The sequence below is a fragment of the Bizionia saleffrena genome (assembly GCF_008086175.1).
Classification (GTDB): Bacteria; Bacteroidota; Bacteroidia; order Flavobacteriales; family Flavobacteriaceae; genus Bizionia; species Bizionia saleffrena.
Window position 1 is genome coordinate 173,015 of the sequence record NZ_VSKM01000005.1, and the last position, 57,671, is coordinate 230,685.

44 protein-coding genes (1 of these 44 cut by a window edge) are annotated in these 57,671 nt (G+C 35.4%); 31 read left to right on the forward strand and 13 right to left on the reverse strand.

The genetic code is table 11. The features are described from left to right. From ES676_RS06300 to ES676_RS06325, 6 genes are all read left to right on the forward strand, one after another. Positions 1-1,712, forward strand: partial view of an amidohydrolase gene (locus ES676_RS06300; RefSeq protein WP_148369456.1) — the 3' portion only. It extends 25 nt beyond the left edge of the window; 1,712 of the gene's 1,737 nt are visible here — the last part of the coding sequence; its start codon lies beyond the left edge, outside the window; its stop codon occupies positions 1,710-1,712. Positions 1,713-1,790: 78 nt separating this feature from the next. Further along, positions 1,791-2,537: an SDR family NAD(P)-dependent oxidoreductase gene (locus ES676_RS06305; protein ID WP_148369457.1), complete on the forward strand. Its 747-nt coding sequence runs from the start codon at positions 1,791-1,793 to the stop codon at positions 2,535-2,537. A gap of 32 nt (positions 2,538-2,569) precedes the next feature. After that, the gene (locus ES676_RS06310) at positions 2,570-3,343 is read left to right on the forward strand and encodes an SDR family oxidoreductase (RefSeq protein WP_148369458.1); all 774 of its coding nucleotides are present in this window, start codon (positions 2,570-2,572) and stop codon (positions 3,341-3,343) included. A 229-nt stretch (positions 3,344-3,572) separates the two neighbouring features. Next, complete coding sequence (locus ES676_RS06315; protein ID WP_148369459.1) at positions 3,573-4,163, forward strand: HupE/UreJ family protein; 591 nt, start codon at positions 3,573-3,575, stop codon at positions 4,161-4,163. 201 nt (positions 4,164-4,364) lie between these two features. Beyond that, positions 4,365-4,793, forward strand: a complete 429-nt coding sequence (locus ES676_RS06320) for a deoxycytidylate deaminase (protein WP_148369461.1) — start codon at positions 4,365-4,367, stop codon at positions 4,791-4,793. Continuing rightward, complete coding sequence (locus ES676_RS06325) at positions 4,793-6,484, forward strand: S41 family peptidase (protein ID WP_148369463.1); 1,692 nt, start codon at positions 4,793-4,795, stop codon at positions 6,482-6,484. The genes ES676_RS06320 and ES676_RS06325 overlap by 1 nt, the downstream gene beginning before the upstream one ends. Before the next feature lie 125 nt (positions 6,485-6,609). Here ES676_RS06325 and ES676_RS06330 read toward each other — a convergent pair whose 3' ends face one another. The 3 genes from ES676_RS06330 to ES676_RS06340 are packed head-to-tail and all read right to left on the reverse strand — an operon-like array spanning position 6,610 to position 8,000. Continuing rightward, positions 6,610-7,212 (reverse strand): FAD-dependent oxidoreductase, encoded by a 603-nt coding sequence (locus ES676_RS06330; RefSeq protein ID WP_215731640.1) that lies wholly within the window; start codon positions 7,210-7,212, stop codon positions 6,610-6,612. Beyond that, positions 7,212-7,409: a hypothetical protein gene (locus tag ES676_RS06335; RefSeq protein ID WP_148369467.1), complete on the reverse strand. Its 198-nt coding sequence runs from the start codon at positions 7,407-7,409 to the stop codon at positions 7,212-7,214. Before ES676_RS06335 ends, ES676_RS06330 begins: the two co-directional genes overlap by 1 nt. Positions 7,410-7,418: 9 nt before the next feature. After that, positions 7,419-8,000 carry a MarC family protein gene (locus ES676_RS06340; RefSeq protein WP_148369469.1) on the reverse strand — a complete coding sequence of 194 codons (582 nt, stop codon included), beginning with the start codon at positions 7,998-8,000 and terminating at the stop codon, positions 7,419-7,421. Between the two features lie 146 nt (positions 8,001-8,146). Between ES676_RS06340 and ES676_RS06345 the strand changes: the two genes are divergently transcribed. Further along, positions 8,147-8,716, forward strand: coding sequence for a DUF3109 family protein (locus tag ES676_RS06345; protein ID WP_148369471.1), 570 nt, complete (start codon positions 8,147-8,149; stop codon positions 8,714-8,716). A gap of 7 nt (positions 8,717-8,723) precedes the next feature. Here the strand turns inward: ES676_RS06345 and ES676_RS06350 are convergent, their stop codons facing one another. Both ES676_RS06350 and ES676_RS06355 read right to left on the reverse strand, forming a co-directional pair. Then, positions 8,724-10,694 (reverse strand): tetratricopeptide repeat-containing sensor histidine kinase, encoded by a 1,971-nt coding sequence (locus tag ES676_RS06350; RefSeq protein WP_148369473.1) that lies wholly within the window; start codon positions 10,692-10,694, stop codon positions 8,724-8,726. After that, entirely contained in the window at positions 10,694-11,428 is a 735-nt protein-coding gene (locus ES676_RS06355) for a LytR/AlgR family response regulator transcription factor (protein WP_148369475.1), read from the reverse strand. The genes ES676_RS06350 and ES676_RS06355 overlap by 1 nt, the downstream gene beginning before the upstream one ends. Before the next feature lie 499 nt (positions 11,429-11,927). On the opposite strand from ES676_RS06355, the gene ES676_RS06360 reads away from it, so the two are divergent. The 3 genes from ES676_RS06360 to ES676_RS06370 all read left to right on the forward strand — a co-directional run bounded on the left by ES676_RS06360 (position 11,928) and on the right by ES676_RS06370 (position 16,957). Then, a complete protein-coding gene (locus tag ES676_RS06360) occupies positions 11,928-12,914 on the forward strand; it encodes a ribonucleotide-diphosphate reductase subunit beta (protein ID WP_148369476.1) in 987 nt (328 codons plus the stop codon). A gap of 185 nt (positions 12,915-13,099) precedes the next feature. Further along, positions 13,100-15,568, forward strand: coding sequence for a ribonucleoside-diphosphate reductase subunit alpha (locus tag ES676_RS06365; protein ID WP_148369478.1), 2,469 nt, complete (start codon positions 13,100-13,102; stop codon positions 15,566-15,568). A gap of 435 nt (positions 15,569-16,003) precedes the next feature. Beyond that, positions 16,004-16,957 (forward strand): hypothetical protein, encoded by a 954-nt coding sequence (locus ES676_RS06370; protein ID WP_148369480.1) that lies wholly within the window; start codon positions 16,004-16,006, stop codon positions 16,955-16,957. 53 nt (positions 16,958-17,010) lie between these two features. Here ES676_RS06370 and odhB read toward each other — a convergent pair whose 3' ends face one another. Both odhB and ES676_RS06380 read right to left on the reverse strand, forming a co-directional pair. Further along, positions 17,011-18,267: a 2-oxoglutarate dehydrogenase complex dihydrolipoyllysine-residue succinyltransferase gene (gene odhB / locus ES676_RS06375; RefSeq protein ID WP_148369482.1), complete on the reverse strand. Its 1,257-nt coding sequence runs from the start codon at positions 18,265-18,267 to the stop codon at positions 17,011-17,013. Positions 18,268-18,321: 54 nt separating this feature from the next. Continuing rightward, complete coding sequence (locus tag ES676_RS06380) at positions 18,322-21,081, reverse strand: 2-oxoglutarate dehydrogenase E1 component (protein ID WP_148369484.1); 2,760 nt, start codon at positions 21,079-21,081, stop codon at positions 18,322-18,324. 327 nt (positions 21,082-21,408) lie between these two features. Here ES676_RS06380 and ES676_RS06385 point away from each other — a divergent pair, with 327 nt between their 5' ends. The 8 genes from ES676_RS06385 to ES676_RS06420 all read left to right on the forward strand — a co-directional run bounded on the left by ES676_RS06385 (position 21,409) and on the right by ES676_RS06420 (position 28,616). Further along, positions 21,409-21,618, forward strand: coding sequence for a hypothetical protein (locus ES676_RS06385; protein ID WP_148369486.1), 210 nt, complete (start codon positions 21,409-21,411; stop codon positions 21,616-21,618). A 265-nt stretch (positions 21,619-21,883) separates the two neighbouring features. After that, positions 21,884-22,387 (forward strand): c-type cytochrome, encoded by a 504-nt coding sequence (locus ES676_RS06390; protein ID WP_148369488.1) that lies wholly within the window; start codon positions 21,884-21,886, stop codon positions 22,385-22,387. A 315-nt stretch (positions 22,388-22,702) separates the two neighbouring features. Beyond that, positions 22,703-24,670, forward strand: coding sequence for a Sec-dependent nitrous-oxide reductase (gene nosZ / locus ES676_RS06395; protein WP_148369489.1), 1,968 nt, complete (start codon positions 22,703-22,705; stop codon positions 24,668-24,670). 144 nt (positions 24,671-24,814) lie between these two features. Next, positions 24,815-25,432 (forward strand): hypothetical protein, encoded by a 618-nt coding sequence (locus ES676_RS06400; RefSeq protein ID WP_148369491.1) that lies wholly within the window; start codon positions 24,815-24,817, stop codon positions 25,430-25,432. A gap of 30 nt (positions 25,433-25,462) precedes the next feature. Beyond that, positions 25,463-25,900 (forward strand): nitrous oxide reductase accessory protein NosL, encoded by a 438-nt coding sequence (locus tag ES676_RS06405; protein ID WP_148369493.1) that lies wholly within the window; start codon positions 25,463-25,465, stop codon positions 25,898-25,900. A 4-nt stretch (positions 25,901-25,904) separates the two neighbouring features. Then, positions 25,905-27,140, forward strand: a complete 1,236-nt coding sequence (locus ES676_RS06410) for a nitrous oxide reductase family maturation protein NosD (RefSeq protein WP_148369495.1) — start codon at positions 25,905-25,907, stop codon at positions 27,138-27,140. Next, complete coding sequence (locus ES676_RS06415; protein WP_148369497.1) at positions 27,134-27,841, forward strand: ABC transporter ATP-binding protein; 708 nt, start codon at positions 27,134-27,136, stop codon at positions 27,839-27,841. The genes ES676_RS06410 and ES676_RS06415 overlap by 7 nt, the downstream gene beginning before the upstream one ends. Then, positions 27,834-28,616 (forward strand): ABC transporter permease, encoded by a 783-nt coding sequence (locus ES676_RS06420; RefSeq protein ID WP_148369499.1) that lies wholly within the window; start codon positions 27,834-27,836, stop codon positions 28,614-28,616. The genes ES676_RS06415 and ES676_RS06420 overlap by 8 nt, the downstream gene beginning before the upstream one ends. 189 nt (positions 28,617-28,805) lie before the next feature. Here ES676_RS06420 and ES676_RS06425 read toward each other — a convergent pair whose 3' ends face one another. Together ES676_RS06425 and ES676_RS06430 are read right to left on the reverse strand one after the other, a co-directional pair. Continuing rightward, positions 28,806-29,156: a hypothetical protein gene (locus tag ES676_RS06425; RefSeq protein WP_148369501.1), complete on the reverse strand. Its 351-nt coding sequence runs from the start codon at positions 29,154-29,156 to the stop codon at positions 28,806-28,808. A gap of 3 nt (positions 29,157-29,159) precedes the next feature. Next, positions 29,160-30,134: a polyprenyl synthetase family protein gene (locus ES676_RS06430; protein ID WP_148369503.1), complete on the reverse strand. Its 975-nt coding sequence runs from the start codon at positions 30,132-30,134 to the stop codon at positions 29,160-29,162. 121 nt (positions 30,135-30,255) lie between these two features. On the opposite strand from ES676_RS06430, the gene ES676_RS06435 reads away from it, so the two are divergent. The 7 genes from ES676_RS06435 (at position 30,256) to ES676_RS06465 (ending at position 40,873) form a co-directional block, all read left to right on the forward strand. Then, positions 30,256-30,873, forward strand: coding sequence for a TetR/AcrR family transcriptional regulator (locus ES676_RS06435; RefSeq protein ID WP_148369505.1), 618 nt, complete (start codon positions 30,256-30,258; stop codon positions 30,871-30,873). A gap of 1 nt (position 30,874) precedes the next feature. Beyond that, positions 30,875-32,194 (forward strand): TolC family protein, encoded by a 1,320-nt coding sequence (locus ES676_RS06440; RefSeq protein WP_148369506.1) that lies wholly within the window; start codon positions 30,875-30,877, stop codon positions 32,192-32,194. A 27-nt stretch (positions 32,195-32,221) separates the two neighbouring features. Further along, entirely contained in the window at positions 32,222-33,403 is a 1,182-nt protein-coding gene (locus ES676_RS06445) for an efflux RND transporter periplasmic adaptor subunit (protein ID WP_148369507.1), read from the forward strand. Then, the gene (locus ES676_RS06450) at positions 33,403-36,900 is read left to right on the forward strand and encodes an efflux RND transporter permease subunit (RefSeq protein ID WP_148369508.1); all 3,498 of its coding nucleotides are present in this window, start codon (positions 33,403-33,405) and stop codon (positions 36,898-36,900) included. Before ES676_RS06445 ends, ES676_RS06450 begins: the two co-directional genes overlap by 1 nt. A 101-nt stretch (positions 36,901-37,001) precedes the next feature. Continuing rightward, positions 37,002-38,753: an aspartate--tRNA ligase gene (aspS, locus tag ES676_RS06455; protein WP_148369509.1), complete on the forward strand. Its 1,752-nt coding sequence runs from the start codon at positions 37,002-37,004 to the stop codon at positions 38,751-38,753. Between the two features lie 94 nt (positions 38,754-38,847). After that, complete coding sequence (locus tag ES676_RS06460) at positions 38,848-40,638, forward strand: chloride channel protein (protein WP_148369510.1); 1,791 nt, start codon at positions 38,848-38,850, stop codon at positions 40,636-40,638. 4 nt (positions 40,639-40,642) lie between these two features. Next, positions 40,643-40,873 (forward strand): hypothetical protein, encoded by a 231-nt coding sequence (locus ES676_RS06465; RefSeq protein WP_148369511.1) that lies wholly within the window; start codon positions 40,643-40,645, stop codon positions 40,871-40,873. A 104-nt stretch (positions 40,874-40,977) separates the two neighbouring features. On the opposite strand, the gene ES676_RS06470 is transcribed toward ES676_RS06465, so the two are convergent. After that, positions 40,978-41,427 carry a nucleoside deaminase gene (locus tag ES676_RS06470; RefSeq protein ID WP_148369512.1) on the reverse strand — a complete coding sequence of 150 codons (450 nt, stop codon included), beginning with the start codon at positions 41,425-41,427 and terminating at the stop codon, positions 40,978-40,980. A gap of 65 nt (positions 41,428-41,492) precedes the next feature. Then, positions 41,493-44,213, reverse strand: a complete 2,721-nt coding sequence (locus tag ES676_RS06475) for a T9SS-dependent M36 family metallopeptidase (protein WP_148369513.1) — start codon at positions 44,211-44,213, stop codon at positions 41,493-41,495. Positions 44,214-44,360: 147 nt separating this feature from the next. Here ES676_RS06475 and ES676_RS06480 point away from each other — a divergent pair, with 147 nt between their 5' ends. Next, positions 44,361-46,130, forward strand: coding sequence for a 1-deoxy-D-xylulose-5-phosphate synthase (locus ES676_RS06480; RefSeq protein ID WP_148369574.1), 1,770 nt, complete (start codon positions 44,361-44,363; stop codon positions 46,128-46,130). Between the two features lie 13 nt (positions 46,131-46,143). Here the strand turns inward: ES676_RS06480 and dgt are convergent, their stop codons facing one another. Beyond that, entirely contained in the window at positions 46,144-47,484 is a 1,341-nt protein-coding gene (dgt, locus tag ES676_RS06485; protein WP_148369514.1) for a dGTP triphosphohydrolase, read from the reverse strand. 181 nt (positions 47,485-47,665) lie between these two features. On the opposite strand from dgt, the gene ES676_RS06490 reads away from it, so the two are divergent. Together ES676_RS06490 and ES676_RS06495 are read left to right on the forward strand one after the other, a co-directional pair. Continuing rightward, on the forward strand, positions 47,666-50,509 hold the full coding sequence (locus tag ES676_RS06490) for a TonB-dependent receptor (protein WP_148369515.1): 2,844 nt from the start codon (positions 47,666-47,668) through the stop codon (positions 50,507-50,509). Between the two features lie 37 nt (positions 50,510-50,546). Beyond that, positions 50,547-51,746 (forward strand): multidrug transporter, encoded by a 1,200-nt coding sequence (locus ES676_RS06495; protein WP_148369516.1) that lies wholly within the window; start codon positions 50,547-50,549, stop codon positions 51,744-51,746. Between the two features lie 250 nt (positions 51,747-51,996). Here the strand turns inward: ES676_RS06495 and ES676_RS06500 are convergent, their stop codons facing one another. Continuing rightward, entirely contained in the window at positions 51,997-52,356 is a 360-nt protein-coding gene (locus ES676_RS06500) for a toxin-antitoxin system YwqK family antitoxin (protein WP_148369517.1), read from the reverse strand. A gap of 397 nt (positions 52,357-52,753) precedes the next feature. On the opposite strand from ES676_RS06500, the gene ES676_RS06505 reads away from it, so the two are divergent. From ES676_RS06505 to ES676_RS06515, 3 genes are all read left to right on the forward strand, one after another. Next, positions 52,754-53,944 carry a porin gene (locus tag ES676_RS06505; protein WP_148369518.1) on the forward strand — a complete coding sequence of 397 codons (1,191 nt, stop codon included), beginning with the start codon at positions 52,754-52,756 and terminating at the stop codon, positions 53,942-53,944. Positions 53,945-54,013: 69 nt separating this feature from the next. Beyond that, a complete protein-coding gene (locus tag ES676_RS06510; protein WP_148369519.1) occupies positions 54,014-56,281 on the forward strand; it encodes an inorganic phosphate transporter in 2,268 nt (755 codons plus the stop codon). 140 nt (positions 56,282-56,421) lie between these two features. Continuing rightward, positions 56,422-57,246 carry an OmpA/MotB family protein gene (locus ES676_RS06515; protein WP_148369520.1) on the forward strand — a complete coding sequence of 275 codons (825 nt, stop codon included), beginning with the start codon at positions 56,422-56,424 and terminating at the stop codon, positions 57,244-57,246. Positions 57,247-57,671: the final 425 nt, after the last annotated feature.

Here is a 57,671-nt window from a genome sequence, read left to right on the forward strand (position 1 = left end):
TACTAACACTTACTTTTTACGGTTGCAAAGACAATTCAACCACAATCAAGATAGAGAGGGAAGCGCAAGCGACCGAAGAAAAGGCACAATTATTTTTCAACGGAGATATTTTAACGATGGCTTCGGAAACACCTCGTTATGCGGAAGCTATTGTGGAACACAATGGAAAAATTGTATTTGTAGGCAGTAAAGCTGACGCAGAAAAAAGTTATGAAAATGCCAAATACGTCGATTTGAAGGGGCGCACACTACTGCCCGGTTTTGTAGATCCGCACAGTCATTTCGGTATGGTATCGAACACAATGGGTCAAGTCGATTTAAATCCGGAACCGGTTGGAGAAATTAAAAACATAAAGGATATAATAGACGCTTTAAAAACGTATAAAAAAGAAAATAACATCGCCGATGGCGAATGGATTTTCGGTTGGGGTTACGATGATGGGCAGTTAGCCGAAAAACGTCACCCTAATAAAAATGACATCGACAAAGCCTTACTCAATAATCCTGTGTATTTACAGCATACAAGTGGGCATATGGGCGTTGCAAATTCTATGGGGTTAAGTGAAATGGATGTTTCGGCCAGTTCTAAAAGTCCGAATGGAGGGTCAATCGTTCGTTTTCCTAATTCAAAAGTGCCGTCAGGTTTGGTTCAAGAAACGGCAATGTATCCTTTTGTAAGACATATGCTTGAAGAGTTGTCTAACAAGCAAGCGGAGTTTTTCGATACCACGCAACACTATTATGCCTCTAACGGTATTACAACGGCTCAAGACGGAATGACCGACAGAAACACCATTGCCTTTTTTCAGTCGCAAGCCGATGGCGGGAAATTGGATATCGATTTAATTGCTTTGGCCGGATATTCAGAGTTAGATAGTAATATTCAAGATTCAACTCTTCACTTTAAAACCTACAAAAACGGATTTAAAGTACAGGGAACAAAAATTGTTGCAGATGGTTCACCACAAGGTAAAACAGCCTATTTTTCTAAACCTTATTTAACCGAAGTGCCTGGATGTTATCATAATTGTCGCGGGTTACCAAGTTTAACGCAAGATGCCTTAAATACTTTGTTTGTAACCGCTTATAACAACAAGAATCAATTGTTTATTCATTGTAATGGTGATGCTACTGTAGATATGGTAATCGCAGCGCATGAAAAGGCGTGCAAAACACTAAATGAGCCCTTAGATAAAGACCGAAGAACAATCGTGATTCACGCGCAGTTTTCTAGAAAAGACCAGTTGGAAGCCTTTGTAAAGTACAATATGGAACCGTCATTTTTTACCAATCATGCTTATTTTTGGGGCGATGTTCATACGGAGAATTTAGGAAAAGAACGCGCTAATTTTTTAAGTCCTATGGCAACAGCATTACAATTAGGCTTGAAACCAACAAATCATACTGATGCTACTGTAACGCCAATAGATCCCATATTTACTATTTGGACAGCGGTAAATCGCTTGTCGCGATCTGGAGTAATTATAGGTGAAAACGAACGCATAGCACCGTACAATGCCTTACAAGCGATCACCACGAATGCTGCTTATGAGTTGTTCGACGAGCATTTAAAAGGAACTCTAGAGAATGGCAAACTAGCCGATTTTGTAATTCTAGATAAAAATCCACTAAAAGTAGAACCTATGGCTATAAAAGAGATTTTAGTTATGGAAACTATAAAAGAAGGCGTTGCTATTTATGAGAAAAAGTGAGTGGTAAGAACGTTAAGGGCAAATTAAGAATGAAGAGCGATAAAAAAATTAAGAAATAAAGATTAAAAACAGAGTAAAATGAAAAATTTAGAAGGTCACGTTGTTATTGTAACTGGAGGTGCCGCAGGAATCGGTGGTGCTATCACGACAGTGTTAACAGAGCGTGGAGCAAAGGTTATTGCAGTAGATATAAATGAAGAAGCAGGAGCAGAGATCGAAAAAACACATCCAGAACGCATCGTCTTTTTAAAGGGAGATGTGTCTAAGGAATCGATTGCAAAGGAAGCTGTTAGAATAGCTGTGTCTAAATTTGGAAAATTAACAGGGCTCGTAAACAATGCCCACGCATCGCGTCAAAAAAAGCTAATGGATCTTACCGAAGACGATTGGGCATTATCATTCGGAACAGGATTTAATGCTTCACTATATTTTATGAAAGCCAGTTATAAAGAGTTGGTAAAATCTAAAGGAGCGGTAGTGAACTTTGGTTCTGGTGCGGCTTTAGAAGGGCAGCCCCTGCAGGCCAGTTATGCAGCAGCGAAAGAAGCCATTCGCGGATTAAGTCGCGTGGCAGCAAATGAGTGGGCAGAAGATGGCATTCGCGTAAATGTGGTGTGTCCGTTAGCTTTAACAGAAGGTGTGGTGAACTGGAAAAATGAGCATCCAGAGCAATACGAAGAGGTTGCAAAAAAAACACCCTTGCACCGTTTTGGTAGTCCGCAAGAAGATATTGCACCTATTGTTGCTTTTTTATTGAGTAACGATAGCAAATATATGACAGGGCAAACCGTAATGGCCGATGGTGGAACCGTAAAATTGAGATAATAAAATAGGTGATAAAAAAATATAAGAAGAGTATGAAGACAACAGATTTATTTAATTTAAAAGGAAAAGTAGCGATCGTTACCGGTGGTGCAAACGGAATAGGAAAAGCAACCGCTTTAATGTTAGCAAAACATGGCGCTAATATAGCGATAGGCGATTTTAATCTTGAGGATGCTAAGAAAGCGGTAAAAGAGATTGAGGCGCTTGGTGTTAAAGCTATTGCCGTATCTTGTAATGTGTTAAAAGATGAAGAGTTGGTAAACTTGGTAGAGACAACGGTTAAGGAATTAGGCGGTATTCATATTTTAATTAATAACGCCGGAGGTGGTGGTGGTGGAAGAGAAAATCCGTCTAAAATATCTGTAGATGATATTAAACGCGACTACGAACTCAACGTTTTTAGTGGTTGGAGATTATGCCAATTGGCAGTGCCGCATATGAAAAAAGACGGTTACGGTTCTATCGTGTTTACAACGTCAATGTCTAGTATAAATAAGAGTCCGAATATGAGTGGCTACGCGGGGTCTAAGGCTGCGGTAAACCATACGGTGGCTAATCTAGCTCACGATTTTGGTCCGGAAGTACGTATTAATGCTGTAGGTCCTGGGGCAACACGAACGGCTGCTTTAGAAAGTGTGTTGACTCCAGAAATTGAAAAAACAATGCTAAAACATACGCCAATTAAACGTCTTGGTTATACCGATGATATTGCGGGTGCTATGTTATACTTTGCAGCACCGATTTCTGAGTGGGTAAGCGGACAAACTATTTTTGTAAACGGTGGTGGAGAGCAGGTTTTAGAATAATACGTTCGTAATTAGACGACCCGCTTTTAAAGGTAATAATTGTAAGGCTGAAAGTAGTGCGTTGCGTTGTGGTGTTCTGAAATTCTGAAAGTGAATACGACACCGAAACTGTTTTAAATGGAAGCGACAAACGGAAGCTTTTTTAGGTAGAGAACAAAAACGGTAACATAAAGGTGCCGTTTTTGTTTTTTATGTATATTTGAAACCTACCCAAATTAAGAGAATTGTTATGCTAGAAGAATTTTGGTTTAATGTGCAATATGGTATGAACCATGTTTTGGATATTAACGCTTACGACCACGTATTATTTTTAATCGTATTAACGGTTCCGTATATGTTTAAGGACTGGAAACGCGTGTTTATGCTGGTTACTGTTTTTACAGTGGGCCATACGATGTCTCTATTATTGGCGACTTATGGCGCAGTGAGAGTAGGGGTGCCTATTGTCGAATTTTTAATTCCATTAAGTATTCTTATTATCGCATTATTTAATGTGTTTACAGCAGGTAAAGGCGCGCAAAAAGAGAAAGTTGGTATTTTGTTTTTTTCGACCTTGTTTTTTGGTTTGGTACACGGCTTTGGCTTTGCGAGAGAATTGCAAATGCTAATCGGTCCAAAGGATAACAAGTTTCTAGTTATGTTAGAATTTGCGTTGGGTATTGAATTGGCGCAGATTATTATTGTCTTTTTAGTCCTGTTTATAGGGTATCTAATACAAACCATTTTTAGGTTTTCAAAACGTGATTGGGTTATGGTGCTATCTTCTATTGTGGTTGGTTTAGTGATTCCGATGCTAATTGACAGTGAGTTACTAGGCTAACTGTTTAAATTATTTTTCATAAATCTTTTTTAATTGTATGGTAATTATATAGCGAACCTACTATCTTCGTAGTATAGTTACGCGTAAGAGATTGAGGTATTGTTGGAGCTCTTTTTTATTTTCTAAAAAAAGCGACTACCGAAAGCTTGGTTTTTAGCTTTTTCTGCTAAAAATACGCCCAAAATACTTTTAAAATAGTCTATGCCACATAAAAAATTAAAGTACGATAAAGCGTATCTTAGAATCGCCAAAGAATGGGGGAAGTTATCGTTCTGCGAGCGCAAACAAGTTGGAGCGGTTATTGTTAAAGATAGAATGATAATCTCAGACGGATTTAACGGTACGCCCACAGGTTTCGAGAATTTTTGCGAAGATGAAGACGGATATACCAAATGGTACGTGCTGCACGCCGAGGCTAATGCAATTTTAAAAGTGGCGTCGTCTACGCAATCGTGTAAAGGGGCAACGTTATATATTACGTTATCACCGTGCAAAGAATGCAGTAAACTTATTCATCAAGCAGGAATTGTGAGAGTGGTGTATCAAGGCGGTTATAAAGACGATTCTGGCTTGCGTTTCTTAGAAAAAGCGGGGATCGAAGTACAACAAATACAAGAGTTAGAAGCCTAATGAAAATGAAAAAAAAATACTGGCCACTGATTTTAGGATCTGCTATTGCGGTTGGTATTTTAATTGGAGGTAAATTAAATTTTACCGATACTTCCGATCGTTTATTTACGTCCAGTAGTAAAAAAGATAAATTAAATAGACTTATAGATTACATTGATTACGAGTATGTCGATGATGTAAATACCGATAGCATTGTGGATGTTACCGTAAATGAGATCTTAGATAATCTAGATCCGCATTCGGTTTATATTCCTAAAGATGAAATGCAGGAGGTTACCGAAAATATGAAAGGTGATTTTGTTGGTATCGGCATTAGTTTTTATACCTACAACGATACTATTACTGTAATTAGAACTATTGAAGATGGGCCTAGTGAAAAAGCGGGGTTAATGGCGGGAGACCGTATTATTACGGCTAATGGTGATTCGTTATTTGGTCGTGATGTAAACAATGGTGATTTGGTAAAAAAGCTAAAAGGCTTAATAGATACTAAAGTAAATCTCGAAGTGGTGCGTCGCGGTAGTAGCAAACCTTTAGCGTTTACAGTTACACGCGGGCACATACCTATTAAAAGTGTCGATGCGGCCTATATGCTTGGCGATAGTTTGGGCTACATAAAAATTAATAGGTTTGCCGAGTCTACTTATAAAGAATTTAAAAAAGAATTAAATAAACTCCAAGCGCTTGGTGCTACCGAATTGGCTTTAGATTTACGTGCAAATCCAGGAGGCTTTTTAGGAATTGCTGAAAAAATTATTGATGAATTTCTAGAAGATGAAACACTGATTTTATTTACAAAGAATAAAAGCGGACAAATTGATAGAAACTATGCTACGACTCGAGGGTCGTTTGAAAAAGGAAAGGTTTACGTGCTTATTGACGAAAACTCGGCCTCGGCAAGTGAGATTGTAGCAGGGGCTTTGCAAGATAATGACAAAGGTGTTATTGTAGGCCGACGCTCGTACGGAAAGGGTTTAGTGCAACGCGAAATGCAATTGGGCGATGGTAGTGCGGTGCGGTTAACAGTAGCGCGATATTACACACCAACTGGGCGTTCTATACAACGAGCGTACGATACAGGCAATAGCGATTATTTTGACGATTATTACGCAAGAATTGAAAGTGGCGAATTGTTTGATGCCTCTAAAATTGAGGTCGCCGATTCTTTAAAATTTACAACACCAAAAGGAAATATTGTGTATGGTGGTGGTGGTATTATTCCTGATGTTTTTGTACCCATAGACCGCGCGATGAATAACGAGACCATCGTATATTTATACCGTCGCGGATTTATTAATAATTTTGCATTCGAGCATTTAGAACACGATCGCGAGGCGTATGCTAACCTGTCTAGAAAGGATTTTATTACCTTTCATGAGGTAGATGATGCGGTGATTGAAGAATTTAAAGAATACCTAGAAGTAAAGGGACGAACCAATATTATTTTTGTCACCTATAAAAGTGAGATTAAGCAGTATATAAAAGCAGCAATCGCCGAACAGTTATATGGTACCGGTGCTTTTGAGGAAGTGCTTAACCAGCGCGATATTATGATTGAAAAAATAATACATCTTAGCGCGGGCGTTATCAAAAAAGATGCAACACCTATAGAAACTACTGAAGTAGAGAATAATAATGCCGTACCCACACAAACAGAGGCGCAAATTATCGACCAGTTAAGTAATGATTAGTATTATAAGATATTAAGATCGCAGTTGCTACGGTAGTTTAACGGTCTGTTTTAATGCGAATTAAACAGGGATAAGGTTTGCGTTATGTGGCAATTTCAATTTTATATATATGGAATCCTAAATGGTTACACTTTATCGTGTATTTTAGTGTGCTTTCCTTGGTTCCAAAGCGTTAAAATATCGGTGGCTACATGAGCACCGCTTCCTGCTGCTATAGCAAACTGACTTCTCCAACCAGCTAACGTCCCTGCAACGTACAATCCATTTTCCATTAAATGGTCTGTGTTTTCTAGCCAGATGCGGTCTTTAGAAATTGCTGTCTTAGGATGCGCTTTTATATAAGACTCTAAACCTTTAATCGTGATTAAATTGGTGTAACCAACTGCAATAACTACAATTTTGGTAGCATAGGTGTTTTTATTTGTCGTCACCACAAAAGTGTCATTTTTTTTGGCTATTTCAATGACTTTCTCACCCTCAATCTGTTGTACTTCCGGGTATAAGTCGGCAAGTTGTTGTTTGCCTTCAGATAATAAAGAAGCACCCGTAGTTCCGGGTTTTAAACCTAAAACATTATTAAATAAAGCATTTTGCAAATGCGATGCTTTTTGGTGTGTTATAATGGCTACTTTTTTGTCTTCAGCAAACGGCTTTTGTAATCCAGAGCCCAAAACTAAAGCACATGATAATCCCGCAGCACCACCGCCAATTATTAAAGTGTCTAACATTATTTTCGCGATTTTTTTTCTATAGCTTTAGAAATGCGTAAAATTTGTAATAACGCCAAAGCACATAACGATGCGAAAATGGTAATTAAAGCCACAACGCTTTCGCCTTCAAAAAGACTGTCGAAATCTAATTTAGTGACATTAAAAATGAGTAATGCAATAGCTATTGCCGATAAAATATAAGTAAAAATTTTCATAATGTAAATTTAAGCAAAAAGAACCTTAATGTTGTGCGCAAATAATTTTACTGCAATCGCTAATAAAATAACGCCAAATACTTTTCTAATAATACTAATTCCGTTGGGGCCAATAATACTTTCAATTCTCTTAGACGTTTTTAAAACGATATAAATAACAATAACGTTTAAAATAACGGCTACAATTATATTTTGAATGCTAAACTCGGCACGTAAAGATAATAAAGTGGTTAAACTTCCGGGCCCTGCAATTAAAGGAAAAGCTAAGGGAAATACAGAAGCGGTCATTGGGCTGGAAGCATCATCCTTATATAGGGTAATGCCTAGAATCATTTCTAAAGCAATAAAAAATAAGATGAACGAACCAGCAACGGCAAACGAACTCACGTCGATACCGATAAGATTTAAAATACTTTTTCCTAGAAATAAGAAAGAGACTAAAATAATACCAGCTATAATAGAGGCTTTTTCACTTTGAATATGACCAACCTTTTTTCTTAAATCTATAATAATAGGAATATTACCTACAATATCTATAACAGCAAATAATATCATAAAGGCTGTAAATATTTCCTTGAAATTTAATCCCATTTTGAGTCACTTTTAAAATTTGCGCAAAATTAATCTAATAAAATTATATTTCATACTACAAAAACATAAAATTAAAGAGTTTCTTATTCTCTCTAAACTCCTTCAATTAAGTATTATATTTGCAGCTTATTTAACACTTGCAATGTATGTTCCAGTTGGGAAAAACCATAGTTTCGGAAGCTATAATAGAAAATGATTTTGTTTGTAATTTATCAGCATGTAAAGGAGCGTGTTGTGTAGATGGAGACGCAGGTGCGCCTTTAACGAAGGAGGAAACGCAGATTTTAGAAGATGTGTATCCAAAAGTGAAGCCCTTTTTAAGACAGGTCGGAATTGACGCTATAGAAGCGCAAGGAACTTTTACAACCACAGAATCTGGCGAGTTTGAAACTCCACTTATTGATGGTGCCGATTGTGCCTATGTTATTTTCGATGAAAAGAACACCGCTTTATGTGCCCTAGAAGAAGCAAACAACAAAGGTGAAACGAATTGGAAAAAGCCAGTATCGTGTCATCTATATCCCGTTAGAATTAAAGAATATAGTGAGTTTTCTGCTGTTAATTACGAGAAGTGGAGCATTTGCGACGATGCCTGTTCTTTAGGAAAAGAGCTTCAAGTACCGGTGTATAAATTCGTAAAGGATGCGCTTATTAGAAAATATGGTGAAAGTTGGTATGCCGACCTTGAAAAGGTGGCCGCTACTTTTAATCGTTAACGGTAGTCTATCGTAACTTTTTTATAGCTTTAGTGGGAATGTTCAATGTTACTTTTGTGCCGGAAGGTGCATCGTTGTCGTATAAATCTTCAATAGTTATGGTGTAAGAATGCGTGTAACGTTTCGAGAAATTTTCAAGTCGTTTTTTAGTGATTTCAATTCCCAACGATTTTCGTTTTAACACCTTATTTTCTTTAATGGCCTCCGATGCTTTTCGGCCAATACCATTATCGGAAATAGAAATAGTAACAAACTTTTTCTTCGATTTATAAACATGTACCGTAATGCTTTTGTCTTCCTTTTTTGGTGATAGGCCGTGCCATAATGCGTTTTCTAAAAAAGGCTGAAGCACTAGAGACGGGAGCTTTACATTATCTATGTCTATAGAAGGATCTATTACGGTAGTATATTTAATGTGGTTAGAAAACCGAATATTTTCAATATTCATATATAGGCTCATCGTTTCTAATTCTTCAGCTATAGAGATTTGTTTTTCGGTAGAAGCGACCAGTATTTTTCGAATAAACTTAGAGAATTTAGTTAAATAATAGATCGCTTTTTCTTTCTCGTTATTTATAATATACAATTTTATCGAGTTTAAAGAATTGAATATAAAATGCGGATTCATTTGATTTCTAAGCATATCTTGCTCTAAAGTTAAAATCATTTTTTCGCTTTTAAGTTCGCGGTGTCTGTAAAGAAAGAACAACGCCACGCCTAGAAGTAATAATACAGAGAGCAATAAAAGTCCCATTTTGTTATTTTTATCCAATCGTAACTTTACGATTTCATTCTCTATGGCTAACGACTGTATTTGGCTGTTTTTTTTCTCTGTTTCATAGTGCAGTCTTAAAGAGCTTACAAACTGGGCATTCTTTTCACTGAGAATATTTTTATTGAGTTCGATCGCTTTTTTGTAATGTGTTAAAGCCAGTTCATAGTTGTTTTTTTTCTCATTTAATTCTGACAAGTGTAAATATGCACTAGAGATAGACGATTTTAATTCGTATTTAATAGCAACGTTTAGTCCTTTTGTTAGCCACGTTTCTGCAAGCTCTAAATGGTTTAATTTACTATGAGCCCATCCTAAAGTAATATACGTAAAAGCAATATAAAACTGATCTTGATTTTTTTCGGCTAGAGCAATGGTCGGTTCTATAATTTTTAGGGCGGCTTCTGGATTGTTCTGTTTTACGTAGACAGAGCCAATACTCGTATTGCAAATAACGCGCCCCACATTAGAATTTATCTTTTCGTTATATTGTAATGAGATTTTATAGTTTTTTAAGGCTGCATTTAGTTTGTTTTGGGCTTCGTAAATAGCACCAATATTATGGTAATTTATAGCTAAACCGAGGCTGTTATTTGTGGCCATTTCAATTTCTAAGGAACTATTAAATTCTTCTAATGCTAAATCGTATTGTTTTAAGCTGAGGTAAATATTTCCAATACTGTTATGGCATACGGCAATACTTTTTTGAAGGCTTTTTGTTTTAATGGGTTGCTGTTCGGCAAGCTTTAGGGCGTCTTGGTGGTATCCCAATGCACTTTTAATATTATCTAATCGGCGCTCTACCACCCCGAGCATGTTAAGACTTACAATATGGAACTCTATGAGTCCTTTCTGCTTAGAAATGATAAGAGCTTGGTTTAAGAAGTTTTTAGATGTTTTAAACAACGACTTATTTCTGTATTGATTTCCCAGCATAATGTAAGCGTAAACTTCGCCCTGGGGATAGTTTTTTTCTAAACTTTTGGCTAAGAACATTTTCATTTTTAGGGTGTCGTATTTGTTTTTGTAAATCGCATAATCCAAAGCGTTATACGTTTTATGATTTACAGTTATAATACTATCTGCAATCGCTAAAAAATTTTGTGATTGCTGTTGCGGAAATCCACTAAATGAGACAAGAAAAAAGAAGACAAAAAGAGCGGGTCTCTTGTTAAACAAATTAAGGATGAAGCGATTATGTGCCATTACAGTTTCTCTAAAAAATCCGATTTGCGTTGTCTAGCCACTGGGATTCTATGATTACTTTCCATAACCACGTAACCTTCCGTTTTTATGTATTCTTTAATCTTACCCATATTTACAATAAAGGAATTGTGTATTCTGAAGAAACTATCTTCAGGAAGAAGCGTATTCACTTCTTTTAATTTTTTTGTTATGACTAGTTTTTGATTGTTGGCTAAAAATAGGGTGCTGTAATTTCCGTCGGACTCGACAAAAAGAATATCGTCTAGATTTATAAATAATAATTTGCCATCGGCATTAATGGTTATTTTCTTTTTGTTAGTATTAGTGGTGAAATTAATCAGAATATCTTCAATCTTATCGGTCGTCGAGATTCGCTTTTTAAATTTTCTTATTTTCGCAATGGTTTCTTTTAAGTCATCGGCATCTACTGGCTTTAGCAAATAATCTAAAACCTCCTTTTTTAAAGCTTTAATGCCATATTCGTCATAAGCCGAAGTAATAATTATGGCAATATTTTTAGAATCGAGGTGCTCTAAAAACTGAAAACCATCCATCGTTGGCATTTGTATGTCTAAAAACAGACAATCTGGTTTAACGGTTTTTAGATATAGCAGCGCCTCTTCCGGAATAGAAAACGTTTTTATAATTTCTATTTCGGAGCTATAATTTTTAAGTTCCCAAGTTAACCCTTCGATTGCTTTTGGTTCGTCATCAACAATAACTGCTTTCAGCATTTTATTAAAAAATATTTGTACTTAAATATAAAATTAATAATTGAGACTTTTAGTTTTTATGTATAATGGGCTAAAAAAAATGTATGATTAGTCGGTCGCCAGCGTTTTAAAACGCTAAAATTTGTAAAGCCCATTACAAATATTGGAAATCACCCCTCAAATGGGTGTCAAAATAGGGAGGGAATATGCGATTATTTGAGACGTGTTTCCCCCTGAAAAAGCCTTGCGATAAGGCTAACGTATTCAATAATAACGATTAGTGTTTTTGCTCTATATTTACCTTAAAAAAATTACAATTTATAGTTTTTTTTGCATAATATTTTAAAAACGCATGTACCTCAATAAATCCCGCTTGTAGACCTACATTTCAACAATCAATGTTTAAAACTTCTTATGTTTTAACGTTAATTACCTTTTAAAATCAGTTGTAATTTTCAATCTTTGCTAGTCCCAAGAATAATTAAATTTACGTCTAATAGTTTTTAAAATCTCCAATAAAATGTCTCAAGAACTCGAACCAATATTACAAGAAAATAAAGATAGATTTGTAATTTTTCCAATAGAACATCACGATCTGTGGGAATGGTACAAAAAGTCGCAAGCGAGTATCTGGACGGCAGAGGAGATTGATTTGCATCAAGATCTCTCAGATTGGACGAACAAATTAAACGACGACGAGCGTTATTTTATAAAACATATTCTTGCTTTTTTTGCGGCTAGTGATGGTATTGTAAATGAAAATTTAGCAGAAAACTTTGTTAACGAAGTGCAATATAGTGAAGCAAAATTCTTCTACGGTTTTCAAATTATGATGGAGAATATTCACAGTGAAACGTATTCATTATTAATAGATACATATGTAAAAGATGATGCTGAGAAAGCTAATCTTTTTAACGCTATTGAAACATTTCCAGCGATAAAAAAGAAAGCAGAATGGGCCTTAAAATGGATTGAATCACCAAGTTTCTCAGAACGATTAATTGCATTTGCTGCCGTAGAAGGAATCTTCTTTTCAGGATCTTTTTGTTCTATTTTCTGGTTGAAAAAACGTGGGTTAATGCCAGGTTTAACCTTCTCTAACGAGTTAATTTCTAGAGACGAAGGAATGCATTGCGATTTTGCCGTGCACTTACACGAAAATCACTTAGTAAATAAAGTGCCTAAAGCGCGTATTAGAGAAATTCTTGTCGATGCACTTAATATAGAACGTGAGTTTATTACAGAATCGTTACCAGCTAGTTTAATTGGGATGAATTCAAAATTAATGACACAGTATTTAGAGTTTGTAACCGATGGTTTATTGGACGACTTAGGTTGTGAGAAAGAGTTTAATACTGCAAATCCGTTCGATTTTATGGATATGATTTCTCTTCAAGGAAAGACAAACTTCTTCGAAAAAAGAGTGGGAGATTATCAAAAAGCTGGAGTTATGGATATTAATAAAGGCGAGGATGAAGATAAATACAATATGGATTTCGATTTTTAATTTCGACACTCCAGTACAACAAAATATATAGTAGGCTTATTGGCTATAAAAGACCATATGTGCTACACATTGAATAAAAACTATTAAATAGTAACGCTTTGTTAGCCAGGTTATTATTTAAATAGGAGGACTAAGAAGCCCTTTTTCTGAAAAAAGCGCCGGGAAATAAAACTAAATCGTAAAGTATGTTTGTATTAAAAAGAGATGGCAAGAAAGAACCGATAATGTTTGATAAAATCACAGCTAGAGTGAGAAAGTTATGCTATGGTTTAAATGAATTGGTAGATCCCGTAAAAGTAGCTATGCGAGTTATTGAAGGGCTTTACGATGGCGTTACAACCATCGAGTTAGACAATTTAGCGGCAGAGCAAGCGGCAACAATGACGACGACTCACCCCGATTATGCCCGTTTAGCGGCACGTATTTCGGTGTCTAATTTGCATAAAAACACCAAGAAAACCTTTAGCGAAGTAATGCATGATTTGTATACTTATGTTAATGATAGAACTGGAAAACATTCCCCTTTATTATCAGATGAGGTGTATAATGTAATTCAGGAAAATAAAGAAAAATTAGATTCTGCAATAATTTATAACCGTGATTTTAGTTACGATTATTTCGGCTTTAAAACGTTAGAGCGTTCGTACCTTTTAAAATTAAATGGTAAAATTGTCGAAAGACCGCAACACATGTTAATGCGTGTTTCGTTAGGAATTCATTTAAACGATTTAGATTCCGCCCTCGAGACTTACGAGTTAATGTCTAAAAAGTACTTTACACACGCTACGCCAACATTATTTAACTCTGGTACACCAAAGCCTCAAATGTCGTCTTGTTTCTTATTAACAGTAAAAGACGATAGTATAGATGGTATTTACGATACGTTAAAGCAAACAGCTAAAATTTCGCAATCGGCGGGAGGCATTGGTTTGTCCATTCATAATGTGCGTGCAACAGGAAGTTATATTGCTGGAACAAATGGTACAAGTAACGGTATTGTGCCTATGTTGAAAGTCTTTAACGATACGGCACGTTACGTAGATCAAGGTGGTGGAAAACGTAAAGGAAGTTTCGCTATGTATATCGAGCCTTGGCACGCCGATATTATGAGTTTTTTAGACTTAAAGAAAAATCACGGTGCCGAAGAATTACGGGCTAGAGATCTGTTCTACGCGATGTGGATGCCAGATTTGTTTATGAAACGTGTAGAACAAAATGCCGAATGGACTTTAATGTGCCCTAACGAGTGCCCTGGATTATGCGATTTACACAGTGAAGAGTTTGAAGCCTTGTACACGAAATATGAAAGTGAAGGTAAGGGACGTAAAGCGATAAAAGCAAGAGAACTTTGGGAGAAAATATTAGAATCTCAAATAGAAACAGGTACGCCGTATATGTTGTATAAAGATGCAGCGAACCGTAAATCTAATCAGAAGAATTTAGGAACTATTCGTTCTTCAAATTTATGCACCGAGATTATGGAGTACACTTCTCCAGATGAGGTTGCTGTTTGTAACTTAGCGTCTATTGCTTTACCAATGTTTATTAAAGACGGAGCATTTGATCATAAAGAATTGTTCCGAATTACAAAACGTGTAACTAAAAACTTAAATCGTGTCATTGATAGGAATTACTATCCTGTAAAAGAAGCTGAAAATTCAAATTTACGTCATAGACCAGTAGGTTTAGGTGTTCAAGGATTAGCGGATGCGTTTATAAAATTGCGTTTACCATTTACAAGTGATAAAGCAAAAAAGCTAAATAAAGATATTTTTGAAACACTTTACTACGCGGCATTAACCGCAAGTGTGGAAGAAGCAAAGCAAGATGGCCCTTACCAATCGTACGAAGGGAGCCCAATTAGTCAAGGGGAATTCCAATACAACCTCTGGGGAATTAAGGATGAAGAATTAAGCGGTCGTTGGGATTGGGCGAAATTACGTGAGCAAGTACTTGAGCACGGCGTGCGTAACTCGTTATTAGTAGCACCAATGCCTACAGCATCGACTTCTCAAATTTTAGGTAATAATGAATGTTTCGAACCATATACATCTAACATTTATACGCGTCGTGTATTATCTGGTGAATTTATAGTAGTGAATAAACATTTGCTAGAAGATTTAGTAGAATTAGGACTGTGGAATGATGAGTTAAAGAATGAAATCATGAGAGCAAATGGATCTATTCAAGAGGTAGATATTATTCCTGATGATATTAAGGAATTATACAAAACGGTTTGGGAGTTGAGTATGAAAGACATTATCGATATGTCCAGACAACGTGGTTACTTTATCGACCAATCGCAATCACTTAACTTATTCTTAGAGGGGGCTACAATGACGAAATTAACGTCTATGCACTTCTATGCGTGGAAGAGCGGCTTAAAGACAGGAATGTATTACCTACGTACTAAAAGTGCAGTAGACGCTAAGAAATTTACTGTAACAAAAGCTAAAAAAGAAGCACCTATAGCCCAAACCGTGAAGGCTAGTGCTGCAGAAGAACAAAAACAAGCCGCGGAGACTGCTACTAAACTTGCTAAAGAAAAAGCGGCAGTAGTAAACACAGAACCGATGTCGGCTGAAGAAATGAAAGCACTAATAGCACAAGCAAAAGAAGCCGATGAAGACGATTGCTTAATGTGTGGTTCGTAAATTTTAATTTTAATATTGAAGAAAAGTACCTTGCATTACGTAAGGTGCTTTTTTTAGGGCTTTGTTTTAAATGTTAAAACTGTTTTAAAACACTGTTAGTCAGATAAATGGGTATTTTATCGAGTGGGTTTAAAAAGTTTATAATAAAAAAAAGAGGGAAAGAAAAAAACATAAAAAAAAGGCATAATTGAAATATGCCTCTTGGTCAAAATTTAAAATTAGGTGTAGGATCCAATTTTATTTAAGAAGATGAGAAAACCTCATTTCCTATTTCATTCCTCAAAGGAACGAAATTAGATTCTTCTTACCAAGTTAAATATTTCTAAACATATAATACTGTTTTCAATCCACTAGAAAAGTGCGTGATTGAGAGAGATTATTTGTCTATGTAACAACTCTTGTAAAAAACATATCAAGAGTAAAATAATATTAAACATGGAAACATTAAGTTTTTATAAAGTGGCTATTTTAAATAAAGCCGGCGAGGAGCAAGTCTTAAATCGTTTTAATGGCGAGGTTGATTTTTTAGAAATTTGCGATAATTTCTATAATTTTTTGACAAATAACATAATTCATTATTTTGATAATAATGGAAATAAAAGAACTTTTTCAATAAGTTCTGAAGTACAATATTCAAAAGATACAAGGAGTATATCCACGTATTTTGATTCAGCCTATACTGGGCAATCTTTAGATATTAGAAATGGAGTAACCAATGAATTGGTTTATCCAGTTTCAAAAAAAGAATTCCAAAGCAGAAAAATGTTCTCTTTTTTTTATATACCTAAAAATTCTAAGTACGGCTATGTGGTTTTTCAAAATAAATCTAAACATGGTATTAAAGTAGTGTTTGAAACACAATCTCAAAAATTTTTAAATGAATCTGGGTATAAAGATTATCGTATTATACTCAGTCCAGGGTTAAACTTTAATTATTTGTCTAAAATGATTGAAAACGGAAAACTCAAAAAAGTTAGATTAATTAATTACATTCTTTCTCAGGATATTCAAATGTCTTTATGGGATAGTATTAATTTAAGTTCGAAAGATCATGAGATTAGGGAGTTGAAATTTAATAGTAAAACTGAGAATAACTTATTCAAGCAGGAACTTAATAGTCTTTTTTTTTCAAAATTAATTAATAACGAAAAAATTAATTTTATGGGTGAATACGAGGTTGATGAAATTTCATTTGAAATAACTTGCGATGGTTGTTCAAAAACTTTTTATGTGAAGGACAGAAGTAAAGTTAGGCCTAATGTTAATGTGTCATCGGGTATGGAATATATTTCTGGAGAGCCTACTAATGACTCTATGGTCAAGATAAGTCTCGGTTTAATAAACGATTTGAGAAGCTATAAAGATCTCGATTTTATAGAAGCAGCCTAAACAAAAAAAAGCATCCTGAAAAGGATGCTTTTTAAGTTTATATAATAGAGATACTATAGCTCTAATGCTCTTTTAATATCATTGTCCATTAATAATTCAGTTGGGTTTTCTAAAGCCTCTTTAATAGCGACTAAGAAACCAACACTTACTTTACCATCAATAATTCTGTGATCGTAAGATAACGCGACATACATAATAGGTCTAATTTCAACGTGTCCGTCTATAGCAACTGGGCGCTCAACAATGTTGTGCATTCCTAAGATACCACTTTGAGGAGGGTTTATAATTGGAGTTGATAACATACTTCCAAACACACCACCATTAGAGATTGTAAACGTACCACCTGTCATTTCATCGACAGTGATTTTTCCATCTCTAGCTCTAAGTGCTAAACGTTTTACTTCAGCTTCAACACCTCTAAACGACAAGTTTTCTGCATTTCTAATTACGGGTACCATCAATCCTTTTGGACCCGAAACAGCAATACTAACATCTACGAAATCGTAAGTTAACATTTCTTTTCCGTCGATCATAGAGTTGACCTCTGGGTACATTTTTAAAGCTCTTACCACTGCCAATGTGAAGAAAGACATAAATCCTAATCCAACACCGTGCTTCGCTTTAAAGGTTTCTTTATATTCTTTTCTTAGCTCAAAAACGGGAGTCATATCAACTTCGTTAAACGTCGTTAACATTGCCGTTGTATTTTTCGCTTCTACTAAACGCTCTGCTACTTTACGACGTAACATAGACATTTTACTATTATGAGAACTTCTATTTCCTCCAGAAGGGGTTCCCATAGAAGGTACCGCTTTTACAGCATCATCTTTAGTAATACGTCCGTCTTTACCTGTTCCAGTAACTGCCTTCGCATCCATTCCTTTTTCTGCTAAAACTTTTCTAGCTGCAGGACTTGTAACGCCAGAAGCATACGTTTCTTTTGCTGGGTTTTCTGCTTTAGGAGTGGTTTCTTTTTTTGCTTTAGCAAGGTCTTTTTTAGCGTTGGCGTCGCCGTCTTCGTCAGCACCTTCAGATGTTGATGGCGCTTCAGATGATGAGCCTTTTGGTGCGCTAGCACTTGTGTCTATTAAACAGATCACTTGACCAACTTCTACCGCGTCTCCTTCTTCAGCTTTTAAAGTAATAATACCACTAGCTTCTGCAGGAAGTTCTAAGGTTGCCTTATCGCTATCTACTTCGGCAATGGCTTGATCTTTTTCAACATAATCACCATCTTGTACTAACCATTCTGCTATTTCAACTTCTGTAATAGATTCTCCAGGAGAAGGTACTTTCATTTCTAAAATCATCGTAATGTAATTTTATGTTTTGTTTATTTTACTTTTTTCGATACGTTCAAAGACTTATCTCTGATTGTTTTTTGTTTTATCAAAAACAAAATCTATAACCTCTTTATGTCTCGCTTTCGATCGTACTGCGCTACCAGCTGCTGGCGCTCCGTATGGTCTTCTTGAGGCCAATCTGAAGTTTCTCGCGTCGTCCAAATGCATTAACATATGGCTGTAGGCTCCCATATTTTTAGGCTCTTCTTGTGCCCAGACAATATCGTCTGCATTTTTATATTTTGATAAAATGGCTTTAATAGCTTTAATTGGTAACGGGAATAATTGTTCGATTCTAACCAAGGCAACGTCATCTCTTTTAAGATTTTCGCGCTCTTCATCAAGATCGTAATAGAACTTTCCTGTTAGTAAAACTAATGTTTTTATTTTATTTACATCGCTATTCTCGTCATCTATTAGTGTTTTAAACGAACCGTTTGCGAAACTTTCTACTGTAGAAACACATTTTGGATGACGTAATAAACTTTTCGGCGTAAATATAATAAGTGGTTTTCTAAAATTAGATTTCATTTGTCTTCTTAACAAATGAAACATATTTTCGGGCGTTGTACAATCGGCTACATACATATTGTCTTTAGCACATAATTGTAAATAACGCTCCATTCTTCCCGAAGAATGCTCTGCACCTTGCCCTTCGTATCCGTGCGGGAGTAACATTACTAACCCGTTTTGCGTTTTCCACTTGTCTTCTGCAGCAGAGATGTATTGGTCCAACATAATTTGCGCACCATTACTAAAATCTCCAAATTGTGCTTCCCAAATGGTTAATGTATTCGGGCTTGCCATTGCGTAACCGTAATCGAAACCTACAACACCGTACTCAGAAAGTAACGAATTATAAATATAGAAATTACCTTGTTTATCGTTAAGTTGGTTAAGTAATAAAATTTCTTCTTCGCTATCTTCAACCTTTACTACAGCATGACGGTGAGAGAATGTTCCTCTTTCCACATCTTGACCAGAAATTCTAACATCGTAACCTTCGTCTAAAAGGGTTCCGTATGCCAAATGTTCGGCCATTGACCAATCTAATCTATTCTCGTCGAACATTTTTTGTCTAGATTGTATTAGACGTTCAATTTTACGAATAAATTTTTTGTCTTTAGGCAAATTAGAAATCACTTTTGTAATTTCCGTTAGTTTTTCAATACTCGTTGTGGTGTCTACAGTTTCCATCATTTTATGCTCATCTACGCGCTCGAAATCTTTCCATGTTTCGTGCATAAAAGGTGTAATGACAGTTTTGTCTTCTTTTCTAGAATCTACTAATTTCTCTTCTAGAGCATCTTTGTATATTTTTTCTAAGTTCTTAACATAATTATCGTCGATAAGACCACTCGCTTTTAATTTAGCGGTGTAAATGTCTCTCGGGTTATCGTGTTTAGCAATTGCTTTATATAACTTAGGTTGTGTAAAGCGGGGTTCATCTCCTTCATTATGGCCATATTTTCTATAGCCTAATAAATCAATAAATACATCGCGTTTAAATTTCATTCTAAAATCTAGTGCAAATAATGTAGCGTGCACAACCGCTTCGGCATCGTCGGCATTTACGTGTAATACTGGTGATAATGTTACTTTACCAACATCTGTACAATAGGTACTAGATCGTGCATCTAAATAATTTGTGGTAAAACCAATTTGATTATTTATAACGATATGAATAGTTCCATTGGTTTTATAACCATCTAATTGCGCCATCTGAACAAGTTCGTAAACTAATCCTTGACCTGCAATAGCGGCATCTCCATGCACTATTATGGGGAGCACTTTACTAAAATCATCTTTATAAGATCGGTCTTGTTTTGCTCTTACAATACCTTCTACAACGGCTCCTACTGTTTCTAAATGAGACGGGTTAGGAGCAACGGTTAAGTTTATTTCTTTTCCAGATTTTGATTCGCGATGACTTGTCCAACCTAAGTGGTATTTAACGTCCCCATCGAATACTTTCTCTTCGTAATCTTTGCCATCAAACTCATTAAAAATGTCTTTAGCAGATTTTCCAAAAATGTTTGTAAGAGTACTTAATCGTCCACGGTGAGACATTCCCATTACAAATTCTTTAACACCATACTCGGCTGCTTTATCTATAACAGCATCTAAGGCAGGAATTAAAGTTTCACCACCTTCTAAAGAGAAACGCTTTTGTCCCACATATTTTGTGTGTAAAAAGGTTTCAAAAGAAACGGCTTCATTTAATTTTTTAAGAATATGTTTTTTTTCATCGTTAGAAAACTTAGGTTGATTGTTACCAACATTAAGTTTGTCTTGAATCCATTTAAGTTCTTCAGGTTTACGAATGTACATATACTCCACACCAATAGAATGACAGTATACTTGCTCTAAATGTTCGATTATTTTTAGTAGCGTTTGTGGGCCACCATAACCTAACATTTCTCCAGCATTGAAACTAGTTTCTAAATCTGAATGGGATAAACCAAAGTGTTCTATTCCTAAGGTTGGCGCATATTTTCTACGCTCTCTTACCGGGTTTGTTTTAGTAAATAAATGACCACGTGTTCTGTAGCCATGTATTAAGTTTAAGACCTGGAACTCTTTTAAGACATGTTCTGGGATTTTAGTAGATACACTTTCAACTGCCTTACCTTCCATTCCGTAGTTTTCACTACCAAAATCGTAACCTTGAAAAAAGGCTCTCCAACTAGGCTCAACTGAATCGGGGTTTTCTAAATATTGATCATATAAATCAGCAAAGTATGCTGTATGTGCTGCGTTTAAAAAGGAATATTTATCCATTATAAAATTTAAGACGGGTTCGCTTCAACAAAATTTTATCAAAAATACAATAATTACCAAAATTAGACCTCCTTTTAGTATATTTATAACATCTTTTTATTTTAATTCCTTTTCGATGATAAAAAACACTTCTTTTCCATTGAGAAACCGATTTTTTTTGTTTCGTTTCTCTCTTTTTTTGGGGTGGCCAACGCGCAATTTGCACATAAAGACGCTACTGTTGATATCTGGGATCGCGTGCGGTTTTGAGGGGGCTTAGGTTTAAGTACTGGGAGTGGTTTTTTTAGTGCCACTGTTTCACCAAGTGCTATTTATGAATTTAACCCAATGTTTGGGGTAGGCGTTGGTTTAAGTGTTACATATACGAAACGGAAAAATTTTTATAAAGCGACTGTTTTTGGAAGTAGCCTTATTGGTTTGTTTTCTCCCATTCAAGAGCTACAATTATCGGCAGAATTTGAAGCGTTTTTAGTCACGAGAAACTTTGATAACCTACTATTTAAAGATGACCAATACTGGTATCCAGCCTTGTTTTAGGCGTTGGGTATAGAACGCAAAATGTTACTGTTGGCATACGCTGCAATGTATTGTATAACGGTGATAAAAGTATTTATGCGAACGCATGGATGCCATTTATTAGGGTTTATTTCTAACTAAAATAAGACATCTCTAAATAACGAGTAATTTTTTACCTTCACAACTCTTTTTTTGTTACTTAAGATAAATTTGTCCTTTAATATGATATTTATCATGTTATATGTCTTTGCATAGTTTTATTTTTGTTTAATAAAACTTATAAATAATGAAAACAACACTAAAATTAATCACCGTATTGCTTGTAACACTACTTGTGAGTTGTGGAGGCAAGGAAGAAAAGAAGAAAGAAAAAATCTCCTATCCTAAGAAAGAACCAACAGAACAGACGACGACACCTAAAGAAGAAAATGTTCCTGCATCAAAAAGAATAGATTTAGCCAATAAAGGTATCGGCCCAATTACATCTGTAGATTTAAGTAATCCTGTAGATCAAAAGATGGTGACACATGGGGCAGATGTTTATAAAAAAATGTGTACTGCTTGTCATAGAATAGATAAAAAATTTATTGGTCCAGCACCAACTGGTATTTTAGAGCGTAGAACTCCAGAATGGGTAATGAATATGATTTTGAACCCACAAGAAATGACTCAAAGAGATCCTTTAGCAAAAGAGTTATTAATGGAATTTAATGGTTCTCCAATGGCTAACCAAGGTTTAACTGAAAAAGATGCTAGAGCAGTTTTAGAATATTTTAGAACTCTAGAATAAGTAACACACTTGCAATTTCGATAAGAAGGAATTTTTAAGCCATTTCATGATTTTATAGTCTTTATTTTTTCATATAAATAACTTTAAGACACTTTAAAAGGTGCTACCGTTGTGTTGTCAGACAACAAATTAGCAGCAAAAGCATATTGGGCTTTTATGGAATTATAGAAGTAAAAGTTAGGAATGAGAAATCACAAATTTGGGATTGAAAATAATGGAAAATAATACAGCAGAAAACGGAATTATTCACAGTGGGGAAATTTTTTTATTATCACCAAAAGAATAATTTAAATACTAATTTAAATTAAAACACCAATGAAAAAACTAATAACATCAACATTCGCAGTTGTAGCAGTTCTTTTTGCATTTACAAGCTGCAATAACTCAGATAACTCTAGTAAGAGTGGAGCATTATCTAGCAATAATGCAGAAAAAGTATATGTAGCCCCTGGCGAACACGATTCGCACTACGCCTTTCTTTCTGGAGGATATAGTGGTAACTTAACGGTTTATGGATTGCCTTCTGGAAGAATGTTTAAAGAAATCCCCGTGTTTTCTCAGTTTCCAACTTCTGGATATGGGTATTCTGAAGAAACGAAACCTATGTTAAATACCTCTCATGGATTTATTCCTTGGGGCGATGCGCACCATCCAGATATTTCGCAAACAAACGGAGAAGTAGATGGTCGTTTTGTTTTTATTAATGAAAATAATACACCCAGAATCGCAAAAATTGACCTGAAAACATTTGAAACTACAGAAATTATTGAAGTTCCAAATAGTGCAGGAAACCACAGTTCATCTTACGTTACAGAAAACACAGAGTATGTTGTTGCGGGTACACGTTTTTCTGTGCCAATTCCACAACGTGATATGCCAATTAAAGAGTACAAAGGTAATTTTCAAGGTGCCTTATCTTTTATAAGCGTGGCACCAGAAACAGGAAATATGGATATCAAATTCCAAGTGCTAATGCCCGGTTTCAACTACGATTTATCGCACCCTGGACGTGGAAAATCCCATGGATGGTTCTTTTTTACTACCTATAATACAGAAGAAGCAAATACTTTATTAGAGGTCAACGCATCTCAAAACGATAAGGATTTTATTGCAGCTATAAACTGGAAAAAAATTGAAGAATACGTAAATAATGGTGGGGGGACAATGATGCCTGCTAATTATGCACATAATGTATATGACGAAGTAACACACACGGCAACGTCTACTATGAAAAAAGAAGTGCGTGTGGTTAATCCATCAGAAGTTCCTGGCGCTGTATACTTTATCCCAACTCCAAAATCACCGCATGGTTGCGATGTAGATCCTACTGGAGAATATATTGTAGGTAATGGGAAACTTTCAGCCAACTTAACTGTACATTCATTTACAAAAATGTTAGATGCTATTAAAAACGAAAAATTTGCTGGTGAAGCGTATGGAATTCCTATTTTAAATTTTGAAGATGTTTTAGCAGGAGTTGTAGAGCAACCAGGATTAGGACCATTACACACAGAGTTTGATGGTAAAGGAAATGCTTATACTACATTCTTTATTTCTTCGGAAGTTGTAAAATGGAAATTAGGTACGTGGGAAGTTATAGATAGAAAGCCTACTTACTATTCCCCTGGTCATCTAGCTATTCCTGGAGGAAACTCTGGAAAACCTTTTGGAAAATACATGTTTGTAATGAATAAAATAACAAAAGATCGTTATTTACCTGTTGGTCCAGAATTAGAACATTCTGCCCAGTTATATGATATTTCTGGTGATAAAATGGAATTACTTTTAGATTTCCCTACACATGGAGAACCACATTATGCAGCAGCTATTCCTGCAAGTATAATTAAGGATCAATCTCAAAAAATTTACAAATTAGCAGATAATAAACATCCGTATGCTGCAAAATCTGATGCAGATACTAAAGTGATTCGTAATGGTAATGAAGTTCATATTCAAATGACAACGATAAGAAGTCACTTTTCACCAGATAACATTGAAGGTATTAAAGTAGGTGATAAAGTATTCTTCCATATTACAAACTTAGAGCAAGATTTTGATGTACCACATGGTTTTGCAATGATAGGGCAAAACAACTCGGGCTTATTAGTTATGCCAGGACAAACCAAAACGTCTGTTTGGGAACCAAAAGAAGTTGGTGTGTGGCCATTTTATTGTACCGATTTCTGTTCTGCTTTACACCAAGAGATGCAAGGTTATGTTAGAGTCTCTGCAGAAGATAGCGATACGCCAATAAAATGGTCGTTAGGAGAAGATATTGAGTAAAAATATTAGGGAGATTTTGTTTTAGTGTTTATTTCCCTATTAAAAAGGCGAGAGTAGAATTTTTGCTCTCGCCTTTCTTTTTAAAATACTACAATCTGTTAAATCAAAAACTTTATTTGTACAATAATATTCAATAATTAAACCATGAAAAAGGCTAGCGTTATAATGATAATAGGCTCTTTACTATTATTAGGACTTTTTAAATTTCCGTTATGGGATATCGAACTTGGAGCACCACAATATCCAGATCCCTTAGGGATGAGTATTTATATTCAAGGTATTGAAGGAGCTGAAGAATTCGATTTGCAAAACATAGATGGTTTAAACCATTATATTGGTATGAAAACAATTCCTAAAGCAGAAGAAATGTGGGAGTTTACAGTTTTTCCTAAAGTTATTATCGGTATGGTGCTTTTGGGTGTAATAATTGGGGTATTAGGTTATTTCAATAAAGTAAATTACAAATACTTTATGGGGTGGTTTGTATTAATGTCTATATTAGGAATTATGGGTATGTACGATTTTAATAATTGGTTAATAGACTATGGTACCAATTTAGACCCAAATGCAATTATAAAAGTTACGAATCCAGATGGTACACCAATGTCGTATAAACCACCATTATTTGGATATCAAAAACTGTTAAATTTTGATGTTACTTCTCTACCAGATTTAGGCGGTTATCTCCTGTTTTTAGGTATGTCTTTGACGCTGGTTGCTTTTTGGTTAGGCAGAAGGGCTAGTCTTAAAAAAACAACGTAGTAATACTTTAGCACATAAAAAACTAAAATTATGCAAATACTAAAATACGCTTTAACTCTGGGATTGCTACTATTATTTTTTGGTTGTAATGTATCACCGAAACCCATAGATTACGGTAGCGATGGTTGCTATTTTTGTAAGATGACCATTGTCGATAAAGTTCACGCCGCCGAAATTGTAACCAAAAAAGGCAAAGTTTATAAATTTGATGCCACCGAATGTATGGTTAATTTTATGGATGAATTCGATACTTCAGAAATAGAACTATACTTATCTAACAACTACACAGAGCCAGGAATTTTAATCGATGCTACACAAGCTACTTTTTTAATAAGTAAGAATGTACCAAGTCCGATGGGGGCTTTTTTATCGGCTTTTAAAAACAAGGCTGATGCAGAAAATGTAAAAATAGAAAAAGGTGGTGAACTATATACCTGGAAAGAAATACTAGGGAAATTTAAAGACTAGTAATATGAAAAATATAATTAGTTTTTTGGTCGTCGTTTTTATATCCAATGCCGCTATTTCTCAGGCTCTTGAGGTTTGTAGTGATTGTGAAATTTCAACTTTAAAAGAGGCGATTAGGCAAGCGAAAGATTTTGATACTATAATCGTAAAGAAAGGCACTTATAAAGAATACGACGTTATTATCAATAAACCGTTAACCATTATTGGGGAAGACTACCCGGTAATTGACGGTGAATTTAAAGGCGAAATAATAACGGTTATTTCAGATAATGTAACGCTTGATGGCTTATTTATTAAAAATGTTGGCACAAGTTATACAGAAGATTATGCGGCCGTTCGCGTTAGAGAAAGTAAAAACTTTGTAATTCAAAATTTAGTTTTAGAAAAGTTATTCTTCGGCATTTATATAGAAAAATCAAGAGACGGGAAAGTGTTTCATAATAAAATAATAGGCGATGCTGTTGAGGAGTATAACTCTGGAAATGGTATTCAATTATGGTATAGTAAAAATATTCAAATTGAACATAATTTTATACAACACGTTCGCGATGGGATTTATTTAGAATTCTCTGATGGTTGCACGATTAAAAATAATGTAAGCGCTTTAAATGTGCGCTATGGCTTACACTTTATGTTCTCTAACGACGATATCTACGAGGATAATACTTTTGAAAATAATGGTGCTGGAGTAGCGGTAATGTTTTCAAAGCGTATTAAAATGTATAATAACATTTTTAAAGAAAATTGGGGGACAGCATCATATGGCTTATTGCTTAAAGAAATAAATGATGCCGAAATTGTAGGTAACACGTTTGCCGATAATACTATAGGTATTAATGTAGAGGGTACAAACCGTATTAATTACAAACACAATACGTTTAAAAATAATGGGTGGGCAATTAAAGTAAAAGGAGCGTGCTACAAAAACATATTTACAGAAAATAATTTCTTGTACAATTCCTTCGATATAGCTTACAATAGCAAAGTTAATGACAATGAATTTAATAGAAATTATTGGAGTAATTACACCGGTTACGACCTCGATAAAGACGGTGTTGGCGATGTGCCTTATAGACCCGTAAAACTGTTTTCTTACATTGTAAACCGCACACCCGAAACCATTATTTTATTGCGAAGTATGTTTATAGATATTATTGATTTTTCCGAAAAAGTGTCGCCAATTTTCACCCCTGATAATTTATTAGATGACCATCCACAAATAAAAAAAATACTATGGTAATTATTGAAGACTTACATAAAAGGTTTGGTAAAAACCAAGTGTTAAGTGGTTTAGATCTAACCATTAGCGAAGGTGGTGTTTTTGCCGTTCTCGGCCCCAATGGTTCCGGGAAAACAACCTTAATAAAATCGGTTTTAGGAATGGTAATACCAGATAAAGGAACTATTACTGTACTTGGCGAAAACATCAAAAAGAAGTCAGATTACAGGCATAAAATTGACTACTTACCTCAAATTGCAAACTTTCCAAGCAATTTAAAAGTGAAGGAATTAATTAAAATGATTAAAGATTTACGTGCGTTTACAAATGCAGAAGACCAATTAATAGAGCTATTTAGACTTGAGCCTTTTTTAGACAAAAAACTAGGCAATCTTTCTGGTGGAACCAAGCAAAAAGTAAATCTTGTATTAACGTTTATGTTTGATAGTCCTTTAATTATCCTAGATGAACCAACATCGGGTTTAGACCCTATCTCGCTAATACGATTAAAAGATTTAATTCAGAAAGAAAAAGCTAAAGGAAAAACCATTTTAATAACCTCGCACATTATGAGTTTTGTAGAAGAAGTGTCAGACGAAATCGTGTTTTTATTAGAGGGAAAAATATACTTTAAAGGCACAATTTCCGAATTAAAAAACAAGACCAATCAACCAGATTTTGAACATGCAATAGCATCAATACTTATAGACAATCATGCTTAAAATATTAAAATACAGTTTTTACGACCTTATGCGTAGCCGATGGAGTTATGTTTATTTTGCATTCTATTTATTACTAGGCGTTGTGCTCTTGTTTTTAAACAACGATTTATCTAAAGCGGTTATCACTTTAATGAATGTTATTATTGTATTGGTGCCTTTAATAGGTACTATTTTTGGCGTTATGTATTACTATAATTCAAAAGAATTTACAGAATTGCTTTTAGCGCAACCCTTAAAACGTTCGTCCATATTTTTAGGACAGTATCTTGGTGTTGCTTTATCACTTTCTATGAGTTTAATTCTAGGTTTAGGACTTCCGTTTGTGTTTTATGGTTTGTTTGAAAGTAGTGCTATATGGGATTTTTCATTATTACTAATTACAGGCACATTTTTAACCTTAATATTTACTGCTTTAGCATTTAACATTGCGTTATCTAACGAAAACAAGATTAAGGGTTTTGGTTATGCCATTTTACTTTGGCTGTTTCTAGCCATAATTTATGATGGCTTATTTTTAATGACGTTAGTTATGTTCGATGATTATCCTTTAGATAAACTGTCACTAATTGGGACAATGTTAAACCCAATAGATTTATCTAGAACACTTATTCTTTTAAAATTAGATATTTCGGCACTTCTAGGGTATACTGGAGCCGTCTTTAAGCAATTTTTTGGTACAAACTTTGGACTTATCGTGTCTTTTATAATGTTAACTATTTGGATAATATTACCCGTCTTAAGAATTCTATTTAAAGCGAAGAAGAAAGATTTTTAAGCAAATAGTTAAGGTTGCATCGTAGCTAAAGCGTATTACAATTAATGACATGCCGGTGGCTACCGATGTTGGCTGGAAGGTGCAACTTTAAAGCAGGTGTAATAATTATAGTAGAGAAAGCATTCCCTTCAGGGTATAAATTAAGAACGTTAATTAACTATTATTCTAAGGTGTAATAGCGCTAAAAGATTAAGAATATTCATTTTTAAACCATACTTTTTGCCATTCCCTTTTCAAAATTAAAAAAGCCACCTCCTCAGAAAGTTGTACGGTGTCATCACCGTTCAATGCTTTAATTTTTGATTCTGAAACATCTATTATATACAGCAAATTAAGGTAGTCTGAAAAACGCTCCTGAATTAATGTATAGACCGTTTCGTGAACAAGCAGTTTTAATTCTGAAGGCGTAACGGTCTCTTCAAAACTCAAATCGATATTGGCTAACAAAAAGTCCTTGTTAATTTGAAGGATTAGTTTGTTGTACAACGCTAACGATTGCGCCTCTTCAATTAAGCCATTAAATGTTGTGGGAAGTCTCATAGTTTAGACTTTTCTATTCATTAAATCGGTTCCGAAGGCTTTTAAGTTTTCCTTCTTATCCTCAGAAATGGTTAAAGAATCAAGAACTTTAAAGGCTTTTATAGTATAATTTTCAATTTCTTTTTGTGTCACCTCTGCCGAGCCTGTAGAGACAAAAAATTCTTTTATCAGTTCAATTTTATCCGAACTATCGTCTAAATGTACCGAGAATAATTGCTTTAATTGATGCTGATCGGAGGCATTAGAAAACTCTAATGCTTTTAAGTATAAAAACGTTTTCTTATTTTCAATAATATCGCCACCAACTTGTTTCCCAAAGGTTTCAGGGTTTCCGAAAGCATCCAAATAATCGTCTTGTAACTGAAATGCTATTCCTAATAAGCGACCAAAATCGTAAATCTTATCTTGGTCTTCTTCCGAAGCATTAGCAACAATAGCGCCCATTTTCATTGCCGCACCCACTAACACAGCGGTTTTGTATTCAATCATTTTTAAATACTCTGGAATGGTTACATCATCGCGCGATTCAAAATCGACATCGTATTGTTGCCCTTCGCAGACTTGTAAAGCTGTTTTGCTAAACAATTTGGCAAGCGCTCTAAAAATATGAGCATCATAATTTTCGAAGAGTTGATAGGCCATAATTAGCATCGCGTCTCCCGATAAAACTCCCGTATTTAAATCCCATTTTTCATGCACGGTTTGCTTACCACGACGCAAAGGAGCAGCGTCCATAATATCGTCATGGACTAAAGAGAAATTATGAAACACCTCAATGCTTAATGCGGCATCTAGTGCTTTTTTAGAGTCGCAATTAAAAATTTCGGCCGTCATTAAAGTTAAAACCGGACGTAAACGTTTACCGCCAAGCTCTAATATATAATGTATAGGTTGGTATAAGTTTTTAGGTTCTTTTTCAAAAGTAAACGTTTTTAAATGCTCTAAAAACGCAGCTTGATAGTGTTGTGTTGTTTGCATACGGCAAAAATAATGTAAAAACTTATATTACACCTACTTTTTCTATAATGTTAAAAAATGATTAAGACTTAGGAAACTTTTTAGGTTTTAAAAGTTTCCTGTTGTAATTTTGCATTCAATTATGAGAACAAATATTATTATAAAATCTACCGAGTTATTTCTTTCATTAGGGTTTAAAAGTGTAACTATGGATAAAATTGCTAACGAGTTAGGGATTTCGAAAAAGACGATATATCAGCATTTTGACAATAAAACAAAACTGGTAGAAGCCGTGACGTGGTCTATTTTCGAGAATATAACTATAGGAATTGAAGCTATTATTAAAGAAGAGAAAAATCCTATTGAAGAAATTTATCAAATTAAGTGTTTTGTTTTAGAACATTTAAAGGACGAAAAATCATCACCTCAATATCAGCTTCAAAAATATTATCCTAAAATATTTAAAGCCATTAAAACAGAGCAATCTTGTGTTATGGGAGATTGTGTAAAAAGTAATTTAAAAAGGGGAATGGCCTTAAACTTATATCGGGAGACTATCGACATCGATTTTATTTCTAAAATTTATTTCAATACTATCTTTGCTATAAAAGACAAAGATATTTTTCCTTTGAAAAAATTCTCGATGAATATGCTTATGGAACATTTTATAGAATATCATTTACGTGGTATTTGTACGCCATTAGGTGTAGAAACCCTGGAGAAGCAGACCAAAATAACTAAAAACCCAATTTTAAACTAAAATGAAAAACAAAATAACCTTTTTATTTTTCTTGTTTACTGTAAGCTTGTTTTCTCAAGAGAATGTACAACGTTTTACTTTGCAGGAAGCAATAAATTTTGCTCTAGTCAATAACAGGGCGGTATTAAATGCAGAGCGCGACGTGGACGTTGCAAAACAACAAAAGTGGGAAACTATTGCGTCTGGATTGCCACAATTAAGTGGTAATATCGACTACCAAAATAATATAAAACAACAGTTTGAAGGTATCGATTTTGATGGTGACGGAAATGTTGATTTTGGTGCAAAACAATCGATGACGGTTGGAGCAGTATTAAATCAGAAAATTTTTGATGGGTCTTATATAGTAGGTTTACAAGCGGCAAAAGTCTTTCTGGAAATTTCTAGAAATGCCAAAGAAAAAACCGATTTACAAATTCGTGAAGCCGTTGTTAATGCCTATGGAAACGTTTTACTGTCTGAAGAAAGTTTAGCTATTATAAATAGTAATATTGCTATTCTACAGAAAAATGTGGATGAAACAACCAAAATTTTCGAAAATGGACTAGAAGAAGAAGAAAGCGTAGAGCAACTTAAAATAACACTTTCAGGTGTTAAAAGTCAGCTAAATAATACGCAACGTCTTAATCTAATTGCCTACCAAATGTTAAATATTACTTTAGGATTGGATGTAAAGACCCCTCTTGATTTAACCGACGATTTAGAATCTTTAACGGCTCAGAATATGGATTTAGAGCTTTTAGAAGCCTCAGAAACAGTAAGTGATAATATAGATTATAAAATTGCTGTGAACGATAAAGTGTCTAAAGAACTTTTGGTGGATTTAGAACGTAGTAAAGCGTTACCAACGTTAAACGCCTTTTTGAATGGCGCTTATATTGGTAATAACGAGGCGTTTCAATTTACGACACGTAACCAGACTTGGGTGGGGACAGCCGCATTTGGTGCGACTCTAAGTATTCCTGTTTTTAGTTCTGGAATGCGTAGTGCTTCAACACAACGCGCCCGTATTAATTTAGAAAAATCAGAATCTAATTTAGTAGAAACCGAACAGCAATTACGTTTAGAAATAGCGGCTGCAAAAAGTGATTACCAATTGGCGATTGAAGAATATAGCAACAAAAAAGAAAATTTAAACTTATCAGAACGTATTGAGGCGAAAAACCAAATTAAGTTTTTTGAAGGTGTCGGGTCTAGTTTCGAATTGCGTCAAGCACAAACGCAATTGTACGCTGCCCAACAAGAGTTTTTGCAAGCAATGCTTAACGTTATTAATAATAAAGCCGAATTAGAAACGGTGCTAAACAGACCAACTAACTAATCAATATCCCATTAAAAAATCATAACAATGAAAATTATATACCCTTTATTAATTGTCTTAGTTCTTTTGTCCTCTTGTGGTGACGCTAAAAAAAACTCGGTGGAAAGCGTTTTAGATAGCAATAATTTAGAAAAAATTAGAGGAAAACGTACTAGTTTAGTGGAAGAGCAGAAAACGATTGACGATAAAATAAAACTATTAGATCAAGCGATTTCAAGAATAGATACCGTTAAAAATGTGCCACTTATAACAACCTTTAAAGCCAAAGAAGAAGTGTTTAATCACATTTTAGAAATTCAAGGAAATGTATCGACTAAAAATCTAATCGTTATTACCCCCGAGTACAACGGTATTTTAACTAATGTGTACGTAAAAGAGGGCGAAAAAGTAAAAAAAGGACAACTCTTAGCGAAAATTGACGATGGCGGGTTAAGTCAGCAATTGGCACAACTAAAAATCCAGTCCGATTTAGCAAAAACAACCTTCGAGAGACAAAAGAGACTTTGGGATCAACAAATTGGGAGTGAAATACAATTTCTACAAGCAAAATCTAGCTACGATGGTCAGCAAGAATCGATGAATCAATTACAGAAACAAATTGCAAAAACGATGGTTAGAGCGCCGTTTTCTGGAACTATAGATAATATAATCACCGAGCAAGGAAGTGTTGTCTCTGCGGGGCAATCGCAATTAATTCGTATTGTTAACTTAAACGATATGTACATTGAAACGGATGTGCCCGAACGCTATATCTCTACCATTGTGGAAGGGAATAAAGTAGAAGTTGCTTTTCCTGTTTTAGGAAAAACCTTAGAAACGACAGTAGAGCAAGCAGCCAATTTTATAGATCCTACAAACCGTACGTTTAAAGTTAAAATTACAATCCCAAATAAAGAGAAAACAGTAAAACCAAACTTAACAGCTCGTCTTAAAATTAACGACTATACTAACGAAAAGGCATTGCTTGTACCCTTAAGTATTATTTCTGAAAACGCAGATGGAGAACAGTATCTGTATGTGGTAGAAGATAAAAACGATGCTGGCGAAGGCGTTGCAAAACGGGTTATTATCAAGACAGGAAAAACACAAGGCGATGTTATCGAAGTGCTAAGCGGTATTAAAGATGGTGAAGAAATTATTCAAGAAGGAGCGCGTAGTGTAAAAGAAGGACAAATCGTTAAAGTTTTAACCGTTGAAACCATAAAATAATGGCCAAAAAGAAAAAGCAAATCGAAAAAGAGTTTGGGTTATCCTCATGGGCCATAAACAATAAGACAACTATTTATGTACTTATTGCTGTTATTTTCTACTTAGGAATTACGGCCTTCTTTAGCATGGCGCGAGAAAGTTTTCCAGAGGTTAACGAAACCAAAATCTATATTAGTTCTATTTATCCAGGAAACACAGCCGAAGATATAGAGAAATTAATTACCGATCCGTTAGAAGACAAGCTAAGAACTGTTAGTAATCTTGTAGAAATCACATCGACGTCGCAGGAAGATTATTCTATGGTAATTATCGAGTTCGACGCGCATATTACAGTAGAACAAGCAAAGCAGAAGGTAAAAGATGAAATAGATTCTGAAACCGCTGGAGAAGATTGGCCAACATTTAATGGGGCTAAAGTAGAGCCCGATGTTTTTGAGTTGAGCTTATCGGAAGAAATGCCGATTCTTAACATTAATATCTCTGGAGATTATACCATCGAAAGATTAAAGGAATTTGCAGAGTATCTGCAGGATGATATCGAAGATCTTTCAGAAATTAAGAAAGCAGATATTCGTGGTGCTCAGGAAAAAGAGGTGGAAGTTGCTGTAGATATCTATAAAATGATGGCGGCCGAAGTTAGCTTTACAGATATTATAAACGCTATTAATGGTGGTAACGTAACGATGTCTGCAGGAAATTTAAAAGCCAGCGGACAGCGTCGTACGATTAGGATATTAGGAGAAATAGAAACCCCTTCTGAATTAGAAAACTTCGTCGTAAAAGCTGAAAAAGGAAAAGCTATTTACTTAAAGGATGTGGCTGAGGTTCGTTTTAAGGAGGAAGAAAGTACCACGTTTGCTCGAGAATTTGGTAAACCTGTAGTGATGCTCGACGTAAAAAAGCGAGCAGGTAAAAATATGGTGGATGCTGCCGAGAAAATTCAAGAGATTGTTAAACACGCTAAAAGCGATGTGTTTCCACAAGATTTAGAAGTTACAATTACCAACGATCAATCTTCAGTAACTATCGCCGCAGTAGACGATTTGGTAAACAATATTATTTTTGGTGTTATTTTAGTAGTCACGGTTTTAATGTTCTTTTTAGGATTTAAAAATGCGATTTTTGTTGGTTTTGCCATACCAATGTCTATGTTTATGTCTTTAATGATACTAGAAGCATTGGGACAGAGTTTAAACACAATGGTATTGTTTGGTCTTATTATGGGCCTAGGAATGCTGGTGGATAATGGTATTGTGGTAGTAGAAAACGTGTACCGTTTAATGGATGAAGAAGGTATGGGGCGTGTAGAAGCAGCGAAAAAAGGAATTGCTGAAATAGCTTTCCCAATAATTATCTCTACGGCGACAACGGTTGCCGCATTTATTCCGTTAGGATTATGGCCTGGAATTATGGGGCAATTTATGATGATTCTTCCTATTACGCTATCGGTTGTTTTAGGGTCTTCATTATTTGTTGCAATCTTTTTCAACTCGGTATTGGTCTCTAATTTTATGAGTATCGAAGATAAAGATATGCCACTAAACAAAATTATCCGTATTACAGTAATTATGGCGGCTATAGGTCTATTAGTCATTATTTTTGGCGGTGATTATAGTGCTTTGGGTGTGTTAATGGTGTTTACCGCTATTATGCTTTGGGTGTATCGCTTATTACTTCGTAAATGGGCAAATAGTTTTCAAACTAAAACGTTAGTGCGTTTGGAGAACTGGTACGAGCGCCAATTACGCGGCGCATTGTCTGGAAAACGTCCTTACTTTTTAAGTATCGGTACTTTTGCTTTATTAATAGTATCGTTTGTTGTCTTCGGTATTTCTTTAGCAACACAGCGCACGAAGGTGGAGTTTTTCCCCGATAATAAACCAAATCAAATTATTGTATACATCGAGTATCCACAAGGTACAGCCATTGAAAAAACAAATGCGATAACCAAAGAAATCGAACAGCGCGTATATTCTGTTTTAAATAGCGATCAATATGTAGATGATGGTTATAATTTCTTAGTCGAAAGTGCGGTGTCTCAAGTGGGAGAAGGTGCAGGGAATCCGCGAACCGATGGAGGATCAGCAGCCGAAATGCCGCATAAAGGTAAGATAACGGCATCGATGCGAGAATTTAAATACCGCCGTGGTGAAGACAGTGAACTGCTGCGTCAAAAAGTGCAAGAAGCGTTAGTCGGCATTTATCCTGGGGTTTTAATTTCTGTAGAGAAAGATGCCAATGGACCGCCAGCAGGCTCACCGATTAACATAGAAATAGAAGGAGACGATTACGACGAGTTAATTGCCACAGCCGAAAAAATGCGAGAATTTATTAATTCCAAGAATATTCCTGGAATTGACGAACTTAAAATTGATGTGAATAAAGACAAGCCAACAATGCTTGTAGAAATAGATAGAGAGAAAGCAGGTGAATTAGGGGTAAGTGCTTCGCAGGTTGGTCAACAATTGCGTAATTCTATATTTGGTGCCAAAGCCGGTATTTACAAAGAAGATGGTGAGGATTACGATATTTATATCCGTTTTAACGAAGAGAATCGTTATAATACGAGTGCTTTGTTTAATCAAAATTTAACCTTTAGAGATAATACGGGACAAATTAAAAACATTCCACTCTCTGCCGTGTCTAAACATAAAAACAACTCTGGGTTTAGTGCCATTAAACACAAAGATGTTAAACGTGTAGTTACAGTGTACTCGGCCTTATCGCCCGGTTTTACCGATGCGGGAGCAATTGTTGCTCAAGTTCAGAATGAAATGAAAAGCTACAAAGGCTTGCCAGGAAACATAAAGGTAGATTATACAGGTCAAATTGAAGAACAAAACAAACAAATGGCCTTTTTAATGAAAGCGCTGTTTGTAGGGTTAGGGCTTATTTTCTTTATTTTAATTTTTCAATTCAACTCAATATCTAAACCAGCAATTATTATGATGGCTATTTTCTTGAGTTTAATAGGTGTCTTTGGAGGTATTGTTATCTCTGGAAGTGCTTTCGTTATTATGATGACAATGGTAGGGATTATCTCTCTAGCTGGTATTGTAGTTAATAATGGTGTGGTGCTTTTAGATTACGCGCAGTTACTAATAGATAGAAAAAAGCACGAACTCGATTTAGAAAAACACGAGTATTTAGAGCATAACGATCTTTACGAAAGTATAGTTAAAGCTGGTAAAGCGCGTTTAAGACCCGTTTTACTTACGGCTATTACAACCATTTTAGGTTTAGTGCCATTGGCGATTGGGTTAAATATTAACTTCTTCACCTTGTTTTCAGATTTCGATCCGAACATTTATATGGGAGGTGATAACGTAGTGTTTTGGGGGCCTTTAGCATGGACCGTTATTTACGGATTGTTAATAGCAACCTTCTTAACCTTAATACTGGTACCGGTTTTATTTTTCTTAATAATGAAATTTAAAATGTGGTTGAGAGAAAAAATGTCTGACAAAACAGAAGATGTCGTTGTTGTAGAAGAGTAAAATTTAAATAAAAAAGTAAAAAGCCTGTGACTATTATAATCACAGGCTTTTTGTATCTCATCAAATAATAAATATTAAATTTGCAGTTATAAAATCATACTATGTACAGAAGTCATACTTGCGGCGAATTAAATGCATCGCATATAAATACAGAAGTTACCCTTTCTGGTTGGGTACAAAAATCTAGAGATAAAGGATTTATTATTTGGGTCGATTTGCGCGACCGTTATGGTATTACTCAACTCGTTTTCGATGAAGAGCGTACGCCAAAAGAAATGATGGATCGCGCCCAGAAATTGGGTCGAGAGTTTGTTATACAAGTCAAAGGAAAGGTGATTGAGCGCGCTTCAAAAAACCCGAACATGCCGACTGGTGATATCGAATTGTTAGTATCAGAATTAACAGTTTTAAACGAATCACTTTTACCTCCGTTTACTATTGAAGATAAAACCGACGGTGGTGAAGATTTACGTATGAAATATCGCTATTTAGATATACGTAGAAATCCCGTAAAAAACAACTTGATTTTTAGACATAAAGTGACACAGCAGGTTAGAAACTTCTTATCTAATGAAGGTTTTATAGAAGTTGAAACACCGTACTTAATTAAATCTACACCGGAAGGCGCACGAGATTTTGTGGTACCTAGTCGCATGAACGAGGGCCAGTTTTATGCTTTGCCACAATCGCCACAAACCTTTAAGCAACTACTTATGGTAGGGGGAATGGATAAGTATTTTCAGATTGTAAAATGCTTTAGAGATGAAGATTTACGTGCCGACAGACAGCCAGAATTTACACAAATTGATTGTGAAATGGCGTTTGTAGATCAAGAAGATATTTTAAATGTTTTTGAAGGATTAACACGACACTTACTTAAAGAAGTAAATGGTGTTACTGTAGATAAATTTCCGAGAATGCTTTACGACGACGCGATGCGTTTATACGGAAATGATAAACCAGACATTCGTTTCGGAATGGAGTTTGGCGAATTAAACGCAGTAGCCCAACATAAAGAGTTTGGCGTATTTAATGCGGCAGAACTAGTAGTTGGTATTGCTGTTCCTGGCGGAAATACGTATACAAGAAAAGAAATCGATAAATTAATCGACTGGGTGAAGCGTCCGCAAGTAGGAGCTTTAGGAATGGTGTATTCGCGTTGTAATGACGATGGAAGCTTTAAATCCTCCGTAGATAAGTTTTACGACCAAGACGATTTAGTACAATGGGCACAAGTTACTGGTGCAAAAGCGGGTGATTTAATTTGTATCCTTTCGGGAGATAAAAATAAAGTAAGAGCACAATTAAGTGCGTTAAGAATGGAATTGGCAGAGCGTTTAGGGTTACGTAAGCCTAACGAATTTGCTCCGCTTTGGGTAATGGATTTTCCGTTATTAGAATTAGATGAAGAAACGGGGCGTTACCACGCTATGCACCATCCGTTTACCTCACCAAAACCGGGGCAAATAGAATTATTAGATTCAAATCCGGGTGACGTTAAAGCCAATGCTTACGATTTAGTATTAAATGGTAATGAAATAGGCGGCGGTTCTATTCGTATTCACGATAAAGAAATACAGGGTATTATGCTTAAACATTTAGGATTCTCTAAAGAAGAAGCGAAAGCTCAGTTCGGCTTTTTAATGGATGCTTTCGAATATGGCGCACCACCACACGGAGGTTTAGCTTTTGGATTAGACAGATTGGTCGCTATATTAGGCGGGCAAGAAACGATTAGAGACTTTATTGCGTTTCCTAAAAATAATTCAGGTCGCGATGTTATGATCGATGCTCCTGCTGCAATAGACGAAAAACAGCTCAAAGAACTAAGTTTAAAATTAGATCTGAAATAGAAAAGGATAAGAATCCTGCCAGTTGCAGGATTCTTTGATAATTTTATATTGTACCCATAATACAATCTATGCCTTTAAATAGTATAGCAATATAATGCAAGGAAAACATCCCATATTTAAAAAAATATTAATTTGGAGAGCAAAGCATATTTCGCATAAGCAATTTGTTTACATTTTAAGTATTCTAGTCGGTTTTACGTCTGGAGTAGGGGCCGTTGTATTAAAAAATTTAACGCATTTTATTCAGCATTTATTAGAGAATAATTTACTTAATTATTTACATAATGCGTTTTATTTTGTGTTTCCAATAATTGGGTTTGCCTTAGTGTACCTAATAATGAAATATGTTATTAGGCACAAGGTGAGCCATGGTATCCCCTCGACGTTATACGCTATTTCCAAGCGTAAAGGTATTATGAAACGGTACCAAATGTTGGGGTCTATTTTAACAGCTCCTATAACCGTTGGTTTTGGGGGGTCTGTAGGGTTAGAGGGACCAACAGTGGCGACGGGAGCCGCTATAAGTTCTAACATTTCGAGAATGTTTAGAATGAATCAGAAAACGAAAACACTCTTAATAGGTTGTGCCGCTGCAGGCGCGTTGTCTTCCATATTTAAAGCGCCCGTTGCCGCCATTATTTTTGCGGTAGAGGTGTTTAGTTTGGATTTAACAATAGTCTCTATGTTGCCGCTACTGCTAGCATCGCTTTCGGGGATTTTTACGTCCTATTTCTTTTTTGGTGACGATATTTTATTACCCTTTAAAATAGAAGAAGGGTTTACGCTAAGCGATATTCCATTCTATATCATTTTAGGAATTTGTTCCGCTTTTGTCTCTATTTATTTTACCGAAGTCTACGACCGGATTCAAAACTTTTTTGATGGCATAGCTTCACCCGTCAAGCGTTTTCTTATCGGTGGTATTTCTATTGGTATTTTAATTTATTTTATTCCTCCGCTCTATGGTGAGGGTTTCGATGTCTTAAATAATTTAATAGCAGGGAACCCGGAAAAGGCGATGGTTAATAATTTCTTTAATTTAGACTTGTCTAACGTCTGGATTGTTATAACGCTGCTTCTTGGTTTAGTGATATTTAAAGTCATTGCTAGTGCGTTAACCTTTGGTGCAGGTGGTGTTGGAGGTATTTTTGCTCCAACGCTATTTATGGGTGGTATAATGGGGAATTGTGTGGCTAAAATAGCGAACAACTGCGGTCTCCTTAACGCGCCAATCTCCGAAAGTAATTTTACACTGGTAGGAATGGCCGGGTTACTGGCCGGAGTATTGCATGCTCCATTAACAGCAATATTTTTAATTGCCGAACTTACTAGCGGATACGAGTTGTTTGTACCCTTAATGCTTACCGCTGCTATTTCTTTCGGTATTACAAAAATATTTGCACCACATTCTGTGTATGCGATGGAACTGGGTAGAAAAGGCGAATTAATCACGCATGATAAAGATCACGCCGTGCTTACCTTAATGGAAATTGATAAAGTTATCGAAACCAATTTTGTAACTATAACGACCAAAATGACACTTGGTGAGATTGTACATCAGGCGGTAGTAAAATCAAATAGAAATATATTTCCGGTAGTCGACGAAGAAACAAAAGAGCTTAGAGGCGTCATTCTGCTAGACGATATCCGTTCTATAATGTTCGATCAGACGCTTTATAACGATGTTTTAGCCAGCGAAGTAATGCAGAAACCACCAGAGATTATTAACTTTACCACCGATAAAATGACAAGCATTATGAAGAAATTTCAAGACAGTGGCGCTTGGAATCTTCCCGTTGTTCAAAACAATGTGTACATCGGTTTTATCTCGAAATCTAAGCTGTTAACGGCTTACAGACGTCAATTAATAAATTACACTAAATAATATTATGAAATATATACTCCTAATCGTTTTTATCGTCTGTGTAACCAGTATTATTCTAGGATACAATCTAGACGTAAGTTATGGAGAAAAACTTATAGGCGGCGGCGTATTAGGGTTGTTTTTCGTATTCATTCCGCTATTCTCTTATCACCGATGGAAAGGAAGAGATATTAAAGAATACATGATAACTAAAGAGAATTTAGATAAAATGCGCGATAAAGAACGTCGTAAATAATAATTAGGGCATTCTTTTTTTTAGAAAAAAAGCCACGCTTTCCGCTCTATCTTTTTTACGAAAAAGTAAAAAAGGATGCCGCATCAATCGCTAATGCAGACCTTTTAATTAAGATTTCTCTTCTCGATAAAAAAACGTTTCATTAATGCAGACGCTTCCTCAGCTAAAAGACCACCTTCAATTTTAGTTTTAGGATGTAGTTTGGTATTCAAATTAATGCAACCGCGTTGGGCATCACTCGCGCCGTAAATAATAGTTGCTATCTGACTCCAATATAAAGCACCAGCACACATTTGGCAAGGTTCTAACGTTACGTATAGCGTACAATTGTGTAAATACTTTCCACCTAGAAAATGCGATGCTGCCGTAATGGCTTGCATCTCGGCGTGAGCCGTTACATCGTTAAGTAGTTCGGTAAGATTATGAGTGCGCGCAATTATTTTATCGTCTATAACTATTACAGCGCCAACTGGTATTTCACCTTTTTCGAAAGCAGCTTCAGCTTCAGCCAATGCTTTTTTCATAAAATAGGTGGGGTTAAAAGGGTTTTCCATAAGAATAAAAATAAAAAAAGGCAGCTAAGAAATTAGCTGCCTTTTATAAAATCTAAACGCGATTATTAGTTCTTAATAATCTTGTTGTTAATGTTAACGTTGTTTCCTGTAATGTTAAGAATGTACATTCCAGATTGTAAAGTGCTAATGTTCAATTCCGCTTCGTTAATTAACGCCGCTTTTTTAGACAATACAACTCTTCCGTTAATATCTATTAAGTTAATAGTTACATCTCCTAAATTCTTTTTAGTTTTAATGTACACTACATTATCTGCCGGGTTAGGGTAGATAGAGAATGCGCTTTCTGCAGTAAATCCATCGACGCTTAACGTGGTACAATTTACTAAAGTAGGATCTGTATCCGGTGGCGTAGTAAAGTCTGAAATTTGATCATTAATACTATCAGCAGAACCTTGAGAGGCGTTAACACCTAATCCTCTAGCAGCAAAAACGTCCCAAATTAAACATTGGTCTTCACCTCCCATAGCACTATCTGCAGCCAATAAGGCGTCTCTACCTTGTACAAAACCAACACCACAAGGCTGTAATTTTAAACCGTCTATCACTAATTGCATTACTTTATTGTTACCGCCAGTTCCGTTATACATATCAGGATCAAAACCATATTTTTCAACATATTTCCACGTTAAATCCCATAACATTGTACCCCATAAAAAGCCTATGTTGTGAACAACATCATTCCAATGAACTTGATTGCCGTTCCCATCGGTTCCTAAAACAGTATCATCGTTGGTTGCTTCGTAAGTATAATTATTGATGCCTAAGTCCGTACTGTATTTTGCTGGTCTAATTCCAGGACCATTTACACCTTGACTATTAGAATAAGTCGCAATACCTCTACCCATTTCTGGAGTATCTGTTGATTTCATTGTAACCATTAAAGCGAACCAGTCAGACCATCCTTCACCCATTTGCTCACTGTTAGATAAACACCCAGAATTAAATGATCCACCTGTAAGTCTAGTAGAAATACCGTGGCCATATTCGTGCGCTACAATACTATTATCTAAACTTCCGTCTTTCTGATAATTAGGACTCTCTACGATGGTGCCATTAATAACAGCGCCATTTTGTAGGGCATTAATTAATTGTATACCATCGTTATAATTAACAGATATTGAAGGAATAGTAAAAGGAGGGTTTGTCGAGCCAAACATAACTATATATTCTTGATAATTAGGTTCGTTATCTGGGTTGTTATGGTTTACCATAATAACGCCTACCGCACCCGCATCTTGAGCATTTTGAATTTTTTGCGTAAATGGACAGTCTCCTCTAAAGATAACTGCAATTTTGCCTGCAACCGCACTAGCATTAGTTAAAGGGGCACATCCTTCTGTAGGTGCTGCACTACCATCGTTTACTAAAGCTAAATCTGCAGTAACAGGGGTAGCAGAAGGTCCAGTAATGTTACCAGTAGCACCACCACTATTACCTGTAGAAGGAATAGCAGCCAATACATCGCCAATTAACGTGCCACCACTATTAATTGTTAATGGCGTACTTAAGGTGCCAGCTGCCCATAAATACATTTGCATTCTCGGACTTTGTCCATCTGCAGGTGTCGCGAAATTTGCGTTATTTAAACCAGAACCATCTTGAGACTGTGCAATAACGAGATCGTTATCAAAGCCTGTATTACTATAATTATTTTGTTGAAAGTTACCACTACCTTCATCAAAACCATATTTAAACCAAATATCATGCATCGCATTATTGATATAAAATAAGTTTGTCGTGGAAACATCTTGATATCCTAAAGGTTCTTGGTTAGGGTTAAAAGGGAAGTTAAAATCTAATGCTAGCCCTCCATCTGGAGATGCACCAAAAGCATTGTTTCCATTGACGTCTTCTTGTGCCCAAACATTATTACCTCTTGTAATTGTATATTCAGAGCCATCAACGCCATCGGTATCGTGCCATCCGTAAGGAGAAGCATCAAGATCTGCCGGATCTGTAATTAATTGTATAGCACCGTGACTTGGGCTTTCAGTAGGTAACGCAAATACGTTGTATTGAGAACCATCTGCTGCTATTGACGCTTCAGTTTTAAATAAACTAAAAGCGTTGCTAGTTTTAGAATGTCCTGTGTGGTCTGTATGACCGAATTCTCCAAAGTTACAAGAGATTACCCAATCGTTCATATTAAGAATGTCTCCATTCGTAGCATCAACACGTACGCTATACCAATTTTGACCATTTAAAGCTTCAATGCTTAAATCCCAAGCTAGTTTTAAGTCTCCTTCAATAGTCGTTTGATAAACTAATTTCACAGGGATATCGCTTCCTGAAATATCTCCCTTAGAAAAAGTATATTGGTTATTAGAAGCGTTTATGGCGTTAACATTTCCAAGAGCACCTAAATTATATTCAGCAGCAGCCGAAACAATTGCTTCTTGAGCAGAAACTGTAGGGGTCATTGTGTTTATCTTTGCAGCAATGTTAGATTGAAATGCGTTTGCATAATAAAACACGCTTTTGTCTTTTATAGACACACTAGAGATAGCATTAAAAACTGGAATACCTTGAAAAGCTTGATTTACGTAAACATGATTGATTTTTGTTTTCTTAGAAAAGAAAGCATTGCTCACTTGTAAATCTGAAATATCGTTTTGGGTTAAATTATAATCACCCTTGTTTTTTTCTAACCAATTTTGAATAAGAGTGCCATATTCATTTTTGGAAAGCTCAGTTTGAGAAAACCCATTTTGAGCAAAAAGGAATAGTGCTAAAAATAGAAAAGATAAAGTGTATTTTTTCTTCATTGTTAATAAAATGTTAGTTATGTCTTAAAATTAAGTCGTAAATATAACGAGGAACTTACTATTAATATAATTTTACATCAATTATTATGAGAAAGACACACTATTTAACACTGGTTTTAATAGTTTTACCTAATTATTATGCCTAAAATGACAACACCTCTTTTAAATACTATACAATCTGTCGCAGATATTAAAGCTTTAAGCCACTCAAAATTAGTGCTATTAGCTCGAGATTTAAGGTGTTTTATCATTGAGGCGGTAGCAGCAAAGGAAGGGCATTTGGGAGCGAGTTTAGGCGTTGTAGAACTTACAATAGCTTTGCATTATGTTTTTAATACACCACTCGATGAGGTGATTTGGGATGTTGGCCACCAAGCTTATGGACATAAAATTTTAACAGGGCGACGATCTGTTTTCGATACCAATAGACAGTTTAAAGGTATAAGTGGTTTTCCTAAACGCAGTGAAAGTGACTTCGATAGTTTTGGAGCTGGGCATTCGTCAACGTCTATTTCTGCAGCTTTAGGAATGGCTATCGCATCAAAAATAAAAGGCGATTTCAACAAGCAACATATAGCCGTTATAGGAGATGCATCGATTGCGAGTGGTATGGCATTCGAAGGTTTAAACCACGCCGGGGTTACCGATTGCAATTTATTAGTTATTTTAAACGATAACGCCATTGGAATAGACCCCAGTGTTGGCGCCTTAAAACAATATTTAACCAATGTTAAAAAAGGCACCGAAAAACAAGATAATATTTTTGAAGCTCTAAATTTTAATTATTCTGGGCCCATCGATGGTCATAATCTTCCAGAACTTATAGTTGAATTAGAGCGTTTAAAAACCGTAAAAGGCCCTAAGTTTTTGCACATAATTACTACCAAAGGTAAGGGGTTACGCCAGGCGGAAGAAAACCAAGTGACCTATCACGCCCCAGGAAAGTTTGATGCGGTAACAGGTGATTTATATAAAAAAACAGGAACAGTTCAACCCCCAAAATTTCAAGACGTTTTTGGTATTACTATCGTTGAATTGGCTAGACAAAATAAAAACATTATTGGTATTACGCCTGCAATGCCAACAGGGAGCTCACTGAAGTATATGATGGAAGTTATGCCTGATCGTGCTTTCGATGTGGGGATTGCCGAGCAGCATGCGGTCACTTTATCGGCAGGAATGGCAACGCAAGGATTATTTCCGTTTTGCAATATCTATTCAACCTTTTTACAACGCGCTTACGATCAGGTTATTCATGATGTCGCGATACAAAATTTACCTGTTATTTTTTGTTTAGATCGTGCCGGTTTGGTGGGGGAAGATGGGGCAACACACCACGGCGTTTTCGATTTATGTTATTTACGCTGTATTCCTAACCTAATTATTTTTGCGCCTAGAAACGAAATCGAACTTAGAAATATAATGTTCACCGCACAATTGGGATTAAAACATCCTATTGCCATTCGGTATCCGCGAGGGCGCGGCACCATTATAGATTGGCAACACCCTTTTGAAACGATTACAATTGGTGAAGCAACTCCTCTAAAAAGGGGTAAAGATATTGCGGTTCTAACTATAGGAACAATGGCTACGGTTATTGAATCTGTTATCGCTTCCGCGGAAGCGCTTCAGGGTATTTCCCATTACGATATGCGTTTTGTAAAACCTTTAGATGAAAAGCTATTGCACTCCATCTTTACCAGTTATAAAACTATTGTAACGGTTGAAGACAATTCGGTTATCGGAGGCTTTGGAAGTGCTATTTTAGAATTTGCAGCGAAACATCAGTATAAAAACAATGTGTACCTAAAAGGAATCCCCGACTATTTTATAGAACACGGAACCGTTTTAGAATTACAAGAAGATATACAGTTAGATGTTAAAAGTCTGGCAGCCTTTATTATAAAATTAAAGTAGGATAAATAAAATTCTAGATGCTAAACCCTTTAATTTTTTTAAAGCTTAAAATCGCTTGACTATCCGATAGTAATGACACATAATGCGATACGCTTATTAGTCGGTCGTACAAACTATCTTGATCCATTTTAATAGTTTCAGGAAATCCTTTAAGAATTAATTTGTCATAATTAGACGCCGTGTTATTATAGCAGTTATTTACCGCATTAATATATGTGTCTAAAAGTGTTTTAATAATTTCGTAGCCCGCAATTTCTTTATCAACCACTTCGGTAGATTGGTAAATATTATCAATACTAATTTTTATAATATCGTTAATCTGCGCATCGTATTTACTCTTATCTAATAAACTAGATCCAAAATCACCACTTAAAATAGCCGCTTCATTATCCATAAAAATCTCTACCGCTTCGTTAATTAATCGCCCAATAGCTAAAGCTCTTAAGTAACTAATACGATCGTGTGTGTTGGTGAGTTGGTAATACTTTTCTGAATTTATAGAGTCTTTTACTAACTTAATTAAATACTCTAAGGCAAATTCTTCTTGAATTAAACCAAGGTTGATACCATCTTCAAAATCGATAATTGTGTAGCATATATCATCGGCTGCTTCTACTAGAAAAGCTAACGGATGGCGAGAATAACTAATATCTGTTTCGCTTCTGTTTGTTAATCCTAATTCTTCGGCAACGGCTATGAATTCATCAGTTTCACTTTGGAAAACACCATATTTTTTATCGGCGATATGTGGAGTCGGTTTTTTAGGTAACGATTCTTTAGGGTATTTTGTAAAAGCGCCTAGAGTGGCGTAGCTTAATCGCAATCCGCCCTCGCGACCTTCACGACTTTGTGTTAAAATTTTAAACCCGTTAGCATTACCTTCAAAACTACATAAATCTTCGTATTCTTTTGCCGTAAGCTCCGCTTTATAATTTTGTCCTTGTCCAGAAATAAAATACTCGCCAATCGCTTTCTCTCCAGAGTGCCCAAAAGGAGGATTCCCAATATCATGAGACAACGCAGCGGCAGCTAAAATAGCACCAAAATCGTTGGCTTGATACCCTAAGTCACTCTGTAAATGTGGGTGTTTTTCTAGTATTTTTTTTCCAACACTTCGCCCCAAAGAACGGCCTACAACACTAACTTCTAAACTGTGTGTTAACCGCGTGTGTGTAAAATCGGTTTTAGATAAAGGGACGACTTGGGTTTTGTCTTGAAGACTTCTAAATTCAGAAGAGAATATAATACGGTCGTAATCGACCTCGAAACCTAAACGGGTTTCATCTTGTTCTTTTCTTAGTCTTTTATTGGTGTCTCCAAAGCGTTTTAAAGAAAGTAATTCTTCCCAAGTCATAAGTATAATTTTTGTTGCCGCAAGATAATTAATTCTGTGTTAACTCAATGTTTCTAGATTACAATTAGAAGTAAAACCGCGTAACCTTTAGGAAACCTTTTAGTGAACGGCATTTAATCTCTAGTTAACTCAAAGTTTACAGTCTGCTAGTTTCTTTGCAGCGTTAAACAATCAAAAAACGATGAAACAACTTTTACTAGTCATTACACTATTCCTTTCGAGCCTTGCGTACTCGCAAACTACAGGTTCTATAATAGGTACAGTTACCGATAAAGATTATAATAACGAGCCGCTACCAATGGTAAATATTATGCTCGATAATACCACTAAAGGGACCTCGTCAGATTTCGATGGCCTTTTTAAATTAGAAGCTATTGAAGCCGGGGTGTACACCGTTGCTTTTAGTTTTGTAGGGTACGAAACACAAAAGATACCGGTGCAAGTAGCCGCAGGAAAGGTTACAGAAATTAATGTGCCAATGGGTGCTAATGCAGCAGCTTTAGATGAGGTGGTTATTCAAACGACATCAAAAAGGGAAAGTGAAGTTGCTTTGTTATTAGACCAGAAAAAGGCAGTAGAAATTAAACAGAGTATTGGTGCTGAAGAATTATCGAGAAAAGGCGTTAGCGATGCTGCTGGTGCTATTTCTAAAATTTCGGGAGTCTCTAAACAGGAAGGATCGAGTAATGTCTATGTTCGTGGTTTAGGAGATCGTTATTTAAATACAACACTAAACGGCTTGTCATTACCATCAAACGATGTGAGTAAAAAGAATATAGATTTAAATTTATTTTCTTCAGACATTATAGAGAACGTTTCTATAAGTAAGGCGTATTCATCAAAATTTTATGGTGATTTTGCTGCTGGAAATGTCGATATCTCTTCAAAAGATTACAAAGGCAATGGCTTTTTTGAGGTGTATGTTGGTTCTAGTGTTAATACAAATGCTGTTGGAGAAACCTTTAAAAAGAGTGAGGGCACGGGGCATTTCGGATTTTATAATCGTTATGATCACAACCCGTTTGCCGTGGTTTTATCACATCAAATAGATCCCATAACAGCTTCAACTCCAATTAATACGTCAATAGGGACGTCTTTTGGAAAATCGTTCACCTTTAAAAATGATTCCAAATTAAGCCTATACGGAACCGTGTTTTTTAATAATAGCTACGAATACAGAGAAGGATCTAACATCGATTATACAAACGTTGAAAAGAAAGCGTTTGAAAAAGCCGAAGAGTTTGAATACGGCACTACCACCACGGCAATGGCTAATTTAAATTATAGAATTGATAACAGTAACTCTTTAAGTTATACGTCTCTCTTTATAAATAACTCGTCGGATAACGTGGGGTATTTTGGAATTGATGGAAAAGGAAGAAATCGAGATGCTAATTTAAATACAGATAAAGGGTTTTATCAAATGAATGTTCAGTTTAGCCAAAACTTGATTTATGTGAATCAATTAGTAGGAAAACATAATTTTGATAGGTTCGATTTAGTTTGGGGAATCGGGTATAATAAAGTGTTTGCGCACGAGCCAGACAGAAAGCGGGTGAGTATTGAAAATTATCATTTCGCTTTAGATAACGACCCAACAACTAAAGCTACTTACTTTAATAATGTGGCTTTCGATAACCAGCGTTATTTTCAGAATATCGATGACGACGAGCTTAACGGAAGGGTCAATTTGGCATACGATATAAATGATGCTATAAAATTAAATATCGGGTACAACGGAAGAACTAAACAACGTTCTTTCGATAATATTAGATATGGTTACGATTTTTCAAGTTCGAGTATTCCTGTTAGTAACGCAGGCAATATTAATCAAGATGTATCTTTAAATAACCTAATGGTAAATCAGCAATCTGGAGGGTTGTATCAAATTAAAGTTATAAATACGGTTCCAGGTTTAAGTAATACAAACCGTCCGGGATTACCGGAAAACACCTATAAAGGAAACTTAGATATTTATGCGGGATATGTAAATGCAGAAATTAAGGCTTCAGAAAAACTATTAATCGTTCCGGGAGTGCGTTTAGAAAACATTAAGCAAAAAGTGGCATACGATGTTATCAACTTAGGATCTAGAGGAAACGATAGTATTTCATCTGCAGAAACGATAGCATTGCCAAGTATAAGTTTAAAATATAAGTTAAACGACGATCAGAATTTACGTTTTTCTGCGAGTCAAACTATTTCCCTTCCAGAATTTAAAGAAGTTGCTCCTTTCGTTTATGAGTCGGTATCACAGAGAATTGGTGGAAATCCGGATTTATTAGGAACCAAATCTGGGCAAGCGTACGTTAATGTAAAAGACGTGTCGTATTCTAAAATTTTAAACTTAGATCTTAAATATGAGTGGTTTATTTCTAAAAGCGAATTATTCTCGGTAGGTGCTTTCTATAAAGAAATTAATAACCCTATTAACCAAGTTGTCGCATTCGATGCTACAGGAACACAGCGTTATTTTAGAACTGGAGATCAAGCACGAATTCTAGGATTTGAAGCAGAACTAAGAAAAAATATCCTTGTAGACAATAACGACGATGCTCTTTTATCTGGTGGTATAAACGTTACATATATGCACACCGAGCAAGATTTATACAACACGATTTCTGGAACCTATAGTGTGAGTTTTAGAAATGAGAAAGAAGCCTTACAAGGGGCTTCGCCAATTATTTTAAATGCCGATATTAATTATTCACCAACGTTTGGTAATTATAAGCCAACAGCCAACTTAGTGTTCTCTTACTTCTCAGACCGCATAGATGCTTTAGGATCTGGACAATTAGGAAACGTTATTGAAAAAGGCATCCCCACTTTCGATTTCATTTTAAAAAACAAAGTGACCGCTAACTTCGAAATCAATCTTGCCATAAAAAACATATTAAATCCTAAAGTTCAATATATAAGAGAAACCAATCAAGGGGATATCATTGTGACCTCTCCAAACGGGAAAGATGTTTCAGATTATACAAAAGGAATGCATTTAGGATTAGAACTTAACTATAAATTTTAAACAACTAACGATATTAACTCAAATTAAATTTAAAACGATGAAAAACAAATTTTTATTAGGATTAGCACTTTTAGGTATTTTAACGACCTCTTGCTCAACAGACGATACTTCGGATATTGTACTCAACGATAATAGTGTAGTAAACAACACCGGTAGTGGTGGAGCACAAGACCCAGACACGGTGTTCTTATCGGGGACCTATACTTCAGATTTAACTTTAGATGCTAATGTAACTTATGCGCTAAATGGTTCTTTAATTATGGCCACAGGTACAACGTTAACGATACCGTCTTGTATGACTATTGAAGCGCTTGCTGCAGGGTCTAATGTGTATATTGCAATCTCTCAAGGCGCACAAATTATTGCCAATGGAACAGCCGATTGCCCGATAGTATTTACATCGAACGCTGCAAATCCACAAGCAGGAGATTGGGGAGGTCTTATTTTATTAGGAAAAGCACCGATAAATTCGGTATCTGGAAACGCGACGTCGACTTCAGAAATTGCAAGTTTACCTTACGGAGGAACTACGGCAAGCGATAATTCGGGATCTTTACGCTATGTTCGTGTGGAGTATTCTGGTGGAGCTGCCGACGGACAATCTGAGAACAATGGTTTTTCATTTTACGGTGTTGGTAATGGTACTGTCGTTTCTCATATCCAGGCTTTTGAAGGTAAAGATGATGGTGTTGAATTTTTTGGAGGGACCGTAAATGCAGATTATATTTCTGTAGTTAATGCACAAGATGATTCTATCGATTGGACGGAAGGCTATTCCGGAACCATTACAAACGCCTACGTTAAACACGGATTAGATCACGATAAAGCCTTCGAGTGTGACGGGTATAATACTGATGTTGGAAATAATGCAAGTCCGATTTTTTGGTCTAAACCAACAGTAAACGATGTTACAATTATAGGTTTAGGATCGACAGTGAGTGGAGAAGCTATTCGTTTAAGAGCAGGAACTCAAGGCCTTTTTAATAATATCTTAATTGAAGGGTATGCTGAAGGGTTCGATCTAGACGGAGATGTTGGAGCAAATAGCGACAATCCAACAGGAACAGGTGTGTTAAATGGTGATTTAAAAGTTACTAACGTAACCTTCATAGATGTTTTAGATAGCGTTAAAAACGATACCGGAGAAACCTTTACAGATGCTGATTTCTTAACTGGTGATGGAAATGCAATAGGAACAGATTATACAACTTGGGGAGCCGGTTGGACAGTAGAATAATTTTTTATAACTTGTAGGCATTACATTACAAACGCTCTTTTAACTTAGGAGTGCTCATTTAAAAATTGATAGTCAAGAAAAACAAGTTTGCGCTTTTTTATAAGAGTCTTGATAGTTAACCAATTTAAATGTTTTAAGACCTCTAAGTAGACGTTTTTACTTTAATATTACCTCATAAAAAAGCATCCTGATAAGGATGCTTTTTTTAATTTATAAGTGGTCTTGCGCTGCTATAACTATGATTTTAAAATTAATCGGCAATAGCAAGATGTGTTTTATTTTTCCATTCGCCTACATTAGCAATAACATTGTTATTATAATCTACTTCGCGTAAACTGTTTTCTTTCCAAAATAACCATTTACCAACTTTAACTCCATTAGTGTATTGGCCTATAGATTGCTTAGTTCCTTTGTTGTTAAAACTAACCCAAGTACCTTCCAATTTATTGGCTTTATTAAAATAACCCTTTTGGGCAATCTCTCCATTATTATGGTAATAAGTAGCAAGAATGATATCCCCTTGTTTTTCAAATTTAGGGTGTATAGTTTCATTTTGAGCAGATGTAAATGTTACAGATAAAAGTAATGCGAAGACTAATATTTTTTTCATAATAGAGAGTATTAAATTCGTGACGACTACGTAAATATAACAATTATTTACATAAAATAAACAATTACGTAACATTAAATTAACATTGTTTTTATAAAACATTGTAAATCAAGCAGTTGATGTTGTGTAAAAACTGGTATTTTGTTTAATGATTAGATAACCTTAAGATTACCATAGGTTTAAATGTTATGTGCATATTTGTAAGGGCTCAAGAAGTCTATTGGATTAGCACTCATAAACGTTATTTAGTTTTTGTCGACTATAAATTTATGAGATCTAATAGGGCTGCTACCTTAAAAAAGTAGCCCTTTTTATTACTTTTTAAAATTAATTATTTAGAAACATTAAGTTAACATTAGAGTTGGTTATTTGTACCGACAAAAACTAATAACAATTTATGACCTCTAAATATGCGTTGCTTGCATTATTTATTTTTACTTTTTTACCTTTAAATGCTCAAGAAACGAGTGCGCCACAATTTGGTGATGGCTTATTAAACTTGGTGGGTCAGGACAGTTCTTGGACGATGAAAATTGCCGCACGAGCACAATTTCTGGCAACTTCTAATTGGGAAGAGCAAGGCGATAATACTTTGAGTGTCTTAATTAGAAGAGCGCGTTTAAAATTTGGAGGTTATGCTTTAACACCAAAATTACAATATAAGATAGAGCTAGGCTTATCCAATAGAGATATTTCTGGAGCATCAAAATATACAAGCAATGCACCACGATATATTTTGGATGCCTACGTAAGATGGAATTTCTACAAAAATTTTGAATTGCAATTCGGACAAGCAAAACTACCAGGAAATAGAGAGCGTATTGTCTCATCTGCAAATCTTCAGCTAGTCGATCGTTCGCGATTAAATAGCGTGTTTACTCTAGATCGCGAATTCTCAGTTCAGTTATTGCATCATTTTAAGCTTACAGAACAATTCAAAATAAAAGAAACTTTTTCTTTAGCACAAGGTGAAGGCCGAAATGTAACAACAGGAAACCAAGGAGGAATAGAATTTACGGGACGTTTAGAGCTCTTTCCGTTTGGAGATTTTAAGAGTAATGGAGAAATTGTAGGCGCCGATCTTAAACGGGAAAAAACACCGAAACTAGCACTTGCCGTGGCTTACGATTATAATAGTAATGCTGTTAAAACACGAGGTAATCAAGGGCGTTATATGGATACCGACATCGGTTTGTACGAAACCGATATTTCAACTTTATTTATAGATGCGATGTTTAAATATCGCGGCTTTTCGTTTATGGCAGAATATGCTAATAGAAAATCAGAAGAACCATTTGCGACGAATGAAGACGATACCTTTACCGGGGATATCGTGCAAGTTGGTGATGCTTTAAACTTTCAAACCGGCTATGTGCTGCCCAAGAATTGGGAAATATCTGCACGTTATACCACTGTAAATCTCGACGAGGTGGTGAAAACAGAAAATACAGAAAACCAATATACAATTGGAGTTTCAAAATATATTAACGGACATAAATTAAAGATTCAAAGCGATCTGACTTATTTAGAAATAGCAAATAGCAACAGTGAGATATTATATAGGTTACAGTTTGAAATTCATTTTTAAAACATAACGTTTACGTAACATTATAATTCTAAACAGTAGAGATATTTGCAAAAGATTTTAAACTAAATTATGGATACTATTTATTTATTAATGATTGCAGCACTTGCTATTCTTGCAGCAGCCGATTTGGTTGTTGGAGTGAGTAATGATGCTGTTAATTTCTTAAACTCTGCCATTGGTTCAAAGGCGGTGTCGTACAGAACTATTATGATTGTGGCTAGTTTGGGGATTTTTATTGGAGCCGTGTTCTCAAGCGGAATGATGGAAGTCGCAAGAAAAGGGATTTTTAATCCCAGCGAGTTTATGTTTAACGAAATCATGGTTATTTTTATGGCCGTAATGATTACCGATATTCTACTACTCGACTTTTTCAATACATTAGGTTTGCCAACCTCTACAACAGTGTCTATAGTATTCGAGCTATTGGGAGCTTCTGTAGCAGTTGCCTTAATAAAAATTAGTGCAAACGATAGCGAAACCTTTACAAATCTTGGTAAGTATATTAATTCAGATCAGGCATTGCTCATTATATCCGGAATTTTAATGTCGGTGGTCATAGCCTTTAGTGTGGGTGCATTGGTGCAATACGTATCGCGATTAGTTTTTACTTTTCATTTCGAAAAGAGAATAAAAAATATTGGTGCCTTTTTTGGAGGGTTAGCGCTTACAGCAATTACTTACTTTATCTTCTTAAAAGGATTAAAAGGAACTCCTTTTTACGATAATATAAGTGGTTTGCTAGAAGGTAACGAGGCTGTTATAATGTTAATAAGCTTTCTGTTTTGGACATTATTTTCATACTTATATATGAGGTTTCTAAAAAGAAACATTTTACCAATAGTAATTATAGTTGGTACATTTGGTCTTGCTTTAGCATTCTCAGGAAACGATTTAGTAAACTTTATTGGAGTACCAATGGCGGCATGGCATTCGTACGAAGCGTGGTCAGCTTCAGGGGTTGAAGCGTCGTCTTTTTCAATGGAAGTTTTAGCCGAGAAAGTACCAGCAGAGCCCTTATTACTATTCATTGCAGGTGCTATTATGGTACTTACGCTGTGGTTGTCTAAAAAAGCAAGAACGGTTGCCGAAACCGAAATTAGTTTATCAAGACAAGGGGAAGGCACAGAGAAATTTCAGCCCAACTTACTATCTAGAATTGTAGTGAGAGGTACACAGGGTATTGGTTATGGTTTAAATTTGATGATTCCAAAATCAGTGCAGGATAAAATTGATTTAAAATTTGAAAAGCCAGTTATTACCGTAGCCAAAAATAAAGAATATGAGTTACCTGCTTTCGATGCAATTAGAGCGTCTGTAAACTTAATGGTGGCTGGCGTATTAATTTCTATAGCAACGTCTTATAAACTACCTTTATCTACCACCTACGTTACTTTTATGGTAGCGATGGGTACGTCTTTAGCCGATAGAGCGTGGGGAAGCGAAAGCGCAGTGTATCGCGTTGCCGGTGTATTAAACGTTATTGGGGGGTGGTTCTTTACCGCCTTTAGTGCCTTTACAGCGGCAGCTATTTTAGCGGCGTTAATAAGCTGGAATGAAGTGATGATACCAATATTATTGTTATTGGCAGTCTTGCTTTTAGCAAGAAACTACATCTCACATAAAAAATCGAGTTCGGCTACTAAAGCGGAAGACAGCTTAACCAAAGCAGAAAGCAGTTCGGTGCAAGGTGTTATTCACGAAAGTGCAAAAAATATTGCGAATGTATTAAAGCGTGGTAATAAAATTTATACCAATGCTATTGAAGGCTTAGCAAAACAAGACCTGTCATCTCTTAAAAAGAATAAAAAACAAGTTAATAAGCTGTCGGATGAAATAGATGATTTAAGAGATAATATTTTCTACTTCATTAAAAACTTAGACGATTCTAGTGTTGGGGCCAGTAACTTTTATATTAATATCTTAGGCTATTTACAAGATGTTACCCAGTCGTTAGAATACATTTCTAAAGTGAGTCATAAACACATCAATAACAATCATAAAAAGCTAAAATTTAGTCAGATTAAAGAATTGAAAGAAATTGATGGACAATTAGAAGTGCTATTCAGAGAAACTAAAGATGCTTTCGATACGCATTCCTTTTATAAGATTGGAAGTATTTTAGCGAATAAAGCAGAGTTGTACGATTTGGTAAAAGAGAAAATACAGAAACAAGTAGAGCGTACACGTTCTGAAGAATCAAGTCCTAAAAACACAACATTATACTTTAGTTTGTTATTAGAAACTAAAGATTTATTAAATGCTTTAATGAATTTATTAGAAGAATATTACAATTCTTTCGATAGTAATATAGAGCCAGCAAAAGTAGGCGAAGAGTAGACTTATTGTTTAATACTAGAAAAAAAGGCTTCCTGTTTAGGAAGCCTTTTTTTGTTAAAATTATTATAAAACTAGGGTACAAGACGTCTGTAACATTTCTAGGCTCGTATCTACACTAAATATAAAACCTAAATTTAGATATGAAGAAAGCGTCAATTTTATTACTGTTTGTAGTTGTATTAAGCTCATGTGTTTCAAAAAAGAAATACGTGGCCCTACAACAAGAAAACGGAGAAATTAAAAGTGAGTTAACAAAAGTAAGAGTAGAAAACGAAGATTTAGAAGCGAAATTTGGTATCATTCAAATGAGAGTGGACGAATACAATAGCAAGATAACCGAGTTAAAAGAGGATAACGATGTAAAATTTGATGCTGTTGGAGATGTGGCTGTGATATCTAACGTCACCAAAAGAAAAATGAGAGAAACCTTAAAAAAGGTAGATCCAAGTCTTTTAAACGACGCTAAAACCTTACAAGATTCTATGAATTTAGCGGTGTCTTATAACTTGAGAAAGAATTTAGATACCAGCGATTTAAATGAAGACGACGATATTTCTATTAGTATTGATGAAACTGTTGTTATGATTTCTATTTCAGATAAATTATTGTTTAATACTGGGAGTTACCGCGTAAGTAACAAAGCGAACAACATTTTACAAAAATTAGCCGATGTAATAAACTCTGAGCCAAGCTTAGAGGTTATGGTAGAAGGACACACAGATGCAAGATCTATTAGTACGCCACAGATTGCAGATAACTGGGATTTAAGCGTGCTACGTGCTACGTCTGTAGTAAGAAAATTACAAAACCAATACAATGTTGCGCCAGAAAAATTAATAGCAGCGGGAAGAAGTAGTTATAAGCCGTTATTTGAAAATGACTCAAACGATAACAGGTCTAAGAACAGAAGAACTCGTGTTGTTATTCTTCCAAATATCAATAAGTTTTTTGCCTTAATGGAGTAAGAAGAGACAAGAACAGCAGTATATTTTTAAAAAAGTGTAGTCATTTAACAGGGCTACACTTTTTTTATATAAGATCTTAAAAGATAAGTGTAAAAATATTAATGATAATAACAACTGTAGCGAATATCATGATACCGAGAATAAACCATTTGTTTGTTTCCATATTTTCCATAATAAAAAGTTTTAAAGTGAAAACTCATTTTTAAATTTAGAGTTTACTTTAATTTAAAACCTAAGTAATTGAGGTCTTGTAGATTAATAGCATTACAAAAATACTAAAAGTAATAGTTCTTTACAATACGAGTAATTACGTAAAACTCTGGTTCTTAATAAGTTTTAGTTGTAAAAGGCTAAAGCTGATACGCGCTAGAGCTTTTTATGTTGGTTATTGAAATAGTGATTAATAGCACTATAAATGTAAGTTC

Bases quoted from the DNA above. Each gene is read 5' to 3' on its own strand.
- ES676_RS06305 (WP_148369457.1), top strand. From the start codon at position 1,791: ATGAAAAATTTAGAAGGTCACGTTGTTATTGTAACTGGAGGTGCCGCA.
- ES676_RS06310 (WP_148369458.1), top strand. From the start codon at position 2,570: ATGAAGACAACAGATTTATTTAATTTAAAAGGAAAAGTAGCGATCGTT.
- ES676_RS06315 (WP_148369459.1), top strand. From the start codon at position 3,573: ATGCTAGAAGAATTTTGGTTTAATGTGCAATATGGTATGAACCATGTT.
- ES676_RS06320 (WP_148369461.1), top strand. From the start codon at position 4,365: ATGCCACATAAAAAATTAAAGTACGATAAAGCGTATCTTAGAATCGCC.
- ES676_RS06325 (WP_148369463.1), top strand. From the start codon at position 4,793: ATGAAAATGAAAAAAAAATACTGGCCACTGATTTTAGGATCTGCTATT.
- ES676_RS06330 (WP_215731640.1), bottom strand. From the start codon at position 7,212: ATGTTAGACACTTTAATAATTGGCGGTGGTGCTGCGGGATTATCATGT.
- ES676_RS06335 (WP_148369467.1), bottom strand. From the start codon at position 7,409: ATGAAAATTTTTACTTATATTTTATCGGCAATAGCTATTGCATTACTC.
- ES676_RS06340 (WP_148369469.1), bottom strand. From the start codon at position 8,000: ATGGGATTAAATTTCAAGGAAATATTTACAGCCTTTATGATATTATTT.
- ES676_RS06345 (WP_148369471.1), top strand. From the start codon at position 8,147: ATGTTCCAGTTGGGAAAAACCATAGTTTCGGAAGCTATAATAGAAAAT.
- ES676_RS06350 (WP_148369473.1), bottom strand. From the start codon at position 10,694: ATGGCACATAATCGCTTCATCCTTAATTTGTTTAACAAGAGACCCGCT.
- ES676_RS06355 (WP_148369475.1), bottom strand. From the start codon at position 11,428: ATGCTGAAAGCAGTTATTGTTGATGACGAACCAAAAGCAATCGAAGGG.
- ES676_RS06360 (WP_148369476.1), top strand. From the start codon at position 11,928: ATGTCTCAAGAACTCGAACCAATATTACAAGAAAATAAAGATAGATTT.
- ES676_RS06365 (WP_148369478.1), top strand. From the start codon at position 13,100: ATGTTTGTATTAAAAAGAGATGGCAAGAAAGAACCGATAATGTTTGAT.
- ES676_RS06370 (WP_148369480.1), top strand. From the start codon at position 16,004: ATGGAAACATTAAGTTTTTATAAAGTGGCTATTTTAAATAAAGCCGGC.
- odhB (WP_148369482.1), bottom strand. From the start codon at position 18,267: ATGATTTTAGAAATGAAAGTACCTTCTCCTGGAGAATCTATTACAGAA.
- ES676_RS06380 (WP_148369484.1), bottom strand. From the start codon at position 21,081: ATGGATAAATATTCCTTTTTAAACGCAGCACATACAGCATACTTTGCT.
- ES676_RS06385 (WP_148369486.1), top strand. From the start codon at position 21,409: ATGTTTGGGGTAGGCGTTGGTTTAAGTGTTACATATACGAAACGGAAA.
- ES676_RS06390 (WP_148369488.1), top strand. From the start codon at position 21,884: ATGAAAACAACACTAAAATTAATCACCGTATTGCTTGTAACACTACTT.
- nosZ (WP_148369489.1), top strand. From the start codon at position 22,703: ATGAAAAAACTAATAACATCAACATTCGCAGTTGTAGCAGTTCTTTTT.
- ES676_RS06400 (WP_148369491.1), top strand. From the start codon at position 24,815: ATGAAAAAGGCTAGCGTTATAATGATAATAGGCTCTTTACTATTATTA.
- ES676_RS06405 (WP_148369493.1), top strand. From the start codon at position 25,463: ATGCAAATACTAAAATACGCTTTAACTCTGGGATTGCTACTATTATTT.
- ES676_RS06410 (WP_148369495.1), top strand. From the start codon at position 25,905: ATGAAAAATATAATTAGTTTTTTGGTCGTCGTTTTTATATCCAATGCC.
- ES676_RS06415 (WP_148369497.1), top strand. From the start codon at position 27,134: ATGGTAATTATTGAAGACTTACATAAAAGGTTTGGTAAAAACCAAGTG.
- ES676_RS06420 (WP_148369499.1), top strand. From the start codon at position 27,834: ATGCTTAAAATATTAAAATACAGTTTTTACGACCTTATGCGTAGCCGA.
- ES676_RS06425 (WP_148369501.1), bottom strand. From the start codon at position 29,156: ATGAGACTTCCCACAACATTTAATGGCTTAATTGAAGAGGCGCAATCG.
- ES676_RS06430 (WP_148369503.1), bottom strand. From the start codon at position 30,134: ATGCAAACAACACAACACTATCAAGCTGCGTTTTTAGAGCATTTAAAA.
- ES676_RS06435 (WP_148369505.1), top strand. From the start codon at position 30,256: ATGAGAACAAATATTATTATAAAATCTACCGAGTTATTTCTTTCATTA.
- ES676_RS06440 (WP_148369506.1), top strand. From the start codon at position 30,875: ATGAAAAACAAAATAACCTTTTTATTTTTCTTGTTTACTGTAAGCTTG.
- ES676_RS06445 (WP_148369507.1), top strand. From the start codon at position 32,222: ATGAAAATTATATACCCTTTATTAATTGTCTTAGTTCTTTTGTCCTCT.
- ES676_RS06450 (WP_148369508.1), top strand. From the start codon at position 33,403: ATGGCCAAAAAGAAAAAGCAAATCGAAAAAGAGTTTGGGTTATCCTCA.
- aspS (WP_148369509.1), top strand. From the start codon at position 37,002: ATGTACAGAAGTCATACTTGCGGCGAATTAAATGCATCGCATATAAAT.
- ES676_RS06460 (WP_148369510.1), top strand. From the start codon at position 38,848: ATGCAAGGAAAACATCCCATATTTAAAAAAATATTAATTTGGAGAGCA.
- ES676_RS06465 (WP_148369511.1), top strand. From the start codon at position 40,643: ATGAAATATATACTCCTAATCGTTTTTATCGTCTGTGTAACCAGTATT.
- ES676_RS06470 (WP_148369512.1), bottom strand. From the start codon at position 41,427: ATGGAAAACCCTTTTAACCCCACCTATTTTATGAAAAAAGCATTGGCT.
- ES676_RS06475 (WP_148369513.1), bottom strand. From the start codon at position 44,213: ATGAAGAAAAAATACACTTTATCTTTTCTATTTTTAGCACTATTCCTT.
- ES676_RS06480 (WP_148369574.1), top strand. From the start codon at position 44,361: ATGACAACACCTCTTTTAAATACTATACAATCTGTCGCAGATATTAAA.
- dgt (WP_148369514.1), bottom strand. From the start codon at position 47,484: ATGACTTGGGAAGAATTACTTTCTTTAAAACGCTTTGGAGACACCAAT.
- ES676_RS06490 (WP_148369515.1), top strand. From the start codon at position 47,666: ATGAAACAACTTTTACTAGTCATTACACTATTCCTTTCGAGCCTTGCG.
- ES676_RS06495 (WP_148369516.1), top strand. From the start codon at position 50,547: ATGAAAAACAAATTTTTATTAGGATTAGCACTTTTAGGTATTTTAACG.
- ES676_RS06500 (WP_148369517.1), bottom strand. From the start codon at position 52,356: ATGAAAAAAATATTAGTCTTCGCATTACTTTTATCTGTAACATTTACA.
- ES676_RS06505 (WP_148369518.1), top strand. From the start codon at position 52,754: ATGACCTCTAAATATGCGTTGCTTGCATTATTTATTTTTACTTTTTTA.
- ES676_RS06510 (WP_148369519.1), top strand. From the start codon at position 54,014: ATGGATACTATTTATTTATTAATGATTGCAGCACTTGCTATTCTTGCA.
- ES676_RS06515 (WP_148369520.1), top strand. From the start codon at position 56,422: ATGAAGAAAGCGTCAATTTTATTACTGTTTGTAGTTGTATTAAGCTCA.